Below are 57,671 nucleotides of genomic sequence, written 5' to 3' on the forward strand. Positions count from 1 at the left end.
TCATAGAAATCCGAATGAAAATAATAATGATAACTTCATAATTGAAGACTAGCAAGCGTGCAGACTTTAAGTCTGACAACCAAATCTATGGACTTTCAGTCCATAGTGGTTTAGTTAACAATTCATCGTAGATGAATGAAAAATCCATCAAATCGTTAATTTTTCTCAAAAGATTATTCTTTGGAATAATTAAATCATATAACGAAGAATGCTCGCTAAACGCTATTGTTTGTTGCTGTACTAACATCTGAAAACCCTTATAATTACAGCTAAATATACGAAAAAAGGAGCAGAAAAACTTCGTTCTCTACTCCTTTTTTTAATAGTTTATTCGAAAAAAGACTTTTTCAGCGCCCTCTCTTTCGACTGGTGTTTTTGTAAAATTTAAAAGTTCTCGATACATTTTTTGTTCCATTTCATTCCGCAAAATCCCGAAGCGTCGGGACGAACTGACGAACTTTGCTTACTCCACTAATTCGGTCTGGTTTCTAAAAACCAACTCGCCATTAAAAGCATCCAAAAGAATAATACTGTCAGTTTTGATATTGCCGGCAAGAATTTCTTTAGACAATTTATTCAAAACATCTCTTTGAATCACTCTTTTCACGGGTCTCGCTCCAAATTGCGGATCATATCCTTTCTCGGATAAATAGGCAATGGCTTCCGCAGTGGCATCCATGGTAATCCCTTGCTGTGCCAGCATTTTGGTCACGCTTTTTAGTTGCAAACCTACTATTTGAGCAATATTTTCACTGGTAAGCGGCGTGAACATTACAATTTCATCAATACGGTTTATGAATTCCGGGCGAACCGTTTGTTTCAACAATCCAAGAACTTCTACTTTGGCCAATTCAGTTGCGGCTTCGACGCTTCCTTTTAGGTTCTCGAATTTCTCCTGAATAATTTGGCTTCCCATATTAGAAGTCATGATGATAATTGTGTTTTTAAAATCAGCCAAACGCCCTTTGTTATCTGTCAAACGTCCTTCATCCAAGACTTGTAGCAAGATGTTAAACGTGTCCGGATGCGCTTTTTCAATCTCATCCAATAAGATTACGGAATACGGTTTTCTACGAACCGCTTCGGTCAATTGTCCGCCTTCATCATAACCCACATATCCCGGAGGCGCACCAACCAAGCGGCTCACGCTGTGGCGTTCTTGGTATTCGCTCATGTCGATACGGGTCATCGCATTTTCATCGTCAAACAGGTATTCGGCCAAGGCTTTCGCCAATTCTGTTTTACCAACTCCCGTAGTTCCAAGGAAAAGAAACGTTCCCACCGGTTTTTTCATATCCTGTAATCCGGCACGGCTTCTGCGCACGGCATCACTTACCGCCTGAATCGCTTCTTCCTGTCCTACGACTCTGTTATGCAATTCATCTTCCAGTTTCAATAGTTTTTCCCGTTCTCCCTGAAGCATTTTCATTACCGGAATTCCAGTCCATTTGGCAACCACTTCGGCAATATCTTCACGAGTAACTTCTTCTTTTATCAACGAAGTTCCCGCTTGATTTTCCTGTAATTCTTTTAGTAAAATGTCTAAACGCTCTTGGGCTTCTTTGATTTTTCCATAACGAATTTCGGCTACTTTTCCATAATCGCCTTCACGTTCGGCACGTTCTGCTTCATATTTGAAGTCTTCAATTTCGGTTTTTACTGCTTGAATATTATCGACTACATCTTTCTCTGATTTCCATTTGGCGTAGATTTCGTTGCGATCTTCTTTTAGGTTCGCCAAATCCATACCCAAAACTTTGAGTTTGCTTTCGTCTTTTTCTCGTTTAATCGCTTCAATTTCAATTTCCAACTGCATGATTTTTCGATCCAAAACATCCAATTCTTCGGGTTTCGAATTGATTTCCATACGCAGTTTTGAAGCTGCTTCATCCATTAAATCGATGGCTTTGTCCGGAAGAAAACGATTGGTGATATAGCGCTGTGATAATTCAACAGCGGCAATAATAGCGTCGTCTTTGATTTGGACTTTATGATGTGTTTCGTATTTTTCTTTGATTCCACGTAAAATCGAAATAGCACTTTCAGTATCCGGTTCTTCGACCATTATTTTTTGGAAACGTCTTTCAAGTGCTTTGTCTTTTTCAAAATATTTTTGATATTCGTCTAAAGTTGTTGCTCCAATAGCGCGCAGTTCGCCACGAGCCAACGCCGGTTTCAGAATATTGGCCGCATCCATAGCGCCTTCACCACCTCCGGCTCCCACCAGTGTATGGATTTCGTCAATGAATAAAACAATATCGCCTTCGGCAGAAGTCACCTCTTTAACCACGGATTTTAATCGTTCTTCAAATTCCCCTTTGTATTTGGCACCGGCAATTAGCGCTCCCATATCAAGCGAATAAACGATTTTATCTTTCAAATTGTCAGGAACATCTCCATCGACAATTCGATGTGCTAAACCTTCGGCGATGGCGGTTTTTCCGACTCCGGGTTCTCCAACCAACATGGGGTTATTTTTGGTTCTTCGTGTTAGAATTTGCAATACTCTGCGAATTTCCTCGTCACGACCAATTACTGGATCGAGTTTACCGGTGCGGGCTAATTCGTTCAGATTTTTGGCATATTTATTTAAAGAATTATAGGTTTCTTCAGCAGATGCCGAAGTCACTCGTTCTCCTTTTCGCAATTCGTCGATAGCGGCTTTTAGTCCTTTTTCGGTAACGCCTTGGTCTTTTAGGATTTGGGCAACTTTACTTTTGGAACCAAATATGGCTAAAATTAAATGTTCCACAGAAACGAATTCATCATTCATTTTTTTTGCGATAATCTCCGCTTCGTTCAGCGTTGAATTTGCAGTTCTGGAAAGCATAATTTCGCCGCCGGAAACTTTCGGGAAGCTTTGTATCGTGCTGTCTATTATTTGTTCTAATAAACTCACATTTACGTTCAGTTTCTTCAATATAAAAGGAGCTACATTTTCATCTACTTCAAAAATAGCCTTGAAAATATGTTCATTTTCTATTTGTTGTTGCCCGTGGCTTTGTGCCAATTGTTGGGAAAGCTGAATGGCTTCCTGGGATTTGATTGTAAATTTATTTATGTTCATGATGGTATATTGTTTTGTTGTTATTTGACTAACTTTGCGAATTATATTCAATATATATTCCAATACAATAATACAGACAAATTGACGGAAATTTCATGATTTTTATCATATTTCAAAGTCAAAATGTCTTAAAATAAGACAATTATGAGTTTTTTTAAAAATATTTTTAATAGTTCAGACGACAAGGATTTAAAAGAAAGCAAAATCAACTGGAATGAACTAACCGATTTAGGGCAACTGAATGAAATTATTTTCGTTTCGAATGAAAAACCGGTAGCAATTTTTAAACACAGTACCCGATGCAGCGTAAGTAGGATGGCACTGAAACAGTTTGAAAATGAGTTTAATAACTCAGATAAAGTTACGCCTTATTTTTTAGATTTAATAGCGTATCGCGATATTTCTAATGCCATTGCTGATCGTTTTGGAGTTACCCATCAATCCCCACAATTGATAGTAATTAAAGAAGGAAAAGCCATTTACAATGTTTCGCATAGCGATATTGATGCGGAAGAATTGATGGGAAAGGTTTAAATTAATCTTTGTCAAAGTTCGAAACTTTGACAAAGGTTTTAATATAGTTTTTTGGGGTAATATTCCAAATAAAAAAATCCATTCGTTTAAATGAATGGATTTTTTTGTAACAACTATTTTGGTTTTGAATTAATAAGAATCGTTCATTTTCTTTTTTATGGCATCCAAACAAAGGTTATTGATGCTTCCTTCATGCGTATGCTTGGTTTCTTTTGGAGATTGAAATGTGCCATTTTCCAGTTGTTCTGCAACGGCTTTATAGGCATCTCTAAAAGGCAGACCGGCAACAACCATTTCGTTTAAGGAATCTACCGTAAACAAATAATCGTATTTTTTATCGTCCAGAATGTGTTCTTTTACTTTAATGTCTTTAATAGCAAAAATAGCGATATCCAAACAGGCTTTTAAGTTTTGAATCGCTGGAAACAATCCTTCTTTCAAAAGTTGCAAATCTCTGTGATAACCACTTGGTAGGTTGTTGGTAATTAAAGTGATTTCGTATGGTAACGCTTGAATTTTGTTGCATTTTCCACGAATTAATTCAAAAACATCCGGGTTTTTCTTGTGTGGCATAATGCTCGAACCTGTTGTAAGATGCGAAGGCAAAGTGATAAAATCAAAATTCTGGCTCATATACAAACAAACATCCATCGAGAATTTTGATAGGGTAGCAGCAACGCTGCTCATAGCAAAAGCAACTGTTTTTTCTGATTTTCCACGGCTCATTTGTGCCGCAACCGAATTGAATTTTAAGGTTTCAAAACCTAATTCTTGCGTTGTAAACGTTCTGTTGATAGGAAACGAACTTCCGTAACCTGCGGCCGAACCTAATGGATTCTGGTCTACAATTTTTAAAGCTGCATTTAGCATCGTTACATCATCAATTAAACTTTCGGCGTAAGCGGAAAACCACATTCCGAAAGAAGAGGGCATCGCAATTTGAAGGTGCGTGTAACCTGGTAACAAAACATTTTGATGTTTTTCTGCTGATTCCATCAGCAAATCAAAAAGGCTTTTTACTTGTTCTTTTAGTTCTTTAAGGACGTCTTTTAGATATAAATTAACGTCTACCAAAACCTGGTCGTTACGGGAACGAGCCGTGTGAATTTTTTTTCCGGCATCGCCTAGTTTTACCGTTAACAGGTATTCGATTTTGGAATGTACGTCTTCAAAACTGTCTTCGATTTCGAATTTTCCGTTTTCAACAGCTGCAATAATTTCTTCTAATGCCAAAACCAAAGAAACGGTTTCGGAGTCTGTTAAAAGACCGATTTGACCTAGCATTTTTGCATGTGCAATAGAGCCTAAGGCGTCATATTTTGCTAGAACTAAATCCAGTTCTCTGTCGTTTCCAACGGTAAAATGTTCGATTTGCTTATCTGTTGGTATTCCTTTTTCCCAAAGTTTCATAATTATACTTTTTTGGTTGTTCGTGTTGTTGTGTCTTTTTGGTTTTGTTTTTATCGATTTAACTGACAGGGACATACATGACCGTCACTTCGAGTGTTTTTGGCTTGATTCAATCTGTTTAAAAAGATACATTCATTAAGCCAAAAATGTATCGAGAAGCCTTGTTACCAGCAACGTTCTCGATATGATTTTTAAAGTGGAAAGTTTCGTTTAATAAAGAAAACTTGTGGACTTTAAAAATCTACTCGAACTGACGATCGGTAAATTATAATTAATTCCAATATTATTTTTTAGCCCCGATTACTTCACTTAATTTCCATTTTCAGCGGAGTTCAGTGAACTTCGTTTGTAGTGTAAATCCTTTTTTGAGGCGATTTTTCTTCGCCTCAAAAAAGATTGCAACGTATAGCGGGATTAGCTCCTGAAAATAATCAGGATCAATCCAAATTATTTTATTGTTTGAAAAAATCAGTCAGTATTTTGATATACAATTGAATTCCTTCTTCTATTTCGTTTATAAATATAAATTCGTCTGCCGAGTGCGACCGCAGGGTTTCTCCTGGTCCTAATTTCAAGGATTGACAACTCAAAACCGATTGATCCGACAGTGTAGGCGAGCCGTACGTTGTTCTTCCCAGTGCGATTCCGGCTTGCACCAAACCATGAGAAACAGGAATTGATGACGCATTCAAATGCATCGAACGAGGATTGACTTCAGCAGTCAGATGTTTTCTTACGGTATCTAAAATTTCCTGATTGTTATAGCAATCATTCACCCTGATATCGATAACCAAATGACATTCGGCAGGAACTACATTGTGTTGTTTTCCGGCGTTAATTTGCGTTACAGTCATTTTTACAGGTCCTAAAACGGCAGATATTTTTTCGAATTGATAGCTGTTAAACCATTCAATAACGGGTATCGCATTGTAAATAGGATTGTCCGGATTGTTATGCGCGGCGTGACTTGCAGTACCTTTTACGATGACATCGAGTACCAATAAACCTTTTTCGGCTACGGCCAATTGCATCAAAGTAGGTTCACCAACAATGGCACATTCCAGTTCCGGTAAATGTTTCAGTACGCTGTTTAATCCATTTTTCCCGCTGCTTTCTTCTTCGGCTGAAGCTACCATCACGATATTGTAAGGCAGCTTTTCATTCGGATAAAAATGAACAAAAGTGGCTAAAAGAGAAACCAAACAGCCGCCGGCATCATTGCTTCCCAATCCGAATAATTTGCCGTCTTTTACGATGGCTTCAAAAGGATCATTGGTATACCCTTGGTTAGGTTTTACGGTATCGTGATGCGAATTGAGTAATAATGTTGGTTTAGTCTTGTCAAAATATTTATTGTAAGCCCAAACATTATTATTATCTCTCTCGAAAGGAATGTTATTTTGTGTAAACCAATTTTCGATTAAAAGTGCTGTTTTGTCTTCTTCACTTGAAAATGAAGGTGTTTCAATCAGTGCTTTTAATAGCGCAATGGCTTCTTGTGTAAGGATTTCTATACTCTTCATATTTTATTTGCCACAAAGGCGCTATTTTTTTGCCACGAAGACACAAAGGCACAAATTTTTTAGTTATTTTTAATACAAAGACATGAATTATTTAAGTCTCTTTTGAGATGATTTCTTTGTGGCAATTTTCAATTCGTGTAAATTTGTGAAATTCGTGTTTAACTTTTATAGTTCTATACTCGTGTACAATGCCGTCTTGTCTTGCAACATCCGGTGATGACCAATTTTTATTTTTTGAACTCCCTTGGACAAACTATTGAAACAGTTGTCTAATTTAGGAATCATGCCTGAATGTATCGCTTTTTCGGCTTTTAATTTGGAATATAATTCTTGATTTATGGTTGAAATTACTGAAGAATCGTCTTCGGCATCATATAAAACACCAGACTTTTCAAAGCAATAATTCAAAGTTACATCAAAAACTTCCGATAAAGCAATCGCCAATTCACTGGCAATAGTATCCGCATTCGTATTTAATAATTGTCCTTTTCCATCGTGTGTTATCGCACAAAATACTGGAACTATACCATTTGAAAGTAACGTTTCCAATAATTTTGTATTCACTTTTTTCACATCGCCCACAAAACCATAATTGATTGTAGGGTGGTTTCTTTTTTCTGATTGGATTAAATTCCCATCAGCACCAGAAAAACCCATCGCATTTGTGGAATTTGCTTGTAATTGGGCAACGATGCTTTTGTTGATTTGACCTGCATAAATCATCACAACTACGTCAAGCATAGCAGCATCGGTAATACGTCGTCCGTCAATCATTTGAGGAACTAAACCAATGCTTTCAGCCATTTTGGTAGCTGATTTTCCTCCGCCATGAACGAGTATTTTATACCCTTCAATTTTAGAAAAATCAGATAAAAACTGTGATAATTCCGTTGGGTTATCAATAATATTTCCTCCAATTTTTAGTATCGTTACCGGTTTTTTATTTTCCATTTTCCAATATTTTTTGCAACACTAATTGCGCTGCATAGGTTCTATTATTGGCTTGTTCGATAACAATTGAATTTTCGCTGTCGATTACTTCATCAGTAACAATTACATTACGTCTTACAGGCAAACAGTGCATAAATTTAGCATTATTTGTCAGTTTCATTTTATCGGCAGTTATAGTCCAATTTGGGTCGGAATTAGTAATTTGACCATAATCGTTATAATTGCTCCAGTTTTTGGCATAAATAAAATCGGCGTTTTCAAAAGCTTTATTCTGGTCGTATTCAATCTTGGAATCTTTTGTGATTTCAGGATTCAATTCATACCCTTCCGGATGCGTAATGACAAAATCTGCATCTTGCAATTGCATCATTTGCACGAAGGAATTGGGAACAGCTTGTGGTAGTGCTCTGGGATGTGGTGCCCAAGTCAAAACTACTTTTGGTCTGTGTTTCGTTTTGTGTTCTGCCATCGTAATCGCATCGGCTAGCGATTGTAATGGATGTCCTGTGGCACTTTCCATATTAACAATTGGCACAGTAGCGTATTTCAAAAACCCGGAAAGTACGATTTCGGCATTGTCTTTTTCTTTGTCTGCAAGTCCGGCAAAAGCTCTGATGGCAATAATATCGCAATATTGAGAAACAACTGCTGCCGCTTCTTTGATGTGTTCCGAAGCACCAGAGTTCATGATAGCTCCGTCTTCAAACTCCAATGTCCAACCTTCGCTGGTAAAATTCATTACCATGACGTTCATTCCTAAATTCAAAGCCGCTTTTTGTGTACTCAAACGGGTTCTTAAACTGGAATTAAAAAACAACATTCCCAAGGTTTTGTTTTTACCCAGTTTTTTGTTTTTAAGTGGTTTTTTCTTAATTTTTAATGCTTGTTTCACCCATTTGTTGAGCGAATCGATGTTTTGTATGGAGATATAGTTCATTGTAGTTATGAATTATGAATTATGAATTATGAATTGTCCAAAAATCTAACAATCTAAAAATCCAATATTCGAATTAAATTATTTTAGTAAAAGGTATTTCGTTTTTTAAAGCCTTCAAAATAAAGTTGTCTTCCAAGCCATTGATAATCCAGGTTTCGATATTGGCAGCTTTGGCAATTGCCGAAGCTTCTATTTTAGATTGCATTCCACCAGTTCCGTGCGAGGATTTAGAATCGCCAATCTCTTTTTCCAATACTTTTAAATCGGTTACCAAAGAAATGGTTTCAGGAATTGCATCATTGATGGATGATTTAGTGTAAATCCCGTTCGTATTGGTAGCAATAATCAGAATGTCAACATTTAATAAAACGGCTGTTAAAGCGGCTAATTTATCATTGTCTCCAAACTGAATCTCATCCGTTGCCACGGTATCATTTTCATTGATGATAGGAATATAATTGTTTTTGACCAACACATTGATTGTGTTTACGATATTTACTTTGGCTTGCTCTTTTTCGAAATCAGAATAAGAAAGCAAACATTGTGAAATCAGTAATCCTAAATCACTGAAATTTTCATGATAAATCCGCATCAAATGAGGCTGGCCAATTGAAGCCAACGCTTGTTTAACAAAAACATCTTTATCTTGACTTTCCAGTTTTACAAATTGTTTGGCCGCAGCAATGGCACCGGAACTGACAATTACAAATTCATAATCGTCTTTCAGTGCCGCGATTTGCATACCAATATCTTCAATCTTTCCTCTCGAAATATGATTGGTTTCTTTGGTTAATGTATTGCTTCCTAACTTTAATAAAATTCTTTTTTTACCTGATTTGTCCATTCCCGTAAATATACCACTTATTAGTAACTAAATGTTGCAAACCAATTGGTCCACGTTGGTGTAATTTGTCCGTGCTTATTGCCAATTCGCCACCTAAGCCAAATTGTCCTCCATCAGTGAATCGGGTAGAGGCATTTTGATAAACGGCTGCGGTATCTACATTTTCCATGAATTCCTGGGCAATTGTATCATTTTTTGTGATTATGGAAGCCGAATGTCCACCACAATATTTATTTATTTTGTCGATCGCTTCTTGATTTGAATTGGTTGTTCCAATAACAATTTTGTAATCTAAAAACTCTTCGTGCCAAATTAAATCCGATTCGATCTGAGGAACGTTTGTCACTCTTGAAATACTTTCATCTCCCAAAACGGTTACGTTTCTTTGTTGTAATTCCTGAACTATATTTGTAGCAAAAGCTTCCCAATTTTCAAGATTTGTATCAATTAAAACTTTATCTAAAGCATTACAAACAGATATGTTTGAGGTTTTTCCGTTAATAATAATGTCAAGTGCTTTTTTTAAATCAGCTTCCTTATTTACATACACAAAATTATTTCCTCGACCACTTATTATTACTGGGCAAGTGGCGTGTTTTTTTACAAAAGCAATCAATTTCTCGCCACCACGAGGAACAATTAAATCTACTTTTTGTGTTGGTTTCTCTAAAAATGCCTGCGTTTCTTCCCGATTGTAATTCAAGTATTCCACCCATTCTGTAGAAATATTGTTTTCTTTTAAAGCTTGATGCCACAATTCCACAATTTTCAAGTTGGATTGTAAGGATTCTTTTCCGCCTTTCAGCAAAATTTTATTTCCGGATTTAAAAGCGATTCCGCCAGCTTCAACAGTAACATCGGGTCTGGATTCATAAATAATCATTATGGTTCCAAAAGCCGCTGTTTTATTGATAATTTTCATTCCGTTTTCATGGTCGAAATTAAAACGCTCTACGCCAATGGGATCTTCTTGACTTGCTAATTGCTGCATAGATAAAATCATACCGTCAATTTTGACATCATCAACCAGTAAACGTTTTTCCATGGCCAAGTCATCTCCAGAATAATTATTTAAATCCTGTTGATTTACAGTTTTAAGGTTGGCTCTTTCTTCTTCAAGAAGTTCGGCCATACGGCTTAAAACTGAATTTCGTTTTTCTATTGGTAATAAATGGCTCATTGTTTTTGGTTAGTGGTTAATGACAAAATAACAAAATTAATATTCAAACCATATAAGAAATATAAGTTCATTTAAGCTTGTTTGAACATTGATTTATATGTCCTTATATTTCTTATATGGTTGAATTAATTTAAAATCAAACGAATTACAATTTTAATTCAGCCAATGTTTCTTTTAAAGCTATAATAAAGGTATCGATTGCTTCCTTGTTGATTGTCAATGGTGGAAGAATTCTTAATAAGTTTTTATTATTTGCATTTCCCGTAAAAATATGTTTGTCAATAATCATTTTTTTACGAAGCGTACTTACGTCAAAATCAAATTCTACACCGAGCATTAATCCTCTTCCTTTTACTTTAATAACTTCAGGAACTTGTTTGATTGCTTCTAAAAAATAGGCATAAACGTCATTTACGTTATCCATTAATTTTTGGCTTTCGATCACATCCAAAACAGCAATTCCAGCAGCACAAGCCAAATGGTTTCCGCCAAAAGTAGTTCCCAAAAGTCCATAACTGGCTGTGAATTTTGGAGAAATTAGTATTCCTCCAATTGGAAATCCGTTACCCATTCCTTTAGCAAGTGAAATAATATCCGCTTTAATTCCGTGATGTTGGTGGGCGAAAAACTTTCCGCTTCTTCCGTAACCTGATTGCACTTCGTCTAAAATCAGAACGACATCGTATGCTGCACATATTTTTTCCAATGCTTGGAAAAATTCCGGAGTACCTTGGTCTAAACCGCCAACACCTTGAATTCCTTCGATAATAACAGAAGAAACATCACCTTTTTTTAGTTCTTCTTCTACCAACTCGATGTTATTCAATGGTAAAAAAGTAACGATTTGTTGTGCATTGATTGGCGCAACAATTTTTTTGTTATCTGTAACCGCAACTGCTGCAGAAGTTCTTCCGTGAAAGGAATTATCAAAAGCAATTACTCTTGTTTTATTGTTGTGAAAAGAGGCTAATTTTAAAGCATTTTCATTGGCTTCAGCTCCAGAACTGCATAAGAATAGCGTGTACTCTTCCAATCCTGAAAGTTTTCCTAATTTGGCTGCTAGTTCTACTTGCAATGGATTCTGTATCGCATTGGAATAAAAACCAATGTTGTCCAATTGATTTTTTAATTTGGCAACATAATCCGGTTGGGTGTGTCCGATGGAAATTACTCCATGACCACCATATAAATCTAAATATTCTACTCCTTTTTCATCTGTAATAGTGCAATCTAGTGCTTTTACAGGAGTGATGTTGTATAATGGGTAAACGTCAAATAAGTTCATAATAATCCTCCCCCTAACCCCCTCCGAAGGAGGGGGAATAAAAACTTACAACGGGGGGTGTTGTTTCTATATTTATACTATTTTTCGCATTTCAACTCCCTTCCCTTCGGGGAGGGTTGGGGAGGGGATTAAAATCCGCTTGGTTTCAAATGCAATCCTGTGGTTTCATCCAGTCCAAACATTAAATTCATGTTTTGAATGGCTTGTCCTGAGGCTCCTTTTGTTAAATTATCAATTACTGAGGTAATCAATAACCGATTTCCTTTTTTCATTAAACTAATGATACACTTGTTCGTTTGAATCACTTGTTTCATGTTGATTCCAGTGGTAGTGACAGTTACAAAAGGTTGGTCTTTGTAAAAAGCTTTGTATTTTGCAACCACATCTTCCAGACTTTCTTCGATTGTTGTGTATAATGTTGCAAAAATTCCTCTGGCAAAATCACCTCTGTTTGGTACAAAAATCAATTCGTCTTTATAATTCGATTGTAATTGGTTTACACTTTGGTTTATTTCACCCAAATGTTGGTGTTCAAAAGCTTTATAATGCGACATATTATTCGATCTCCAACTAAAATGCGTCGTTTCCGAAGGCGTAACTCCGGCTCCCGTGCTTCCGGTTGTGGCATTGATATGAACGTCAGTAGTAAGCATTTCGTTTTTAGCCAATGGCAATAATGCCAATTGAATCGCTGTCGCAAAACAACCTGGATTAGCTATAAATTGTGCGTTTTTGATAACTGCTTTGTTCAATTCAGGTAGTCCGTAAACGAAAGTTTTACTATTAAAATCTTTGTCTTTGATCAATCTGAAATCATTTCCTAAATCGATAATTTTGGTATGACTTGCAAATTGATTTTGCTCTAAAAATGATTTCGATTTACCATGACCTAAACACAAGAAAACAACATTCACATTCGGATTCACGGTATCAGTAAAATTCATTTCGATATCGCCCATCAAATCATGATGCGCAACCGATAGTGGTTTTCCAGCATTGGTAGTACTGTACACAAAATCAATCGTTGCATTAGGATGATACATCAATATTCTGATGAGTTCCCCCGCAGTGTAACCCGAACCGCCAATTATTCCAACATTAATCATAATCAAGATGGTTTACAGATGAAAATATGTTTTGGGCATTTCCCAGAATTTTAATAAATCCTTTGGCATCGTCTGATGTCCAAGCGTTGTTCATTTCTCCGTATTGACCAAATCCAGTGTTCATTAAATCATTTTCAGATTCAATTCCATCAAGCGAAAAGTGATAGGGTTTCAAAGAAACTGTTACCGTTCCATTTACCGTTTTTTGAGTGTCTTCCAGGAAAGTTTCGATGTTTCTCATCACAGGATCAAGAAATTGACCTTCATGAAACAACATTCCGTACCAGTTTCCCAGTTGTTCTTTCCAGTATTGTTGCCATTTTCCAAGCGTATGTTTCTCTAATAAATGGTGTGCTTTGATGATAATTAAAGGAGCAGCGGCTTCAAAACCAACTCTTCCTTTAATTCCGATTATCGTGTCACCAACATGAATATCTCTACCAATTGCATAAGCACTGGCTAATTTTTCAAGAGTAACAATGTTTTTTACCGGAGTGTTCATTTTATTGTTGATTCCAACCAATTCCCCTTTTTTAAAATGCAAAGTCACTTTTTCTTCGCCTTCTTTTTGCAATTGTGAAGGATAAGCTTCGCTTGGAAGTGGAAGGTTTGAAGTCAATGTTTCTTTTCCTCCAACACTAGTTCCCCACAATCCTTTATTGATGGAGTATTGTGCTTTTTCCCAAGAATATTCTACGCCATTCGCTTGTAAATAGGCTACTTCTTCTTGTCTTGATAATTTCAAATCTCTAATAGGTGTGATAATCTCAATTTCGGGAGCAATGGTTTGAAAAATTAGATCAAAACGGATTTGGTCATTTCCTGCACCGGTACTTCCGTGGGCGATTGCGTTTGCACCTACTTTTTTGGCATATTTAATAGCTTCCATAGCTTGAAAAACACGCTCAGCACTCACAGATAGAGGATACGTATTATTTTTTAATACATTTCCATAAATCAAATATTTAATGGCTTTATCGTAATATTTATCAACGATAGTAAGATTTGCATGTTGTGCACTTCCTAATTCGTAGGCTCTTTCTTCAATAGCGGATAGTTCAGCTTCATCAAATCCACCTGTGTTAATTAGTACAGTATGTACTTCGTATCCATGTTTGTTTTTTAAATATTTCAAACAATATGAGGTATCTAATCCTCCACTATAAGCTAATACAACTTTTTTCATGATATTTAGTTTTTTCCTCCCCCAGCCCCCTCCGAAGGAGGGGGAGGCATTACGCAAAGGGTGTGTTTTAATTTATATTTCTTTTTTTAAATTGATTCTTTTTCTAGTTTTTTCCGAACTCCCCGCCACGGTGGGGTTGGGGATTATTTTTTTAAAAATAGGGCTTCTTTAATTGATTTTAATCTATTTAACACTCTGACATTAAACGGATGTTTAGGCGGATCTTTAGGTTTTTCTTTTGGATCATAAAGCATTCCGGTACACAAACACATTTTGTTGTCTTTACTTTTTAGGATTTCGTAATTGGTGCACGTTTGGCATCCTTTCCAAAAACTTGGATCGCTTGTAAGTTCTGAAAAAGGAACAGGTTTGTATCCCAAATCTGAATTGATTTTCATTACAGCCAAACCAGTAGTGATTCCAAATACTTTAGCATCTGGATATTTTTCTAATGAATAATCAAATACTTTTGATTTGATTTTTTTGGCTAATCCTAAATTTCTGTAATCAGGGTGTACAATCAACCCAGAATGTGCGACAAACTTTCCGTGTTGCCAACTTTCGATATAGCAAAAACCAGCAAATTTGCCATTGTCTAATGCAATGACAGCATCTTTGCTTTCCATCTTTTTTTGGATGTATTCAGGAGTTCTTTTAGCAATCCCAGTACCTCTCAATAAGGCAGATGATTCAATAGTATCGCATATTTCCTGCGAATACTTATAATGTTCTTCCTGAGTTACAATGATAGAAATGTTCATTTCAAGAGATTATTTTGAGTTAAAAAATGAGTTGGATTCAAGTTTTGAAAAACAAGAGTTATACCAATCAATTAAAATAGATGTAAAAAAAGACATTGACCATGAGCATAGCGTTGTGTAGGCTAATGAACAAGGAAATATAGTTTTTTTAGGATATACTAATCCAATGGATAACTGGGATAATTTCAAAACGGTATAAATGAAAAATGAATAAAAAACAAAAACAAAACACGTTGTGGGTACTATATTATAGCATCCGTACTTCGGGAGAAGCCGTAGGTCTGTTTGTCCGTGAGAAAGAAGTTATATGTAAACTTGTTTTATTCATCGGTGCAAAAATACAATTATTTTGCAAATAGAATACTTATTTTGTTTTTTGTAACAAAATTTTAATATAATGTTTGTTTTATGTAAATAAAAACTCCTTAAAGTAATTGTTTCAAGGAGTTTCTTAATTGAGCGAAACCAGATTTAATTTCTAAATCTATTTCGACTAATAATGTCTTTTAATTTGGCTTTCAAATCTTCTCCAGTGTCATAAACCATTTGTTCGCTGCTAGGAAAAGCTACCGCTCTTTTATCAAAATAAGAGTAATAATTATCGTCAGAAGCACGTCGGTCTCCTTTATAGGTTGCATAAATATTTTCAAATACAAACTCACTTGTTAGTGGGAAAGATTGTATTAATTGATTGATTTTCAAATTTATATAATCAATTTTTGCTGTAATTTGACAGGATTTAAATTGTCTAAATTCATAAATACGGGCGTTTACGGTTCTAAGATTGTCAACCATAACCACTTTTCCTTTTTCGTCTAAAACTTCTTTACCGTTGGCATCAATCAGTTTTTTTACACCATCTTTTATGATGCGTTCTTTTACAAATTCTCTTTCTTTGATTTGCTCCGGTGAAATATAAATTTGGCGAAAATTAATCATCATACCATAATCGTAATCAATTCCTCTTTGTTTGTCACTGTGGTAAACAGTCCATTTGTCGTTCAGTCCGTAGGTGCTAAAATCTAGTAAATCATTTTGCAAGCGAACAGGAATAATCATTCGAGTTTCATTTTTGGTGTAAACCGAAACATAATCAGAACCTTTAAATTTAGCTTCATCCATGAGTTGCAAAACATTTTTGTAATTTGGATTTATTTGATTCAAATAATCCAAATCATCATAAGCCTTGCGGAAATTCATTTTATCTGAAGTTGCCATTAATTTTTTTGAATTGGCATACAAATAAGCAGATAATGCATTTTTGCTGTCAATAATTTGGTCGTTATAATTGTCAAATGGGAAAATTGCATTTCGACCTTCTTTAATTAATTTTAAAGGGAGTATCGGTTTAATTTTTTCCTGACGGTTATTCAATTGTAAATAGGTGGTATACATTTTTTCCAATTGTGCAGGATTGGCATCTTTTGCTAACAAGTTTATGGTATTCAAATCGCGTTCTTTGGCTTTGGCGAAAGCCTCTTCGAGTAAATAAACATAATCCTGCTTGCCTTTTTTATCTTTATTGGTTCGCAAATTCGAAACTGCATTTTCGATTGCCTGATCGTAATTTCCTGAGCTTAATAAATTTTGAGTTTGCTTTACACCACAGGAGGAAACAAGCACGAACAAGGATAATAAAAGAGTAATTTTTTTCATAAGCGTTACTATAAAGTAAATAATTTTGAAGCTATTTCTACTATATCAATACAGGCAAACTGCTTTTAAAATTGAAATTTCAAAATAATGCCATAAAAAAACCTAACAAAAATAGAATAAATGTTAGGTTTTAGAACGTGTATTTTTATTTTTTTATTTTCTTACAAAAGGAGGAAGCAACTTACTGGAAACTTCACCAAAACCAATGCGAACCTGTCCGTTTTGACAAAATCCCTTCATGATTACGGTGTCGTTATCATTTATAAATTTGCGTTCTGTTCCGTCATTAAGTTTGATAGGATTTTTGCCTCCCCAAGTCAATTCCAGCATCGAACCAAAACTATCTTCAGTTGGGCCAGAAATGGTTCCTGAACCCATCATGTCACCAGAATTTACGCGACAGCCATTAGACGTATGATGCGCTAATTGCTGGCTCATCGTCCAATACATGTGTTTGAAATTCGAATGAGAAACGAGAGTTGCTTCAGTGTTTTCAGGTTGAATCACCACTTCTAAATTGATATCGAACGAATGTTTTCCTTTTTGTTGTAAATAAGGAAGTGGAGTTGGTTCTTGTTTTGGACCTTTAGTTCTAAAGGGTTCCAAAGCATCCATTGTCACAATCCAAGGCGAGATTGAAGTGGCAAAGTTTTTTGATAAGAATGGTCCTAGTGGCACATATTCCCATTTTTGAATATCGCGGGCGCTCCAGTCATTCAATAAAACCATTCCAAAAATATAATCTTCAGCTTCAGTTACAGGAATGTTTTCTCCCATTATATTGACATCGGTTGTGATAAAAGCAGTTTCCAATTCAAAATCAACTGAACGGGAAGGGCCAAAAACAGGTGTGGTTTCGCCATTTGGTAAGGTTTGTCCCATTGGTCTGTGTACTGGAATTCCCGAAGGAACAATAGTAGAGCTTCTTCCATGGTAGCCTACAGGAATATGAAGCCAGTTGGGTAATAATGCGTTTTCAGGATCGCGGAACATTTTTCCGACATTAGTAGCATGCTCTTTACTAGAATAAAAGTCTGTATAATCACCAATCAGCACCGGTAATTGCATTTCTACGTCTTCCATTTTAAAAATGACAATATCTCTTTCTTTTACATTATCGCGTAATTTTGGATTTTTTTCGTCAAAAATTTCGGCGATACGATTTCGAACCAAACGCCACGTTTTCTGACCATCAGAAATAAAATCATTCAAAGTATCTTGCATGAACATATCATCCGTCAGCTCAATACCTTCAAAATAATTTAATTGTTGTAAAGCTCCCAAATCGATAGAGAAATCACCAATACGAGTTCCTACAGTTACTATGTTTTCTTTGGTAAGAAAAACACCAAAAGGAATGTTTTGAATGGGGAAATCACTATTGGTAGCTACTTCTAACCATGATTTTCTGTTAGTATTGTTGGCAGTTATAGGCATATCGATGTTAATTATTTTGTTGAAAATTACTCATCAAATATATTATAATCTAACTATTAACCAAACGTTTTTTTGTATTTTTGCATCAAATTAACCAAAATCAAAGAAATGCAACGCGACGAACAAATTTTTGACCTTATTCTAGAAGAACAAGAAAGACAAATACATGGATTAGAACTTATCGCTTCGGAAAACTTCGTAAGTGACGAAGTTATGGAAGCAGCTGGTTCTGTTTTAACCAATAAATATGCAGAAGGATATCCTGGCAAAAGATACTACGGCGGTTGCGAAGTAGTTGATGTTATTGAGCAAATTGCTATTGACAGAGCCAAAGAATTATTTGGTGCAGCTTACGCAAATGTACAGCCACACTCTGGTTCACAAGCGAATACAGCGGTTTATCATGCTTGTATCAAACCGGGAGATAAAATTTTAGGTTTTGATTTGTCTCATGGTGGACATTTAACTCACGGTTCTCCGGTAAACTTTTCAGGACGTTTATATACGCCTTCTTTCTATGGTGTAGATAAGGAAACTGGAAGATTAGATTACGATAAAATCCAAGAAATAGCAACAAAAGAACAACCAAAATTAATCATCGCTGGAGCTTCGGCTTATTCTCGTGATATGGATTTTGAGCGTTTCAGAGTAATTGCAGATAGTGTTGGCGCTATTTTATTGGCTGATATTTCACATCCTGCTGGTCTTATTGCAAAAGGTTTGATGAATGATCCATTACCTCATTGTCATATTGTAACTACTACAACGCACAAAACATTGCGTGGTCCTCGTGGAGGTTTGATTTTGATGGGTAAAGATTTCGAAAATCCATTTGGTTTAACTACACCAAAAGGAGAAATCAGAATGATGTCTTCTTTATTGGATTTAGCTGTTTTTCCTGGAAATCAAGGTGGTCCATTGATGCATATTATTGCTGCAAAAGCAGTAGCATTTGGTGAAGCATTGAATGATGAATTTTTTACATATGCTTTACAATTACAAAAAAATGCTAACGCAATGGCGGACGCTTTTGTAAAAAGAGGATATGAAATCATTTCTGGAGGAACAGACAATCACATGATGTTGATTGATTTAAGAAACAAAAATATTTCTGGAAAAGATGCTGAAAATGCATTGGTAAAAGCAGAAATTACGGTAAATAAAAACATGGTTCCATTTGATGATAAATCACCATTTGTAACTTCAGGAATTCGTGTAGGGACTGCAGCTATTACCACTCGTGGTCTGGTTGAAGAAGATATGGAAACCATTGTAGCTTTAATTGATAGAGTATTGATGGACCACACTAACGAAGATGTTATCGAAGAAGTGGCTGCTGAAGTAAACGAAATGATGAGCGAAAGAGCTATTTTCGTATACTAAATAAATACGTCTTAAAGTTTTTAAAGTCGAAAGTCGAAAGTCTTGAGGAGGAATTTAATAGTTCTTTCTTAATTTTGACTTTCGACTTTCGACTTTATGACCTTTTAATTTAAAAATTATGTCTGTACTAAGATTAAAATTACCAACCGATCCAAGATGGGTGAATATTGTAGAAAAAAACATTGAAGAGATTTTAACGGATCATGCTTGGTGCGAACAAAAAGCAGCTACAAATGCCATTACAATTATCACAAACAACTCGGAACACCAGGATTTAGTGAAGGATTTATTGGCTTTGGCCAAAGAAGAAATCGACCATTTCGAACAAGTACACAACATCATCATTAAGCGTGGCTTGAAGTTGGGTCGCGAACGAAAAGATGATTATGTGAACGAATTGTATTTGTACATGAAAAAAAGTGGTGATGGAAGCAGAGTTTCAGGTTTAGTGGAACGGTTATTGTTTTCAGCAATGATAGAGGCTAGAAGTTGTGAACGATTCAAAGTGCTTTCAGAAAATATCAAGGATGAAGAATTATCCATTTTTTATAGAGATTTGATGGAAAGTGAAGCGGGACATTACACGACTTTTATAACCTATGCGCGAAAATATGGAGTAGGAATTGATGTTGAAAAACGTTGGAGAGAATGGTTGGAATTTGAAGATGCTGTGATTGCTAATTATGGTAAAAATGAAACGATTCACGGATAAATTCAATATTTGTAAGTTTGTTCCGTTACTATAAATAAATACTCTTACAAGTTTAAGGAGTCTATTAGCCAGTTTCTTATATTTAATTTATTTAGAGAAACCAATGTTTTTGTATTTAAATTAAATTATTTGTTACCGTTTTGTAATTTTTTAATTTATATTTAGGATTTTAAATTTAACTATAATAATTAATAACTGAAATGAAGCTCAATTTTAATTATGATGGAAATATAGCTTGTAGAGCAATATTGCAAGATCAATTAGAAAAACTAGATATTAAATATCAACTTTTAGATTTAGGACAAATTGAAATCAGTGACGATGTTTCAGAAGAGAGTTTTGCGGAACTAGAAATTAGTTTAAAAAAGTATGCTATTCATATTATAGATAATCCAAAAGGGCAATTAATTCAAAAAATTAAAGACGCCATAATTGAAATAGTCTATGAAAAAGAGAAATTTCCTAACATAACGATTTCTCAATATCTATCGGATAAATTGAACTTTAGATATGGATACATTACGAATGTTTTTTCAGAATATACACATACATCAATTGAGAATTTTATTATTATTCAAAAGATTGAAAGAGCAAAAAAATTAATAATTGAAGAGGAATTGACTTTGACTGAAATTTCTCACGAACTAAATTATAGTAGTGTAGCTTATTTATCAACTCAATTTAAAAAAGTGACAGGATTAACCCCTTCTATGTTTAAAAGAATAGTTGATAAAAGAAGACAATTATCAAATAATGAATAAATAAAATTGCAAAAAAGCCTCAATATTTTATGATTACACATCAAGATTCAATGCATATTCTTTTAGCTGACGATGACGAAGATGATCGCACTTTTTTTAGTGAAGCCATACAAGAGCTTAAAATGAATAATAAGTTGACTCTATTTAAAGATGGCAATGAGCTAATGGATTATTTAGTGCATCCTGATATTAAGTTGCCTCATGTTTTATTTCTTGATTTGAATATGCCTGGAAAAACCGGAATAGAGTGTCTAAAGCAAATCAGAGCGAATACTCGTTTTAAAGATGTTTCGATTGCCATATATTCTACTTCTTCCTCAGAAAAAGATATTGAAGATACTTTTATTGAAGGGGCCAATATTTACATTACAAAACCCAATGATTTTTCTTCGTTGAAAAAAGTAATTCAGGAAGTTGTAAATATGAATTGGCAATTTCATTCCTCAGGATTAAATATTGAAACTTTTTTCTTTAGCACATAATAGAGAATAAATGAAAATTTTAGGATTATATAAAAATTCTCAAATATTTAAAATTGCTTTAGCTATAGCAATTGTTGTTGTTTGTTATATAGCATCTGTATTTTATTCTCAAATGCAAAAACTCGATTCTACTGTTGAATTAATTGCAAACTCTAATGAAACACAACTTGAATTAGAAAAGCTTTTATCAGTAATTAGTATTTATGAAACGAGTTTACGGAGTTATATTATTACAAAAGATGAAGCTTATATAAAAAATCGATTTTTAAGCAGAGGTAAAATTGAGCAAAATATAAAAAATTTAAAAAAACTTACATCAAATGATTTTACAAGAAGTCAGCATATTGACCGGCTTAAAAAACTGATTGATTATAGATTTAAATTATTTAGACAAACATTAATTATTGCGAAAAGTAAAAATGTAAATCGATTAGAATTAAATTCTAAGTTACTGGAAAGTAGCGATGTTACTGAAATGATGAAATCCTTTGTCAGTAAAATAATATTTTCTGAAAGTGCAAAAGCAAAGATTCAAAATAACAATCATCAATTTGAATTACAGGATTCAATAACAACTGCCTTTTTATTGGTGATTCTTTCACTTGTAATTTTGTTCCTGTCTTTCAACAAAATGAATGTGGATATTGAAGAACTCAAAAAAGCAAATGACAAATTAAAATTGCTTAATGAGTCTTATAATACTGCTGAAATGACTGCAGGTTTTGGACATTGGATGTTAAATCTAGAAACGAGTACGTATACTTTTTCAGATAATTTATTCCGTCTGATGGGAGTTGAACCTAATGCATTCGAACCCAACATAGAAAATACAATTAAATATATTCATCCGGATGATTTGGACTATGTAACGAAAGTGCATAAAGATTCGTTGTTAAATCACCAATCTACTTCCATGACGTTTAGATTTTTAACGCCAAAAGGGGAGGTTAAATATATTATGGGTGTTGGAAGTTTTACCAAAGATGGAAATGGCGATTTAATCAAAATAGGGGTGAATTATGATATTACAAATCAATACAAGAAGACACTTGAACTAGAAAATAATAACAAAGAACTTAAGTATATTAATACGGAACTTGAAGCTTTTAATAATATTGTAAGTCATGATTTGCAGGAACCGCTTCGGAAAATCCAAATGTTTATTTCCAGATTAGAGGAAAAAGAATTGGATTTGCTTTCACAACAAGGAAAAGATTATTTTTCAAAAATTCGTGTAGCGGCCAACAGGATGCAGACTTTATTAATAGACTTAGTTAATTATTCCAGAACAATAAAAGGCGATAAGGTTTTTGTAGAAACAGATTTAAAAATGGTCTTAGACGAAACACTTCAAGATTTATCCTCTAATATCGAAGAGAAAAAAGCAGCCATTGAAATTGGTAAATTACCAACAATCAAAGTAATACCTTTCCAGATTAAGCAGTTGTTTATAAATTTAATCTCCAATTCACTTAAATACAGCAAAGAAGATATAGTTTCTCAAATCAAAATTACTTCCAAAAAAATTACAGAAAAAGAAATGCGGGATTATAAAATAATCAATAAGGAGGATTATTATAAAATTGTCATCATAGATAACGGAATTGGTTTCAAACAGGAATATGCCGAAAAAATATTTCTTTTGTTCAAACGTTTGGAAACAGATCCTAAATACTCAGGAACTGGACTTGGTCTGGCTATTTGTAATAGAATTGTAGAGAACCACAAAGGTTTCATAAAAGTAAAAGGGGAACCTGGAGTAGGGGCTAAATTCTATGTTTTTATTCCTAAAGGGGATTTGCTTTAATTTCAATAAATAAATTACAATGATTACAATAAAAGAAGCTTCAATAGCTGACTTAAATACAATTCAAGATGTTGCCAATAAAACTTGGCCGACAACATATGGTGAAATTTTGTCAAAAGAACAATTAGACTATATGATGGATTTGATTTATTCAGATGAATCTTTAATAAAACAAATTCAAAAGCAAGAGCAATTGTTTTATATTGCTTATGAGGAAACTTCAGTTTTAGCATTTATAGCAATCGAGCACAATTATAAGAGTGAAGCGGTAACCCGAATTCATAAAATTTATATTTTGCCAGAAGCACAAGGAAAAGGAATTGGTAAATTATTAATTGATGCGGTACAAAAATTAGCCAACGAAAATAATTCGACATCACTTTCCTTAAACGTAAATCGTTTTAATAAAGCACTAGCTTTCTATCAAAAATTAGGTTTTGAAATCATTGCCGAAGAAAATATTGAGATTGGTAACGGGTACTTGATGGAAGACTACAAAATGGAAAAAAAGCTATAATTATTGCACTATAATATCATGTTTGTAAAGCAATCCTTTTAATCCTTCTAAAGCAAAGACTGCTTTTTTTAATTTTGTTGTCTTCGGGTCAATGGTATAATTGTAGCTTGTTTTGAAATTTGCTTTATTAGCAATTGCTTTTGCAAATTCAGAACGGTATAAGTCACAATTTTCAAAAATGACTTCGGTTAAATCAGTACTCATAAAATCCACTGCAATTATACTACAATTGGTAAACGATGTTCCTTTGATTTTTAAAGTATAAAATTTGGAGAAATCCAAAATACAATCAGTAAAAGCAATTTCGAAAATTAATTTGTCGCACATGGCAAAATTGACTTCCTTGATTTCGCAACGATTAAAAATTACGGTTCTGAAAGCTACATAATTTATTTTTGCTTTGCTAAAAGTGCAATCGTTGAAGGTACAGTCAATAAAGGTAACCGCCAGAAATATACATTGAGAGAAATTACAATTGGTAAAAGTACAACACTCAAATTCCTTAAAATTGACTTCTTCTTCGTTATAAATGATGTTATTGTATTCAATATCTAGAAAATAGTCTGGCATTTACGGGTTTTAAATTCAGGTTTAAGGCAGTGAAACTTCGCAACAAAGAAACAAAATTCTATAGCTATAAAATTCAGAAATGAGAATATTTTTTTTGGAATTTTAAACTCTATCGAAATCTCCTTTCCAATGATTAATCGCTTTTTTAATTGCGGGTCCGGAGAGATTTTCATTCAAAGTTTTTTCCGTAAGAGCTGGAAGTTCTTCATCTGAGGCAAACCGTAAGGCAAATAATTGGTTGTCATTTAACTTGTTTTCAAAATCTTCTAATCTTTTTCCTGTAATAGAAAAATAGCGGTACCGAAGTTCTAAACGTACAATTCGGTTTTGCAAAGTCAATGCATAATGCTGTCGTAACATAAAGGCCAAATAAAACAGAACGACAAAAATAACACTGATAAAAGTCCAAATCAATTTGTCTTCAGCTGTAAAAATAAAATACACACTGAAGGCTAGAAATGTCATTATAATTGGGTAATAAACAAAATGATGAGGAGGATAATACCGAATATGATTTTTATAGGATTGTGTTTGCATGATTTTCTTTTAAAGTTTTTTAAAGATAGTCAAAACAACTTTTAATTAAAATTTTGAAAAACACCTTCACTAATTATTTAACTTCCAACTGAAATAAATTTCATAAATTTATTAAAAATTAAGACTATGATACCAACAAAAGGATATGCAGTACAAGATGCTAAGACCGACTTAGCACCTTGGAACTTCGAAAGAAGAGAAGTCGGGCCAAATGATGTTCAGTTTGATATCCAATTTTGTGGCGTTTGTCATAGCGACCTTCACCAAATCAAAGATGATTGGGGCGGGTCGATTTACCCAATGGTTCCGGGACATGAGATTGTAGGTAAGGTTATAAAAGTAGGAAGTCATGTCAAAAAGTTCAAAATAGGCGATTTTGCGGGAACGGGTTGTTTGGTAGATTCTTGCCGAACTTGTGAAAACTGTCAGGAAGGTTTGGAACAATTTTGCCTAAACGGATTCACTGCCACTTATAATGGTATAGAACAAGATAAAAAAACGCCAACATATGGAGGCTATTCCAATACTATTGTTGTACATGAAGATTTTGTGTTGCATGTTTCCGATAAATTGGATTTAGCTGCAGTAGCACCATTATTATGTGCGGGAATTACAACTTATTCGCCAATGAAACACTGGAAAATAGGAAAAGGACATAAACTAGCTGTTTTAGGTCTTGGTGGTTTGGGTCATATGGCGGTTAAATTTGGTGTTGCTTTTGGTGCCGAAGTAACAGTGTTAAGTACATCTCCTAAAAAAGAAGCAGATGCCATAAAATTAGGTGCTCATAAATTTGTTGTCACAAATGATGCCGAACAGCTAAAAAGTGTTGCTGGTAATTTCAATTTTATTTTGGATACAGTCTCGGCTCCACATGATCTTAATTTATATTTATCATTATTAAAAACTGACGGAGTCCATATTTGCGTAGGAGTTCCCCCAACACCTTATGAAGTGCATGCTTTTAGCTTAATTGGAGGAAGAAAAAGCCTCGTTGGTTCTTTGATAGGAGGATTACCAGAAACCCAAGAAATGCTGGATTACTGTGCTGAACATGGAATTGTTTCCGAAATAGAAATGATTCACATCAAAAATATTCATAACGCTTATGATCGAATGATAAAAGGGGATGTGCGGTACCGCTTTGTGATTGATATGGCAACATTGTAAAATATATGAAGAGTAAAGTTTTATGAATGTCACTAAAATCGATATCCATAAAAACACCATCTGAAAAGTAATTTTCAGATGGTGTTTTTATTTTGAGTCTTCCGTAAAACCTTTCTGGTAGTGATATGAATCAAGACTCATATTCAGAATTTAAAAACAACGGGTTTTCAAAATCGCCTATAAAAAAACATAGGAAACCGAAATTCCGCCATAAAAATTTCTAGGATTCCCTGGATAATAATACCTCGGTGGTACACTTCCAAAACCGATTGCGTTGGGTAAAATGCTAGCCGCATAATGGTTGTCTAAAACGTTATTAATCCCAGTATTCAGTTCTGTTTTTAGAAATTTTTGTATTTTAAAAGTATAAGCTGCTTTAATATCCAGCAGTCTATAGCCATCACTATATTTTGAATTTTGATCGTTCATTGGAATTTTACCTACATTTCTAAAGGAAGTATTCAAACTAAAACCACTTTTTGTATTTATATCTAAGCCCAAATTCCACTGCACGTTAGGCACACCGGTTAGTCTGTTACCCGAATAATCAGCATCGCCATCCACAAAATCTTTGAATTTAAAATTGTTAATCGTTCCAGAAAAGTAAGATATAATTTGCCATTTGGAAGTTTTTAAAAGCTTATAATTTGCAGAAAATTCTATACCTACATGGGAGCTTTCTCCTGCATTAATCCCTACATATTGGTCTTCGGCGGTACGTCTGGCGACCAATAAATTTGTAATTTGTGTGCTGTAAAGTGCGATTTCAGTATATAATGTATTGCCCAACCAATTCCCTTTGAAACCCAATTCGTAATTCCATCCTATCTCTGGTTTTAAACTGGTGTTGATTTGTCCTTCAGGAGTCAATGTTTCGGCAACTGAAGGTACTGAGAATCCTTTACTGATTGCGGAATAGATGGTTGCGCCTTCAGCTACTTTATACGAAAGCCCAATTCTAGGTGATAAAACATTTCCAAAAGTATAAGGTGGTTCTTGGTTTACAGTATTGTGTTGAAAAACATCTTCTAAAGAATATTTTGTCGTATTCAATGCCAGGCCGCTTTCTAAATACAGCTCTTTCGACAGTTGAAGTTCTATTTGTAAAAAATAATTGATGTAATTCCGTTTCTGGTTTATAGCACTGAATTTCGCTCCCGTAATGCTTCCTTGACCGGGTTGCGATAAGTATAAATTTTTGAAAAGAGAAAAGTCATATTTTTCAGATAAGAATTCTGTTCCAAGGCTTGCTTCAAAAGGCAGAGAAAATAAACTGGCTTTATAATTTATCGTAGATCGAAATCCTAAGGAGTTTGTTTTTTCTTCTAAAATATCAAAAGGTCTGGCTTCATTTGCTTTTTTAAAATTTGAGAAAACACTAGTCTTAGAAGACCATTTTTTAGAAAACTGATGGTTGTATCCAATTCCCATCTGGAATTTATCATAGGATTCAAATCCTTTAGCTGCAGCCCAATTACCAGCTGCCTTTTCGGGATGATTTGTAAAATCATTTTCATTCAACGAACTGGGAATAAAAGCTTTTAAACGGGTGAAAATCCCTAAATAGGACAAACTTCCTTTTGCACTTAATTTTTGTTTCCCGTGTAAGTTAAATGATTTTCTGTCGTAAGCACTATTGGCTCTAAAGCCTTCACTTTGTAAATGCGTATAGCTTGAAAACAGATTTGATTTGGCATTGCTATAGCCCGCTGAAAAACTTTGTTTTACCAAGCCAAAACTACCGTATGTGGTTACCGATTTTCCAAAGGATTCCCGAAAAGGAGTTTCTCGTGCAAACAAATGAATCACGCCTCCCAATCCGGAACCAAAGCTAGTGGAGTTAGGACCTTTAATTATTTCAATACTTCCTATAGATTCCAAATCAATATCTTCAATTACTGTTTCGCCTTCGCCACTTGTTAATGGAATATCTTCGAAATAGGCTTTTACTTTATTGGTTCCATATTGCGATCGAGCTCCAATTCCCCGAATCGTAATTCTATTGGTGTTCAAAGATCCTTGTTGCATATAAACTCCTGGAATTTTATTTAAAACGGAGGTGAGTATCACACCATCACTTTTGTTGAGGTCTTTTCTCCCAATAAAATAAACAGATGCCGCAGTATTTTGAATCGAAGTCTTAATAGGTGGTGCCTGAAGAATAATTTCAGAAAGTGCTGTGGTGTCTTTTTGAACCTGACCAAAAATAGGCGTAGCCCAAATAAATAATAGTAGAAAAGAAATAAAGTAAGAAGTGTTTTTGTCCAATGGTTTGTATATTTATAAGAAATAAAAATTTTATAAATTTACTATTTACTTTTAACGTAATGAAAGATAAATATAATAAATGAACTAAAATAAAAAACGCAATTATCAAATTTTTAGATAATTGCGTTTACTTTTGTGACCTTGACTGGATTCAAACCAGTAACCTCTTGAGCCGTAATCAAGTGCGCTATTCAGTTGCGCCACAAGGCCTTATTATTTCACTAAACTCTTATTTTCATAGGTGTTCACTGAACTTGTTTGCGGGTGCAAATATAGGGATAATTGTGTAACTTGCAAGTCAAAATTTATAAAAAAATAAAAAAATATGCCACTTAAGAATTACATACGTGATATTCAGGGTTTTCCAAAAGAAGGAATTTTGTTTAAAGACATTACTCCCTTACTAATTGACCCCGAAGCAAGGAATAAATGCCTTGAAATATTGGTTTCAACACTTAAAGATAAAAAAATAGACAAGGTAATAGGAGTGGAGAGGAGGGTACTGAAAAACATCACTTATTTTGATTAACGTTCTTTTTTGGACAATAAAAAAAATGCTTATAACAGGATTTTAAGCATCCGTTATAAGCGTTTTTATTTTTGCCCCTGTTTTTTATTGTAGGTTGTATGAGTCTATTTTCGACTTATACAGGTTCATTTTGCCAAATGTGCGTTTAGATTTCATTTCCTACATTAATTTGAGTATTCTTTTTAAGTTGACTGTAAAAATTGCTATTGCTCCTTGCATTTGCATATTGGTAATACCGTATGAAATTGCTTTATCATAACCGTGTACATTTTTTAACTCGCTATTTTTGGCCTCTATCTTGTATCGATGTTTTGCTTTTTCTTTGTAATAATCTGTTTCTTGAAAAGCCATTTGGTCTTGATGCAATTCTGATTTTATGGATACAGAATACGTTTTTGTCTTGGCTCCATCTTTGTAACAACCTTCTTTTAAAGGGCAAGTCTTGCATTTTTCGACGTCAAAATAATACGTATCTACTTGATTTTTTCCAATTTCTTTAGTTCCCTGGCGCGCTTTTCGTGTGGCCAAATGTCCTGCTGGGCAAACAAACCTATCGGCATCTTTATTGTAATCAAATTTATCTTCATCTTTTCTGAACCCTTGTGTTATCGATGGATTTAGACGAGCTGCTACTTTAATATTTTGTTCACTGGTAATTTTAAGGTTTTCTTTTCCAGAATAAGCCCCGTCGCCAATAACGGTTTCTACATCAATTCCGTTTTCTTGGCTAATTTCTAAAAGTTTAGGCAATTCTGGTCCATCGCCTTTTTCTCCCGATGTTACTACAGCCGCAGTAATGATACGCTCTTCGGTCATAGCCAAATGGGTTTTGTATCCAAAGAAGGAACTCTCGGCAGATTTATGACCTGTTTTAGCATCGGTATCTTTCGATAAAGTTAAATTTTCTTGAGTGTCTTCTACGGTTTCTTTTAGCAGGTTTAATTTTTCTTTCACAGCAGGGATTGAACTTATAGACGGCTCATTTTCTATCCGTTTTTCTAACTCTTTGCAATAAGCCAGCTCCTTTTCTAAATCGTTGTCGGTATTCTTTTGAGGCATACGTTCTTTGAATTGGTCGTCAAAAGTGTATACTGTTTTTCGAAGTAGCTTTGAACGTTCTCGTAATATGTCTATGGCTAAAAATGGATTGGATCTTGATAAAGTATGGGTGGCATCAACGATAATAGACTTCGAACGGATGATGCCTTTTTCGATAGCGATGGTTACCGTTTTGGTTATCAATAGATTTAATAAGTCGGTATCTTTTAAACGTAGTTTTCTAAATTTTGTCAACGAACTAGGATTGATAACATCGTCTTCTGGAGTCATATCCAAAAAATATTTAAAGGACATATCGTAACGCTAACGTTCTACTACATCAACATCGGAAACCCTGTAAATTGTTTTAAGAAGTAAATACTTAAACATTCGAACAGGACTCTCTGCCATACGCCCATTATTGGTGCAGTATTTATTTAACAATTCATCGTAGATGAATGAAAAATCCATCAAATCGTTAATTTTTCTCAAAAGATTATTCTTTGGAATAATTAAATCATATAACGAAGAATGCTCGCTAAACGCTATTGTTTGTTGCTGTACTAACATCTGAAAACCCTTATAATTACAGCTAAATATACGAAAAAAGGAGCAGAAAAACTTCGTTCTCTACTCCTTTTTTTAATAGTTTATTCGAAAAAAGACTTTTTCAGCGCCCTCGCGAAAAACAAATGGATTTTTTTTAGGTCATTGAATTAGAATTAAGAATTGCTAAACTGTAAATTGCTTAAGTTTTTATACATCCCGTTTTCTAAAGCAATTAATTCCTGATGTGTTCCTTGTTCTGTAATTTTTCCTTTATCCAATACCAAAATTTGATCTGCACTTCGTATAGTAGAAAGACGGTGCGCAATAATGATACTTGTTCTTCCTTCCATTAAAATTCCTAACGCTTCCTGAACTAGTTTTTCGCTTTCGCTGTCTAATGAAGATGTGGCTTCATCCAGAATCAAAATACTTGGATTTTTCAGTAATGCTCTCGCAATTGCAATACGTTGTCTTTGTCCGCCGGAAAGTTTAATTCCTCTTTCTCCAACAACAGTCTCAAATTTTTCAGGAAATCCTTCAATGAAATTTAATGCATTGGCTTGTTTTGCTGCCAGAAGAATTTCTTTCTCAGTAGCATTCGGTTTTCCGTAGGCAATATTTTCTTTGATGGTTCCACCAAATAAAATCACATCTTGAGGCACAATACTCATATTACCGCGAAGATTTTCTAAATCATAATCGTAGATATTTTTCCCGTCTACTAATATTTCTCCGCTATCAATATTATAGAAACGTAATAACAAAGAAGCGATTGTTGATTTCCCAGTTCCACTTGGACCCACAATAGCTATTTTTTGACCATAATTAGCAGTGAAGCTAACATCTTTCAATACTTTAATTTCTTTTCTCGAATGATAACTGAAAGCTACATTCTTGAAAGTAACATTGCCTTTTATTTTATGGGCAGATGATGCATTTTGAATCGAATTAATTTTTTCAGGAGTTTCATCTAATAATTCAAAAACACGTTCGGTTGCACCAATTGCTTTTTGGATTTGAGCATAAAGTTCTGCGATTCCTCCAAAAGAAGCACCTACAAAAGTGGAATACAATACAAACGAAATTAGTTGTCCCACGCTCATTTCCCCGCTAATGCTCAAACGAACGCCAAACCAAACTACGGCAACAATAGCTCCAAAAAGACAAAAAATAATGAATGAAGCAAAGTATCCTCTATATTTTCCTCCTTTGATAGCTATTTTAACCACTTCTTTTATCTTGCCATTATAACGTGCAATTTCGTACCATTCATTGGCGAAAGCCTTTACAATACTAATTCCTTGCATGGTTTCTTCAACAATAACCTGACTTTCGGCTACTTTATCTTGAACATTTTTCGAATATTTTCTAATAAATCTTCCAAAAACAACTGCAGCAACAGCCACAAGCGGAACAACAGATAGCATTAGCAATGTTAATTTGATACTTTCATTCGCCAACAAAAGAACACCACCAATAATTAAAATGAATTGTCTTAAGAATTCAGCTATTGTAGACGTTAAGGTGTCTTGTATTTGCGTTATATCAGAACTGATTCGGCTGTTTAATTCACCTACACGTTTTTGTGAAAAGAATGACATTGGCAGCTTTACTAGATTACTATACAACGCTAATCTAAGATTAGCTAACGTATGTTCCGTAAAATTGACAAATAAAGACAATCTAAAAAAGGAAAAAATAGATTGGAAAAATAAAATAACAACTAATCCCAAGGCAATAAAATTAGCTTGTGAATTGTCTTTATTTTTTACACAATCGATAAGCATTCCCATTAATTTAGGGAAAGCTAACGCAGTTGCACCTGTTAGCAGTAAAAAAACTAAACCAACATAAAATTTCCAACGATGATTTCCTGCATATTGAAATATAAGAGTCGCTTTATGGAGTGAACTTGCAGTAATTTTTGATTTTGGTAAATCGTTTTCTTTGAATCGTGCCATTACATATTATTTATATCACAAATGTATGACTATAACGACTCATTACAAAAAAACAGTACTGTTTCATTAGATAATTAAAGTGCTATTACAGAGCATGAAAAGGATTTTTATCTAATTTTTATTTATTTTTTTGATAATTTACTTGTAAATACAATTTCTAAATGTATCTTTGCACACCTATAAGGGCGATTAGCTCAGCTGGTTCAGAGCACCTCGTTTACACCGAGGGGGTCGGGGGTTCGAACCCCTCATCGCCCACCATAAGAGACAAGTCAGAAATATTCTGATTTGTCTCTTTTTTATTTGAGTCTACTCCACTGTTAATCAGATTGAAATAACATTAAAAGCAAGCGAGCTCAAATTTCTAACTTTAGATTATCATGAAGAAACTCAAAAGTTAGATATCATAGTTTTCCTGAAAAACTACAATTTATATTGTGATACAAAGACTTTAGAACAAGCAAATTTCATCATCATGCATGACATTCTGGGAGAAAATTCCCTATTCCAAAACATCAATTTTGTACAGCTGGCACAAATGCCGGACAACAATGAGGAATTGATTCATTTATACGATTTACAATTGTATATTGATGAAATTAATTCCAAATTGTTAAAATTGACAAAAATTTAATTGTTAATTTTTAACAAATGTTTAATGACGGATTAATATCATTTGATTAACTTTGATGCAAATTATAGCATCAATGAATAAATTTCACGTTTTAGTAATTGTAATATTTGGTTTCTTACTGATGCCAAGTAGTGCTTTTGCGTGTGGGAATAATTCAGAAAAGCACTCTTGTAAAAAAGAAGTTTCGTCAAAATCCGACAAGGATGATTGTTGTAAAGACGATAGTCATTCAAAAAATAAAAACCACGAAGGTTGCGGTGGTAAATGCAATCATTCTAAATGTGCTTGTGCTTCTTCTAGCAACACATCTATTTCAATTAGTGAATGGAATATTAATAACAATATTTTTAATTTCTCTTCAGAAAAACAAAAATTTTATAATTACGAAACCTCCATTTCTTCAGGTTTCAATTCTTTATGGCTTATACCCAAAATAGGCTAAATTTTAAATTTGACAGCCATAGGTGTGTCAAATAAAAAGCAATTGTTGCTTTAAAATCATTTATTTTCTCAGTTAATTTCATTTTCAAAAGGGTGGCTTTGTTATGCTGTCATTTTGTTATTGTTTAACTAATTCAATTTAAAATTATTTACATTCAATGAACTCATTAAAAAAAATGATGATGGCAATAACTTTATTGTTATCCGTCATGGTATCCAATGCGCAAATCAAAAACGCTAAAACCGAAACCGTAAAAATATTCGGGAATTGCGCAATGTGCGAAACTACAATAGAAAAAGCAGGAAGTCTCAAAAAAATTGCCAAAGTAGATTGGAATAAAGATACCAAAATGGCTATACTTACTTATGATGCTAAAAAAACCAATCAAGACGAAATACTAAAACGTATTGCACTTGCAGGTTATGATAGCGAAAAATTTCTTGCTCCAGATGTTGCATATTCAAAACTTCCGGAATGTTGTCAATATGTTCGTGAAGCAAAAGTTGCTGTAAAAACAGAACCAAAAACCGAAGAATCAAAAAGTGAAATGTCTGGAATGGATATGACCAGTCATTCAACAACAGCTGAAAACCAAACAGTAAACCAACTAAAACCAGTTTTCGATAATTATTTTTTATTGAAAGATGCTTTGGTAAAAACTGATGCTAAAACAGCCTCAGAAAAATCAACAGCGTTATTATCTTCGATTACTGCTGTGAAAATGGAAACCTTAAAAATGGACGAGCATATGGTTTGGATGAAAGTTGTAAATGATTTAACAGCCGATGCAAAAAGTATTTCTGAAACACAGGATATTAAGAAGCAAAGAGAAACTTTCAAATCATTATCTAAAAATACTTATGAGTTAATAAAAGTTTCAAAACCATCAGAAACTATTTATTATCAATACTGTCCTATGCAAGATGCTAATTGGTTAAGCAAAGAAAATACCATTAAAAATCCATATTATGGTTCACAAATGTTGAGTTGTGGCAAGACAGTAGAAACAATTAAATAATAATCAAACATTAAAAAAATGAAAAATCTATTTTTTACCGCTTCAATAATTGGAGTTATGCTTTTATCATCTTGTAGTAAAGATGACAATATGAATATGGATACAACTTTAAACATAAACTATCCTGCTGCCTATGTGGTGAATGGAGAAGATGCTACGATTTCTGTAATCAAATTATCCACCAATGAAGTCACAGAAACAATAAACTTAATGGGAACTGGAACTGATATGATAATGTGGCCTCATCACATTTCTACACACTCAAATCATTTAGCCATTGGTGTTCCAGGTATGGACTTTTCAGCTGGACATTTAGGAGGAACAGCAGGAATGACAGGCAAATTATTGGTTATTGATGCAATGAATGGTACAACAGTAAAAAATATGAATTTACCATTGATGAACCATAACACAACATACTCACCAAACGGTATAGAAATTTGGGTACCTCAAATGGATATGAATGGTAAAGTATTGGTGTATAATGCTTCTACCTATGCATTAACAAACACAATTACTGTGGGTATGATGCCAGCCGAATTAACTTTTTCATCTGACGGAACAAAAGCCTATGTTGCTAATGGCGATGATGATACTATTTCTGTAATCAATGTGTCAACAAAAGCAGTTGTTGCAACAATTACAGTTGGTGACAATCCTGTTGGTGCTTGGACTGGTAGCGATGGTAAAATGTATGTTGATAATGAAGATGGACAATCTATTTCTGTTATAAATGTAGCTACAAATGCCGTTGACCAAACTATTGTTTTAGGATTTATGCCAGGTATTGCTTCCCATAACGGAGCAAAAAGCGAATTATGGGTTTCTGATCCAATGAATGGAAAAGTACATTATTGGACTTGGGATGCTGGTATGATGATGTGGATGCACAGCGGTGTTTTCAATACTGGAGCTGGTGCTCACGCAATTTCGTTCACTACCGACGGAAACACTGCTTATGTGACCAATCAAACAGCAAATACAGTTTCTGTTGTAAATGTTACCAATCATACCGTTACTAAAACAATCAGTGTTGGTAAAAAGCCAAATGGTGTTGTAATAAAAATGTAAAACATTCAACCTTAAAGTGGTAAGTCAAAGTTCTAAAACTTTCTAAAACTTTGTTATTGCGGACTTATTGACTTGTAATTTCAAGGTTTAAATTAAAATTCGACATAATTTTTAAAATAGGTTCTTAAATGTGGAAAAGAAAAAATAATTATAAATAATTAAAATAATAAAAAGATGAAAACAATAATTATCGTATTAAGTGCATTTTTTGCATTTAATTCAAGCGTAATAGCACAAAGAGCTACAAAAAAAGAAGATCCTAAAATAATTTACATTTGCCCTACACATCCCGACGAGATGAATCCAAGCTCTGGGAAATGTCCAAAATGTGGAATGGAATTGACAAAAATCACCGAAAAAATTGATACCCACGCTACAAAAGGAAGTCAACCTAAGAGTAAAACTGTAACGAAATATGTTTGTCCAATGGACGGCTCAACTTCTGATAAACCAGGAGAATGTTCTAAATGCGCAATGAAAATGGTAAAAACCACCGAAAAAATAGAGACCCACGCTCTAAAAGGAAGTCAACCTATGAGTAAAATTGCGACAAAATATGTCTGTCCTATGGACGGTTCAATCTCAGAAACCGAAGGAAAATGTTCTAAATGCGGAACAGGAATGGTAAAAATCACCGAAAAAATAGATACCCACGCTACAAAAGGCAGTCAACCTAAAAGTAAAATTGTGACAAAATATGTTTGTCCAATGGACGGCTCAACTTCTGACACTAAAGGGGAATGCCCTAAATGCGGAATGGAAATGACTGAAAAAGAGTCTAAAAAGTAAGAAGCTAATAATAAAAAATGTTCCCAATAGCAATAATAACAAATAACAATTTAAAAAAATAATAAAATGAAAAATTTAATTCTTTCAGCCATAGTGATGGCATTTGTACTAGTTTCTTGTAACCAAAAAAACAAAGAAGCTCAAACCAGTAATTCCGAAACGACCGAAACTGCTTCACAATTGTATGCGTGTTCTATGCACCCCGAAGTAACAGGGAAAAAAGGAGATAAATGTTCAAAATGTGGAATGGAATTAACCGAACCAGTTGTACAAAATGAAGCAGCTCATGATCATACTGATGGTAGTCATAGTCACGATGATGCAACAACAGTTGAAGTTAATAATGAAGCTACATCGGTTACCCAAACAACATTTTCTACAAATGAAATAATTTCGGATTATTTAAAACTAAAAAACTCACTCACAAAAGACGATACAAAAGGAGCAGCCAATGCGGGTAAAGCATTATATGCAACTTTCAATAAAGTCAATACCAATACTATAGATCCAAAATTGAAAACAGAATATATTGATATTGCTGATGATGCTAAAGAACACGCAGAACACATTGGTGATAATGGTGGGAAAATTGACCACCAAAGAGAACATTTTGCGATGTTGAGTAAAGATGTGAATGATTTGATAAAAATATTTGGAGCAAAACAAAAACTATATCAAGACTTTTGTCCTATGTATAATGAAGGAAAAGGGGCTATTTGGATCAGTGAAACCAAAGAAATAAAAAATCCTTACTACGGTTCGAAAATGCTTACTTGTGGTTCTATGAAAAAACAATTATAAAATGAAAAAAATCATCAAGAAAATACTAATAATTGGGTTTGTTATTTTTTTGTTGATGCAGTTATATCAACCTGCTCGTAATGAAAGTTATGAGCAGGAATTAACTGCAAATTTCACAAAAATGTACGATGTTCCTAAAAATGTTGAAACTATTTTGCAAACTTCTTGTTTTGACTGCCATAGTAACAATACCAATTATCCATTATATTCTTACATTCAGCCAGCACGGTTTTTTATGGAAGAACACATTAAAGATGGTAAGAAGGATTTGAACTTTAATGAGTTTGGAAAGTACTCCAAGCGAAAACAAGAAAACAAATTAGAAGCTATCATCAAACAAATAAAATCTGATGAAATGCCCTTAGCGTCCTACACGTTACTTCATAAAAATGCAATAGTAACACCTGCTCAAAAAGAGGAAGTAATCAATTGGATAAATAAAACAAAAGATAGTCTTTCATTAGAAAACTAAACATTATGGTAGAAAAATTAATATCATTTTCACTAAAAAATAGATTTGTTGTTCTTCTCGTCTCAGCTTGCTTATTCGCTTGGGGTATTTATAGCGTACAGCAAAACCCCATAGATGCCATTCCGGATTTGTCCGAGAATCAAGTTATTGTATTTACAGAATGGATGGGAAGAAGTCCACAGGTTATCGAAGCCCAAGTGACCTACCCTTTGGTTTCAAACCTGCAAGGAATACCAAAAGTTAAAAATATTCGTGGTGCATCAATGTTTGGGATGAGTTTCGTATATATCATTTTTGAAGATAATGTAGATGTGTATTGGGCAAGAACTCGAGTGTTGGAACGGTTGAATTATGCCCAACGATTATTGCCTCAAAATGTAGTGCCTACATTAGGACCAGATGGAACTGGAGTTGGTCATGTTTTTTGGTATCATTTAAAGGCTAACGGTATGGACTTGGGAGAACAAAGAGCTTTACAAGATTGGTACGTGAAATTTGCATTACAAACTGTTCCTGGTGTGGCTGAAGTAGCATCATTTGGTGGTTTTGAAAAACAGTACCAATTAGTGTTAGATCCCTTAAAAATGCAGTACTACAATGTGAGTATGATGGAAGTGATGAATGCAGTCAAAGCAAATAATAATGATGTTGGTGGTCGAAAATTTGAGATGAGTAATATGTCTTACATAGTAAGAGGTTTAGGGTACATAAAAAACATAAAAGATGTAGAAGACATTGCCATTAAAAATTATAATTCCGTTCCAGTAAAAGTAAAAGACATTGGTTCGATACAAATGGGTGGAGATTTACGCTTGGGAATTTTTGACGAAAATGGAACAGGTGAAGTTGTAGGAGGAATTGTAGTCATGCGATATGGTGAAAATGCAGATAAAGTTATAAAAGCAGTAAAAGAAAAAATGAAGGAACTTGAAAAAGGATTGCCTGAAGGCGTTACTTTTAAAACGTCTTATGACCGAAGTGAATTGATAGAAAAAGCAATCGCATCTGTTAAAGGTACTTTAATAGAAGAAATGATTGTTGTTTCAATTGTTATACTACTTTTTCTTTTTCATTGGAGAAGTGCTTTAATTATCTTAATACAATTACCTATATCCGTGGCTATTGGCTTTATTTTGCTTGAAGCATTTGGTATATCATCTAATATCATGTCATTAACGGGTATTGCATTAGCTATAGGTGTTGTCGTCGATGACGGAATTGTAATGGTGGAAAATGCGTATAGGACAATTTCGGAGAAACAGGAAGAAATGGAGAGTAATCAAAATAATTCGGAAATAAAATGAAAGATAAAATAAAAAATATATTCAAAAAAGAACATGACCCGTTATCTTCTGAAGAAAAGTTACAACTTATAGAAAACTCTTCAAAATTAGTTGGTCCAGGTGTCTTTTATTCAACACTCATTGTGATAGCTTCCTTTTTACCTGTATTTCTTCTCACGGGTATGGAAGGTAAATTATTCAGCCCATTGGCTTGGACAAAATCGTTTATACTTATAGTAGATGCTTTTTTAGCCATTACACTTACTCCAGTTCTAATTAGTTTTCTGCTTAAAGGTAAACTTCGTCCAGAAAACAAAAATCCAATTAATAAAAAACTGGAAAGTATATATACTCCTATTTTAATTTTTTGTTTAAAATGGAGGAAAACAGTATTAGGTATTAATGTAATTGCGCTCCTGATTGGCGTTTTAATGTTTACCCGTTTAGGGACAGAATTTATGCCTCCTTTAGATGAAGGTTCCGTGCTTTTTATGCCTGTAACATTACCAGACGTATCCAATTCTGAGGTAAAAAGAATTTTACAAGTGCAAGATAAATTGATAAAATCGATACCCGAAGTGGCACATGTTTTAGGGAAAGCCGGTAGAGCGAACACGGCGACAGATAATAGTCCAATAAGCATGATTGAAACTATTGTTTTACTAAAACCCCAAAACGAATGGAGAGAAGACAAAACGAAAGCCGATATTGTTAATGAAATAAATAATAAACTTCAAATTCCGGGAGTTACGAATGGTTTTACACAGCCCATCATTAATAGGATTAATATGCTTTCTACTGGTATTAGAACCGATGTAGGAATAAAAATTTACGGAGCAAGCTTAGACACTATCAATGTTTTATCTCAAAAAATAAAAAAAGCCCTCGAGGGTACTTCTGGCGTAAAAGATTTATATGCGGAACCGATTACTGGCGGAAAGTACATCGATATCGAAGCAAAAAGAGAGGCCATAGGCAGATACGGACTTACAATAGATGATATAAACAATGTGGTAGAAGCTTCTATTGGTGGAATGAAACTCACCACAACTATAGAAGGAAGACAACGATTTTCTGTAAATGCAAGATATGCACAAGAATATCGAAATAGTTTAGAAGCCTTAAAAAAACTGCAAGTGCAAACAATGAAGTTTGGTCCTATTCCGTTAGAAACGGTTGCTGATGTAAAAATAAGTGATGGTCCGCCAATGATAAATAGCGAAAATGCAATGCTTCGTGGCAGTGTATTGTTTAATGTACGAGAGCGTGATCTAGGAAGTACGGTAAAAGAAGCGCAAAAAAAATTGAATGCAATGATCGCTAAAATGCCAAAAGGCTATTATGTGGAGTGGAGCGGACAGTGGGAAAACCAAATCAGAGCCAAAAAAACATTGAGCATGATTTTACCTATAGTTGTCATCATTATTTTCCTTATTCTTTACTTCACCTATCATTCTATGAAAGAAGCGCTGATTACAATGATAACCGTACCGTTTGCTTTGATTGGAGGAATTTTTATGGTCTATTTTTATGGAATAAATTTATCCGTAGCCGTTGCAGTTGGTTTTATAGCATTGTTTGGAATGGCAATCGAAACCGCTATGTTAATGACTATTTATTTGAATGAAGCAATGAACAAAATGGCAGAAAAACACGGGAATAGTGCAGCAACAATTACAAAAGCTATTTTGAAACAGTATATTATTGATGGGTCTGCCAAAAGATTAAGACCAAAATTGATGACCGTTTCCGTTTCCTTATTTGGATTAATCCCTATTCTTTGGGCAACAGGAACTGGAGCCGATGTGATGCTGCCAATTACTGTTCCACTCATTGGGGGTACAATTACCTCAACAATTTATGTATTATTAGTAACTCCTATAGTTTTTGAGATGGTGAAACTTCGAGAATTAAAAACAAAAGGCAAAATAGAACTTATAGATGTTAAAGAATAAATATTATATCACAGTATGCTGTTTGATTTTAAGCACTACAAATTTAGTGGCTCAAACACTCTCGTTGGATAATGTGTTGAGTACAATCAAAACAAATAATCCACAACTAAAAATGTATGATGCTGATATTCAAAGTATGGATGCAGCTGCAAAGGGGGCAAAAAGTTGGATGGCTCCACAAGTTGAGACGGGTTTTTTTATGACACCTTACAATACCAAAATGTGGAAAGCAGATGAAATGTCTCCAGGTATGGGATCTTACATGGTTGGTGTTACACAAATGATTCCGAATGCTAGAAAACTTAAGTCTGATTTCAATTACATGAATGCAATGTCATCTGTTGAAAAAGAAAATAAAGGTTATACGATTAATCAATTAAAGGCACTGGCAAAAACGAATTATTACCAATGGCTGGTATTAAATAAAAAAATGCAACTTGCGGATGATAATTTATTGCTCTTAGACTATATGATAAAAAGTATGGAAATACGCTATCAGTATAATATGGATAAATTGCCAACCTATTACAAAGCAAAATCGCAATACGGTGCATTACAAAGTATGATTGTAATGTTACAAAACGATATTTCCCAGAAGCGAATTATGCTAAATACCTTGATGGCTAGAGATAAAAATACTTTGTTTGAAATAGATGAAACCTATAAATTAAATGATTTTGATTCAATAAAAGCGGATACAATCTCACTTTCCCAAAACCGAAGTGATGTTAAAGCTATTGAAAAAACAATGGTATTAAATCAATTGAAAATTGAAGCCGAAAAAGCAAAATTATTGCCAGAATTTGGTGTCAAATATGACCATATGTTTGCCTTTGGAGAACAGCCAAAACAATTCTCTTTAATGGGAATGATTACTATTCCAATGCCTTGGTCAACAAAAATGAATAAAGCCAATATCAATAGTTTTAAAATCAAGAATGAAAGTCTCAACTGGCAAAAGCAAATGATTTTGAATGAAGCAGCAGGAATGATTTCGGGTATGAATACAGAACTGATAAACCTAAAAAAACAATATGATATTGCCGAAAAAAACATCATTCCTGCCTTGCGCAAAAATTATGATACTGCAATATTGGCTTGGCAGAATAATACTGGAGATTTATTTGTAGTATTAGATGCTTGGGAAGCGTTAAATATGGCACAAATTGATGCTCTGGATAAATTGCAAAATATTTTAAGTACACAAGTAGAAATTGAAAAACAACTAGAAATCAAATAATTATGAATAAATATTTAAAATATAGTTTAATTTTAATCGTAATTTCTAGTATAGGATTTGCTGTCTATTTCTTTGTCATAAAAGCAGGGAATCATTCGGAGAATTCACATCAAACAGAAGTTTATACCTGTTCTATGCATCCCGAAATTATTAGAGATAAACCCGGAAACTGTCCTATTTGCGGAATGACTTTGGTGAAAAAAATAACAGAAAGCCAAGCTGAGGAAGACAATTCTATTGACAATCTTTTGAAACCTACTGATAATTTTATCGTCGGGAATTATCAAACTACAACAGCTAAAGACACGACATTAAGCAGTGAGATAAACTTACCTGGAATAGTGTCTTACGATTCAAATTCATCAGTAAATATTGCTGCTCGAATAAGTGGAAGAATAGAAAAAATGTATGTCAATTATAAGTACCAAAAAGTAGCTAAAGGACAGAAATTATTTGATTTATACAGCCCTGAATTATTAACAGAACAGCAAAATTTTATTTATTTAGTTTCTAATGATTCCGATAATACATCAATTATTAAAGCCTCAAAGCAAAAATTATTGCTTTATGGAATGACTAAAAATCAGATAAATTCATTGTCTTCTTCCAAAAAAGTAAATCCTCAAGTTTCAATTTACAGTCCAGCTTCTGGAATTATTGATGGAACAGAAAAAATGGATAATACAACCAATTCGTCGATGCAAAGTGCAAGTAACAATACCGAAATATTAAATATAAAGGAAGGTAACTATATAAAAAAGGGAGAAGTAGTTTTTAAATTAGTAAATACAGATAAAGTATGGGGTATCTTTAATGTTAGTCAAGGTTACAATAGTCTAATCAAAACCAATCAATCTATCAAAATTGCTACAGAATTAGACAAAAATGAATTCATGGATGCACAAATAAATTTTATTGAAACTCAATTTAATCCAGCAGATAAATCCAATAGAATTAGGGTATACCTAAACAACAATAAACTGAAATTCCCCATAGGTCTGCGATTACAAGGAATTGTGAAAACAAATTCAATACAAGGTGTTTGGTTGCAAAAACAAGCATTGGTGAGTATTGGCAACAAGAAAATAGTTTTTATAAAAAGGAGTAATGGCTTTAAAGCAACTGCAATAAAAACAGGAATTGAAATAGATGATTTTATTCAAATTATCAGTGGAATTTCCGTTGAAGATACCCTTGCAAAAAATGCACAATATTTAATTGATAGCGAAAGCTTTATTAAAACCGAGTAATTATGAAAAAGATAAAAACAATAGGCTTACTATCAATACTACTTACAGTATTTATAGCTTGCAATACTAAAAACAAAGAAGACCATAGCAAACATAAAAACAAAGAAACTATTTTTTACACTTGTTCTATGGATCCTCAAGTAAAGGAAGATAAGCCCGGGAAATGTCCCATTTGTCATATGGAGTTAACTCCAATAAAAAGTGACGACACAGCTGCAAATGAGATAAGCTTGAGTAAACAGCAGCTACAATTGGGGAACATCACCACGCAAACTGTTGCAACAACTCAAAGCAGTTTAGAGCAAAATTATACAGGGGTTTTAACAATTAATCAAGAAAAAATTAACACCATTTCTGCTAGAGCAATGGGGCGAATTGAAAAGTTATACTTCAAAACGGTTGGAGATTATGTTGCTAAAAACGAACCAGTATATCAATTGTATAGTGAAGATATTGCCATAGCCAAACAAGATTACTTCACAGCATACAAACAACTTACCATGCCAGGTGATTTTGGAAAAAATGCACGTACTATGCTCATTGCTGCCAAACAAAAACTATTATTCTTTGGTTTATCCAATGCCCAAATTGAAACTATAAAATCGAGTAAAGAAATTTCTCCGTACACTATTTTCTATAGTAATAGCAGTGGAACTATCTCGGAGATAATAGCAACAGAAGGCAGTTATGCAATGGAGGGTGCCGGTATAATTAAATTGACAGATTTAAATAGTCTCTGGCTTGAAACACAAGTAAACGTAAACTATGCGAAAAGCGTGCACCTTGGGCAAAACGCCAAAGTTTCATTTATAGATTTTCCAGAAAAAACTGTAAACGCAAGAATTTTATTCATTAATCCGGAAATAAATCCAGATACTAGACTGCTTTTAATTCGAATGGAAGTGTCCAATCAAAACTTGCTGTTGAAACCCGGAATGCAGGCCATTGCAAAATTGACACAATCCAATATAAAAGGAGTATTCATCCCTACTGATGCTGTTATCAGAGAAGAAAATGCTTCTTATATATGGATTGAGAAAAGACCGGGAGTATTTGAAAGCCTAATGGTGGAAACAGGAGTGGAAACCAATGGGATGATTGAAATTAAATCGGAAATAGACAGCGCAAAAAAAGTGGTGATTACTGGAGCGTATGCCATAAATAGTGAATACAAATTCCGCAAAGGAAGTGATCCTATGGAGGGAATGAAAATGTGATATTAGGTGTCAATGATTATGAAAATATTAAATTGAAAGCAAATTTATACATAAAGTAAAAATGAATAACCTAACGCAGATAATACAACAATACAAAACCGATACAGAAAGCGTTTACAACACATGGTTTGTAGATAATGACCAACGATTAAAAGCCTTTCGAACCATTCGTAGAGGTGTTTTGCAAGTGATTGACGACATAAAAAGCAAAACTTTTCCGAACGATTTCAAGGGCAGTAGTTTAGAGTTTGTATTGAGTTGTATTGCAGAACAAAAACAAATATTTGTTGGAGTTGCACATCCTTTTTATTGGAAACCAAAATTAAGAATTCCAGATATTTACGAAAATCAAAATAATAAAATCGCTTTTGGGCAATTTCTCGAAAACTGTATAAACGCAAAAACCGAGGAGCAAGTTATAAAAGAGATTGTAAAATTAGATGAATTAAAAATAAAAGGTTTAGGTCCAGCAGTGGCCAGTATTTTATATTTTTTACATCCTACTTGGTTTCCACCATTCAATACAGCTATTCTCAACGGATTTAATTTTTTATTCAAAGACAAAAAGAAGTTAGGAAGTTGGACAGAATATTTAAAAATTAGAGAGACATTAATAGAAACCAACAGCAAACATAAATCTGAATTATCAAATGATTTAGGAGCGATTGCAGGTTTGTGTTTTGAAATTGGAACCCAAAAAATGCTAATTGGTAACGATGAATATTTAAGCGAAGTAGAACGTACAAAGTTTGAAAAGAACATACTAAAACGACAAAAAGAAATTCAGGAAGAAAAATTAGCAGAAAATCTTCATAACGAAATGCAATACCACTTACTTAAAATTGGAGTTTCATTGGGTTATGATGTTACACCAGCCAGTAATGACAAGAGCAAAGCATTCAATGGTCAAAGTTTTTCGTTTATATCAATTAGTAAATTTCCAGAATTACCAACGGACAAAGACACCCAAAACACAATCAAACTCATCGATGTGCTTTGGTTTCAAAAAGGAACAAGTAAAATCATTGGAGCATTTGAAGTAGAAAAAAGCACGAGTATTTATTCTGGAATTTTAAGACTTTCCGACTTGTATTTTAGTATTTCCAATGGCGAAGAGGTATTTTATATCATCATTCCGGACAGTCGCGAAAAAGATGTGATTCTTCAGCTAAATAGACCAGTCATAAAAAATTCGAAAATGAATATCAAATACATTCTGTTTTCAGAATTGCGAAGTCAATGTGATGCGATTTGCAAATTTGGCTCAGACTATTCAATAATGGAAAAAATTGCAAAATCAATTTAAAAATGAAACTGAAAAATAACATCGACAAATTAGGTACAGGCGGTCTGTTCTTTACAGCAATATTTTCGCCTTGTTGTTTTCCTCTTTTTGCATTCGGAGCATCAACATTTGGATTGGGTAGTTTTGAGTTGTTTGGAGGGTGTACAATGTGGATATTTCTGGTAATGGTTTTAATTTCTATTGTAGGATTAATCATTTCTTATCGTAAACATCGTAGTGTTTATCCTTTATTGATAGCGGCACCATCGGTTTTATTAATTTATTACGGATACTATTTTAACAGCAACCCTTATTTTATTTATATAGGTATGTTTGGATTATTGATAGCAACTGGAGTAAATTATTATAGAAATAAATTGTACAATACTTGTAACACTTGTTTAATCTACAACGGTAAGGAAGTGGAACTAAAATCAACTTTGACTTGTCCCAATTGTGGACATAAAAAAGACGAAATAATGCCTACAGATGCTTGTCAATTCTTTTATGAATGTGAAAACTGCAAAACAATATTAAAACCAAAACAAGGTGAATGTTGTGTTTATTGTAGTTATGGAACTGTAAAATGTCCGTCAATACAGGCGGGTGAAAGTTGTTGTTAAAATTTTTAAAAAGTAAAAATGAAATCATCAAAAAAAATGTTCGCAAAAGTTCTTTTATTACTATTATCAACAACAACAAGTATGTTTGCCCAAGACAAAGACTCAGATGCTGTAAAAGCTGTGCTAAACCAATACAATACTGCTGTTGAAAAATTAGATATTACTGGTACAGAAAAGTTATTTACTTCCGATTCTAAATTATATGAATCAGGTGGTAATGAAGGTAGCTATGCTCACTATTTAGAACATCACCTTGCGCCCGAAATGAAAGAATTTAAATCGTTCACTTTCAGCGATTATAAAGTTGATGTTAACGTAAGTGACGAATATGCATTTTCGCCCGAAACGTATAATTATACAGTTGTAGTAGCTAAAGACAATAAAGAATTTAAACGAAAAGGAATAGCTACAAGTGTTTTAAAGAAAGTAAACGGTGAATGGAAAATCATGATTAGTCATAATTCTTCAAGAAAATAGCAATATTGCTTAGATTGGACTAATATAAGGTAACAAGAATAATGATTAAAAAATTTCTAACATACTGCTCCAAAAAGAAACGCATAGTATGCCCTGATATTTTTATTGGAACAGGAACGGTTGTCCTGTTGTTAGCCATAACCTTGCTTTTTGCTTTAGCTATTTGGTGGCTTAATCATAATCCATTACTTGAGGATTTCTGGAAAGATTTCCCAGTAGATCATAAAACAGTTGGAATGCTTAGCGAAAAAATTGAAATGAACAAACCGGTGCGTCATCCAGTTAGTGTATTTAGTGGAATAATTTATTTAATAGTGGCAATCATTATTTTTAAAGAAAGTCAGAAAGAATTGAAGAATAGTGGCACATACAACCAAAATAATAAGAATCTGATTCATAAAATATTTTTTATCTTCATCCTGTTATATGTTTTTTTTGCCAGCACATTTTATCATGCTTCGCTTATAAAACCGGCTCTTAAAATTGATTACTCAGCTGTATATTTTTTTTCGCTTTTTCCTGTAATGTATTTTTCCTATCGGTGGTTGCTTTCTATCAATTGGAAACAGTCACGCATCTCAAAAAAGGAAATAACTGTTGTAGTTTATTTAATTTACATCACTGTCTGCCTTTTGCTCTCCTTTTTTACCCCAAGGGGTAAGGAACAAATAGTATCCTTTGTATGCATTCTGATTTTTTTTGCATTTGCTATTACAACTATCTTAGCTAGCCACAAGAAAATGAACCTCAATTACCTGGTTCTAAGCGTTATTTTTACTATGATTGCCCTTGTTTGGTTCAAGTTCGATAAACATACGATTCTGTTTAATCCAAACAGTTATTTTCAAGCACATAGTTTGTGGAATTTATTTATAGGATTGTCAGGATTTTATTTTTACGTGTTTATCCGTACTGATGAACATTGACCGGAAGAAATAAATGAATTAATAATTGGAATAAAAAAAAGTAAAAACATTAAAAAAAATAGTTATTTGGATTTCAAACATTTTAAAATCCAAATCAACGTACAAAAAATCATGTAGCAAGGCAATCATACTGTTTATGCTCTTGTCTAATGGTGCATTTGCACAAAAAACTGTCCGTTACTACCTTTATGTAAAAGGGACAATTATAAATTAATCAGGTAAAAGCAAACTGAAACCCGGGCAACAGCGGAACCGAAGGAAAACTAAAATAATAAAAAAAGAAAATCAATTTAAAATCAAAAACCATGAAAAAAATAATTCTAATACACCTCTTTATTTTACAAGCTTTAATAATTTCGGCACAAGAAAAAGTTCAAATAAAACTAACTTCTGCAAGTCCATCCGCATCATTTGAACAAGAATTGGGTAGCACAATAATCAAAGTTTCTTACAGCAGGCCACTAGCAAGAGGCAGAAAAATATTTGGTGAATTAGTCCCTTTTGAAAAGCTCTGGCGAACTGGCGCTAGTGATTGTACTTCAATAACTACCAATGAAGATATTGTGTTTGGAAATACTACTTTAAAAATGGGTAGTTACTCAATATTGACAATACCTTCAAAAAAGGAGTGGACAATAATTGTAAATACAGATACAACATTACACGGCGAAACTGGATATGATGCTAAAAAAGATGTTTTTCGTTTTACAGTTCCAGCAGAAAGCATACCAAGTTTTTATGAAACATTTACAATCGAAATGAATGACATTAACAGCAAAGGGGAGGGATTTCTAAAAATAATATGGGAAAATTCGATGGTGAAAATTCCATTAAAAAGTAAAGCAGACGAAAATATTTTAGCAGTAATAGACAAACATATCATTAAAGAAAAAAATCAAGATGCTAATTTATTTTTTCAAGCAGCAAATTATTATTACAGTACAAACAGAGATTACAAACAAGTAATAGTTTGGCTTTTAGAAGCCGAAAAATTAGATCCAGAAAATTTTTACTATCCTAATTTAAGACAAAAAATAGCAACGGAACTAAAAGACTATCCAAGTGCAATTGAAGCAGGTAAAAAAGCTCTATCAATTGCAGAATTAAAAAAAATGAAAAGTGTAGAATCACTTAAAAAACAAATTTTAGCGTTGGAATTACTATTGAAAAAATAAATTCAATTAATTTTTAAATCAAAAAATTATGGAAATGAAACACACAACAGAAGAGCATTCATAAGAATTAAGTTTGACTATGTACAAGAAATTAGCGATTATGATAGTGGTATCATTTATAGCTATGTACATACTAATGTATTCAATGGTAGATGTTTTTGCCAATGTAATACCCAATATAAACCAATTTTACATGGCTGGACTGATGACCATGCCGATGCTCATAATTGAACTTCTAGTAATGGGTAGCATGTACGGAAATAAGAAATTAAATATTTCACTGGTTGTCACTGGTTTTATTGCTTTGATTCTATTTTTTGCAGGCATTAGGCAACAGGCAGCGGTTGGAGATAGAGAATTTTTATAATCAATGATGCCGCACCATGCCGCAGCAATATTAATGGGAAAAGAGGCATCGGTAACCGACCCTGAAATAAAGGAATTAATTAAAAATATTATTACCAGCCAGCAAGCGGAGATTGACCAAATGAAAGCAAAGCTTAAAGAATTAAATAAAATTATTATTAGAATTAGTAAATCAATTTAAAATCAAAAAAATGAAAAGAATAATAGTATTAACATTCATTCTCGCTATTTATTCCTTTGCACAAGCACAGGATATGAAAGGTATGGATATGTCAAAAAAAGAAAAGGCGCAAAAGGTGCAGCCCACAACATACACCTGTCCAATGCACCCCGAAATTCACGCTGACAAACCGGGAAAATGCCCTAAATGCGGAATGACGTTGATAAAGGAAAAAGCGAAAACGGTTAAAAAAATGGTGGTGAAGAAGCATGATGAAATGCAAATGCCCATGAAAAAGGCTTCTAAAAAGAAGGAAGACATGGACAATATGAAAACGGATACTAATGATACACATCAAAATCATAATATGGGTAATATGGATATGCCAAAAGCAAATCTAGAACCCATAAAAACAATTGTAAATAATACACCGCCAAGAATAGTTAGATATGATTTATATGTACGAGATACAATTGTAAATTTTTCAGGTAAACCTAAAAGAGCCATTGCCGTAAACGGACAAATACCTATGCCTACATTAACATTTACGGAAGGCGACATTGCTGAAATATATGTACATAATGAGCTAGACGAAGAAACATCCTTGCATTGGCACGGACTAATGCTACCCAATCGATACGATGGAGTGCCCAATCTTACGCAAATGCCTATAAAGCCACATACTACGTATTTGTATACCTTCCCAATTATTCAACACGGTACGCACTGGTACCATAGCCATACCGGTCTGCAGGAACAAATTGGTATGTATGGTTCTTTCGTTATGAATAAAAAAGCAGATGATCCAACTTTTAGAAAAGGTATTGATGATTTGCCAACCGTTCCATTAGTTTTAAGTGAATGGACAGATATGAACCCTGAAAACGTTCACCGAATGTTGCATAATGCTTCCGATTGGTTTGCCATTAAAAAAGGAACAACCCAAAGTTATGCGGAAGCCATAAGAAGCGGCTATTTTAAAACCAAACTCAAAAACGAATGGAAAAGAATGAATGCAATGGATGTGAGTGATGTCTTTTACGATAAATTCTTAATAAACGGAAAAAACGAAAGCCAACTTACACAATTTAAAGCAGGCGATAAAGTCCGTTTACGAATTGCAAACGGTGGCGCATCAACCAATTTCTGGTTGACATATGCTGGTGGCAAAATTACCGTTGTGGCAAACGATGGAAACGACGTAGAACCAGTTGAAGTAGACAGGCTGCTAATTGCTGTTTCTGAAACTTACGATGTTGTGGTCACTATACCAGCGGACAAAACTGCATATGAATTTCTTGCCACACCAGAAGACCGCACAAAATCAGCGTCCTTGTATTTAGGTAATGGTATCAAGCAATTAACAGCTCCTCTACCCAAATTAAAATATTTTGAAGGAATGAAGATGATGAACGGGATGATGAAAATGAATGGAGATTTAGATGATATGGGAATGCAGATGAGCCTCAACCAAATGGATATGAATGTAGTTATGTATCCGGAAATAACAGGTGAGCTAAAGAAAAAAGGCGACGATAAAATGCCAGATATGAATATGGAGGGAGATAAAATGAATGGAATGGAGATGAATAAAGAGGAGATGAAAGATAAGGATATAGGCAAGGAGAAAAAAGATGCGATGAATATGGGCGACCATAAAATGCACGGCATGGACAATCAATATGATTCCAATGCACTTTCTGATATTGTTACATTAAATTATGCCATGCTAAAATCGCCAACAAAAACCAATCTTCCGAAAGACGTACCCGTAAAAGAGTTAAAGTTTGAACTGACAGGAAATATGAATCGTTATGTTTGGAGTTTAGACAACAAAGTAGTTTCAGAAGCCGATAAAATTTTAATAAAAAAAGGCGAAAATGTGCGTATCGTTATACACAACAATTCTATGATGCGACACCCAATGCATTTGCACGGACATGATTTTAGAGTAATCAACGGACAAGGTGATTACGCACCACTAAAAAACATCATTGATATAATGCCAATGGAAACCGATACTTTAGAATTCAATGCAAATGCAAGTGGCGATTGGTTTTTCCATTGCCATATTCTGTACCACATGATGAGCGGAATGGGAAGAGTTTTCTCTTATGAAAATCAAACACCAAATCCCGAAATACCAAACCCTAAATTGGCACAACGCAAATTATTTGCAGACGACAGAGAGTTCCATTTTATGGCTGAAAATGATTTTGCCACAAACGGAAACGATGGAGAAGCGATGTATCAAAGTACGCGTTGGAGTATTGGCACAGAATGGCGTTTGGGTTACAAAACTATGCACGGCTACGAAACCGAAACTCATATTGGGCGATATATCGGCAAAATGCAATGGATCATGCCTTTTGTAGGTTTTGATTGGAGATATAGAAAAAAGGGAATAGACGAGCAAGAAAGAAATCTATTTGGGCAAACAAATACCAAAGACAAAAGAGCTGTTTTTAGTGCAGGGGTTAATTATACTTTGCCAATGCTTATAATGGCACAAGTCGAAGTATTCACCGATGGAAATGTACGTTTACAGTTTGAACGAAAAGATATTCCAGTTTCTAAAAGACTACGAATGAGTTTAATGTGGAATACCGACAAAGAATATTTGGCTAGTTTAAAATACATTGTCAAAAGAAACTTTGGAATAACTACGCACTATGATAGTGATATGGAATTTGGTTTTGGTGCTACTTTGAATTATTAAAAAACTCAAATTTAAAATTTGTAAAAAAGAGGCTATTTCACGAATTGTGAGACAGCCTCTTTTTCTGTTTTTTGTTCGGACTCCTATCGGAGACTATGTCTCGAATATTCAATTCTCAAGGACTTGTTTTAGTTTTGAGACAGCCTCTTTTTTTGTAGTTATAATTTCTTAAATTACGCTATATATACTTAGTAATGTGCAAATTAAGCAACTATTTTTATAAAATTACGTCGCCTTTTACAGGTTAAAAAGCTACCTTTATACTGCGCAAATTCATTCACAATTGAAATTTAATAAGATGAGTCATCGAAAAATTAAAAGTTGTAACGAAGCATGTCAGAATGTGCAGTGAAGTTTTTGCATTTTTTTTTAGCTCCGTCATCTTATAAGCACAAGGAATCAAAAGCAAATGACAAAAATAGTAGCTGTATCATCCGCGGAATCCAAGATTAGTATTTTTAGATGGCTTTTATTCACCGTACTGCTAATTGCAATTCTTATCGAATATCTATAACACTATTTAAAGCATTCAAAAAAAACCAACAATAAAAACAAATCACGATGACAACAATTATCATTTTAACAGAATTACTACAGGCAAACCAGAATAATTATAGCTGGATAGTATTCGCAATTATTCTAGCTGCTTGCTGTGTTTTGCCTATGATGAGGATGAGACACAGAAAAAATAATCAGGGAAAACCGGACACCTACACCTGCCCAATGCATCCAGAAGTTACTTCGGATAAACCCGGAAAATGTCCTAAATGCGGAATGAATTTAGTGGAGGAAAAACAATGAAAATTCTACTAGCAACTGATGGTTCAAAATATAGTAAAACAGCAATTAATGAAGTTGCCAACAAACCATTTCCGCCCAAAACCGAAGTGTGCATTCTTGCCGCTTATGAAATTACACCCATTGTAAACACCTTAGAGCCAATGGGTGTTTCTCACGAATATTATGCACAATTTGATGAAAACGCATTTAAAAATGCAGAAAAAAACGCAAAAAGTGCAGCCGAAATTCTTGAAAATAAAAATCCAAATCTGTTAGTAACCACAAAAGTAGTTGAAGGTTCACCAAAAAGCGTAATACTTGACGAAGCCTAAAATTTTAGAGCCGATTTGATAATAGTCGGTTCACACGGATATGGAGCCATCGAGCGTTTTATTTTGGGTTCAGTTGCGCATTCAGTTGCGTTACATGCAAAATGTTCTGTAGAAATTGTTCGTAAATAAAAAACTTAACCCAACTTGCAGGATTGAACGGCAATAAACGTTAATTATTTGTTAAACAAGTCCTTTTTTCAATAGTCTGTGTAAGTTTTTTACCTTTAAAATTGTGTTTTATATATTCGAAACAGCTGTTTTTTAATCAAATTCCGTTTTGTAGTCCCCAGCAAATCTTGTCTTTAATGGGAATATTTACGATTTTTACTAAATGTATTTCAAATCATAGCTGTCCGAACATTTTCTAAAAACCAAATTTTTAATCACTAACTAACTGTTATTCATTTATTTAATTTTAAAAAAAGGCAGTTTTTGGCTCTGAATTATTTTTTTTACTTCTAAATTTCATTGTTTGCTGACAAGGATTAGGCATATCTTTATTCTTTTGCCTTCCCTTCTTGACTGTGTCAGTTATTCCATTTACAATATAATCTAATCCCCGATACTGTATTAGGCATATTCTAATCAAAGTTACAAAGTGTCCGAATTTGTGTTTTACCGTACTAATTGTTCTGCGTATCAATTCAAGTATAAAATAGGTAATGAGTCCAATGAATATTTGAGATTTGCAGGCATTCTGGCTTGTTCCAAGAAAGGTTTTTATCTGTAAATTTTGTTTTATAAGCTTGAAAAAGGTTTCGATAAGCCATCTTCTTCTGTACAATTCTGCAATGGTAGCGGCAGACCACATCATATTGTTTGTTATCAATTCTACTGTCCGATTGTCTTCTTCGATATAAACAGCTACTCGCCTCATCAAAACATCCTTCATTCCTGCTGCCTCGGCAGACACACTTGTGAACTTTATAATCTCGTCTTTTAGAATATGCTGGTCTTTATCTTTAGGCAATACCATTTCAATAATTGATTCATAAACGATATTTGACTTGATACGAGTTACGAGATGGTTTTTGTCATCAATTCTTGTTCGGAAGAGTTTAAAATCAAAATATCCTCTGTCGTCAACCACTATTGTATCTTTCTCATATCGAAAATTATCACATCCTCTTCGATCGCTTACTTTGGCTTCTGTTATATTTATCATATCAGGAACCATAGTAGCTTCATCTAAACTCACATGAGTCTTAATTCCGCCTTTAGCTGTCCGAAAGTTTGCCCAGTCAAACAAACTCAAACACACACTCATTGTCGTGGCATCGATTATCTTTATATTCTTACCTTTAATTTCTTGAATCACCTTGTACTCTGGCCGTTTAGAATAGGTTCCTTTGTAGTAATCCATAAGGCCTGAGTACAAATTTTCAAAAACTTTATAATCTCGTTTTGCATTACCATCACTCATTGTGCTGCGAGCTGGGCTTTGTTCTAGCCCTAAATCGGTGATGAATTCAGGGGTATTACCTAATCCAATACATATCTCCCGTAAAGACAAACACTTGTTTAACTGTCCGAACATCATCGAGACCAACTGATCTTTGGTTTTGTACTTTGAACAATGTTTGTCTGATAAATTCTTGTCAATAACAGTGATCAATAAGTGATTGGGGATTAAATTTAGTATTTGACCAAATAATGGTGTTTCTGATTTTTTTCCTATTTTTGTCGAAAGGGTCATATTTTATTTTTTTGAAATTCGCATTCCAAAATTAGGAAATATCGACCCTTTTTTATATCTTATTCGTTCGGACAGCTATGATTTCAAATCTACTTTTCGTCGAAATCCTGAAACAGGAAAAATGGAATCCTACTATCGATTGGTAGAAAGTTTTCGTGATCAAAACGACATTGTTAGAAACAGAACCATCGTAACTGCCGGATTTATCGATCATTTATCGGCTGAGGAATTGAATTATATCCAGAAAAAATTAACGGAAAAATTGAATGGAAAAAATAGCTTGTTTGAAGATGATTTACAAGAACATCTTTGGGAGTATATTGATGAACTGTATTTCAAAATACTCAAATCAAACAAAATAGATAATTCTCATTCTTCCAAAAAAGACATGCACAATGTAGATTTGAACTCTCTAAAACATACTGAAGCACGTGAACTTGGAGGTGAGTGGATGAGTTTGCAAACATTGAAGCAATTGAAAATTGACCAATTTTTATTGGATAAAAAATGGTCCGAAGAACAGATTCAATTGGCACTTACTCAAATCATAAGCAGAGCCGTTTATCCTGCGAGCGAAAACAGAACCAGTAAATGGATAAAAGAAAATTCGGCCATTTGTGAATTAACCGCTTATCCAATCAAAAAAATAACAAAGGATAAATTATATCAATCTGCCTTGAATTTGTATCAAGTTAAAGATGAGATGGAAAAATATTTGTCTCAAAAGACCAATGAATTATTTGATATTGAAGATAAATTTTATTTGTACGACCTAACCAACACCTATTTTGAAGGTCAGAAAAAGAACAGTGATTTAGCTCAATACGGGCGTAGTAAGGAAAAGCGAACCGATGCCAAACTAGTTGTTTTGGCAGCTGTCGTAAATCTAGAAGGCTTTTTGAAATATTCCAATATCTACCAGGGGAATATGGCCGATTGCAAGACCTTGTCCGATATGATTGATAGCCTTCGAGAGGCAACGAGTGAGACCACAAAAAAAGCTTTAATCATTATGGATGCTGGTATTGCCACTGATGAAAACCTGAAATTGGTAACAGAAAAAGGATATGATTATTTATGTGTAAGCCGTACTAAACCAAAAAAATATACCTTAAAAAATGAAATTCCTACAATAGTTTATGATAAAAAAAATCAGAAAATAGAGTTGAATGAAATTGAAGATAAAGAACAAAATCAGTGTGTTTTCAAGGTGAAAAGCGACATGAAAGCGATGAAAGAACGTTCGATGAATCGCAAATTTAAAACACTTTATGAAGACACATTAACCAAACTCGCCAATGGATTAGCCAAAAAATCGGGGATAAAAAAGCAAGAAATCATAAATCAAAAAATAGGGAGATTACAACAAAAATATCCCTCGATAGCCAAACATTACCAAATCGATTTATTGGCTGACCAAAAAACAGGCAAGGTAATTTCTATGAAATGGGAAGTTAAAGAAAGCCAAGTAAATCAAGAAAAAGAACAAGGCGTATATTTTATAAAAACATCGCTAAAAGAACGGGATGAGCAAACTGTTTGGAGGATATACAATTGCATACGAGAAATTGAAAGCACTTTTAGAACCTTAAAAACAGACTTGGATTTACGACCTATTTACCATCAAAACGATGAGTCAACAATGGCACATTTAAACCTGGGGTTGTTAGCCTATTGGATTGTAAATACGATTAGATATCAGCTAAAAGCAAAAAAAATAAATCATGATTGGCAAGAAATAATAAGAATTGCAAATACCCAAAAGTTAGTTACAACGGAAATAAAAGATGTACTTGAAAATACAATCGAAATAAAAAAATGTTCAGAGCCAAGCCAAAAACTAAGGGAAATTTATTTAGCCCTAAACTATAAAAAACAACCCTTTACCAAGAAAAAATTTGTAGTCCCCAAATCTGAACTTCTCAAACAAGAATCTCGTTTTCAACAATGGTTCACACGCTAAACCCTGCAAGTTGGGTTAAGAACCAATTAGAAAACAATCAAAACCAACAAATTGGTATGCAGTTGAACGTTCCAGTTTTCAATGGCTTTAGAAATAATAAAAAAATCAGTGCATCGAAAATAGAAAGTGATAAGGTAAAACTGGTCTTTGAACAAGAAAAACAACAATTAGACAAACAAATCGTATTGGAAGAACAAAACAAAAAAAATTATTTGCAACTTCAGAATAAATTGATAGAAAAACTAAGGTATGCCAAAGCATCACTAACTACTACGCAAGCAAAATTTAAAAGCGGAAAAGTAGAAGCGATTTTATATTCTACAGTGAAAAACCAATTACTGACGGCTGAGTATGAAGTGTTGAAAAATAATCTTCAACTGCAATATGTTAACCTGAAAATAAATCTGTTGAAAAATAATATTTTATAAAAATGAAATCAAGAATTTAAAGTATTTACAATTCTTAAAATAGTTTTATTCTAAAGTTAATGCACCCAGGATTTCTTCGGATAAAAAAGGGCCTCCAGGATAAGTAGCAGTATAATCAAGGTTTAACCAAATTTGCCCTCGCTCATCTATATGATAATGAAGTTGTTTCTCATTGCTTTCATTTGCAAACAACACATTCTTAATTAGAAAATTTACTTTTTCTAAATCATTTTTGGAACCAATTAATATTTCTGGATAAATATGTCCTTTAGTGTGAATTAACCTCGGAGTTCCACCGATAGATTTTATACTTGCTGCCATTAATATCGAATGATCATCACAATCACCAGAGAAATAGCCTAATGATTCGCTTGCAGTAGCAATGTAATCTCGTTCTTTTGGATCGCT

General features: G+C 33.8%; 52 protein-coding genes, 2 tRNA genes and 4 pseudogenes (1 of these 58 running past the window's edge). 36 read left to right on the top strand and 22 right to left on the bottom strand.

Features of this window, described 5'->3' with window-relative positions; all coding sequences use genetic code 11:
- Window positions 1-85: 85 nt before the first annotated feature.
- Complete coding sequence (locus tag ACNO7W_RS13835) at window positions 86-247, bottom strand: hypothetical protein (protein ID WP_417938635.1); 162 nt, start codon at window positions 245-247, stop codon at window positions 86-88.
- 216 nt (window positions 248-463) lie between these two features.
- Window positions 464-3,067, bottom strand: coding sequence for an ATP-dependent chaperone ClpB (gene clpB / locus ACNO7W_RS13840; protein WP_417938578.1), 2,604 nt, complete (start codon window positions 3,065-3,067; stop codon window positions 464-466).
- A gap of 144 nt (window positions 3,068-3,211) precedes the next feature.
- Between clpB and ytxJ the strand changes: the two genes are divergently transcribed.
- Window positions 3,212-3,601 carry a bacillithiol system redox-active protein YtxJ gene (ytxJ, locus tag ACNO7W_RS13845; RefSeq protein ID WP_417938579.1) on the top strand — a complete coding sequence of 130 codons (390 nt, stop codon included), beginning with the start codon at window positions 3,212-3,214 and terminating at the stop codon, window positions 3,599-3,601.
- Between the two features lie 129 nt (window positions 3,602-3,730).
- Here the strand turns inward: ytxJ and argH are convergent, their stop codons facing one another.
- From argH to fahA, 12 genes are all read right to left on the bottom strand, one after another.
- A complete protein-coding gene (argH, locus tag ACNO7W_RS13850; protein WP_417938580.1) occupies window positions 3,731-5,011 on the bottom strand; it encodes an argininosuccinate lyase in 1,281 nt (426 codons plus the stop codon).
- A gap of 452 nt (window positions 5,012-5,463) precedes the next feature.
- The gene (locus ACNO7W_RS13855; protein WP_417938581.1) at window positions 5,464-6,534 is read right to left on the bottom strand and encodes a M20 family metallo-hydrolase; all 1,071 of its coding nucleotides are present in this window, start codon (window positions 6,532-6,534) and stop codon (window positions 5,464-5,466) included.
- Between the two features lie 165 nt (window positions 6,535-6,699).
- Entirely contained in the window at window positions 6,700-7,485 is a 786-nt protein-coding gene (gene argB, locus ACNO7W_RS13860; protein ID WP_417938582.1) for an acetylglutamate kinase, read from the bottom strand.
- A complete protein-coding gene (locus ACNO7W_RS13865; RefSeq protein ID WP_417938583.1) occupies window positions 7,475-8,422 on the bottom strand; it encodes an N-acetylornithine carbamoyltransferase in 948 nt (315 codons plus the stop codon). Before ACNO7W_RS13865 ends, argB begins: the two co-directional genes overlap by 11 nt.
- A 73-nt stretch (window positions 8,423-8,495) precedes the next feature.
- Window positions 8,496-9,266: a glutamate 5-kinase gene (proB, locus tag ACNO7W_RS13870; RefSeq protein ID WP_417938584.1), complete on the bottom strand. Its 771-nt coding sequence runs from the start codon at window positions 9,264-9,266 to the stop codon at window positions 8,496-8,498.
- Window positions 9,250-10,446, bottom strand: coding sequence for a glutamate-5-semialdehyde dehydrogenase (locus ACNO7W_RS13875; protein WP_417938585.1), 1,197 nt, complete (start codon window positions 10,444-10,446; stop codon window positions 9,250-9,252). The genes proB and ACNO7W_RS13875 overlap by 17 nt, the downstream gene beginning before the upstream one ends.
- Window positions 10,447-10,591: 145 nt before the next feature.
- Entirely contained in the window at window positions 10,592-11,731 is a 1,140-nt protein-coding gene (locus ACNO7W_RS13880; protein ID WP_417938586.1) for an aspartate aminotransferase family protein, read from the bottom strand.
- 128 nt (window positions 11,732-11,859) lie between these two features.
- Window positions 11,860-12,837: an N-acetyl-gamma-glutamyl-phosphate reductase gene (gene argC / locus ACNO7W_RS13885; RefSeq protein ID WP_417938587.1), complete on the bottom strand. Its 978-nt coding sequence runs from the start codon at window positions 12,835-12,837 to the stop codon at window positions 11,860-11,862.
- Window positions 12,830-14,023, bottom strand: coding sequence for an argininosuccinate synthase (locus ACNO7W_RS13890; RefSeq protein WP_143388236.1), 1,194 nt, complete (start codon window positions 14,021-14,023; stop codon window positions 12,830-12,832). The genes argC and ACNO7W_RS13890 overlap by 8 nt, the downstream gene beginning before the upstream one ends.
- Before the next feature lie 143 nt (window positions 14,024-14,166).
- Window positions 14,167-14,784, bottom strand: coding sequence for a GNAT family N-acetyltransferase (locus tag ACNO7W_RS13895; RefSeq protein ID WP_143388235.1), 618 nt, complete (start codon window positions 14,782-14,784; stop codon window positions 14,167-14,169).
- Window positions 14,785-15,255: 471 nt separating this feature from the next.
- A complete protein-coding gene (locus tag ACNO7W_RS13900; protein WP_417938588.1) occupies window positions 15,256-16,440 on the bottom strand; it encodes a hypothetical protein in 1,185 nt (394 codons plus the stop codon).
- A gap of 153 nt (window positions 16,441-16,593) precedes the next feature.
- Window positions 16,594-17,877, bottom strand: coding sequence for a fumarylacetoacetase (fahA, locus tag ACNO7W_RS13905; protein WP_417938589.1), 1,284 nt, complete (start codon window positions 17,875-17,877; stop codon window positions 16,594-16,596).
- 108 nt (window positions 17,878-17,985) lie between these two features.
- Between fahA and glyA the strand changes: the two genes are divergently transcribed.
- The 6 genes from glyA (at window position 17,986) to ACNO7W_RS13935 (ending at window position 23,539) form a co-directional block, all read left to right on the top strand.
- Window positions 17,986-19,260, top strand: coding sequence for a serine hydroxymethyltransferase (gene glyA / locus ACNO7W_RS13910; RefSeq protein ID WP_417938590.1), 1,275 nt, complete (start codon window positions 17,986-17,988; stop codon window positions 19,258-19,260).
- A 118-nt stretch (window positions 19,261-19,378) separates the two neighbouring features.
- Window positions 19,379-19,972: a tRNA-(ms[2]io[6]A)-hydroxylase gene (locus tag ACNO7W_RS13915; protein ID WP_143388231.1), complete on the top strand. Its 594-nt coding sequence runs from the start codon at window positions 19,379-19,381 to the stop codon at window positions 19,970-19,972.
- A gap of 200 nt (window positions 19,973-20,172) precedes the next feature.
- Window positions 20,173-20,733 carry a helix-turn-helix domain-containing protein gene (locus tag ACNO7W_RS13920; RefSeq protein ID WP_143388230.1) on the top strand — a complete coding sequence of 187 codons (561 nt, stop codon included), beginning with the start codon at window positions 20,173-20,175 and terminating at the stop codon, window positions 20,731-20,733.
- Between the two features lie 29 nt (window positions 20,734-20,762).
- Window positions 20,763-21,215: a response regulator gene (locus ACNO7W_RS13925; RefSeq protein WP_235890198.1), complete on the top strand. Its 453-nt coding sequence runs from the start codon at window positions 20,763-20,765 to the stop codon at window positions 21,213-21,215.
- A gap of 10 nt (window positions 21,216-21,225) precedes the next feature.
- A complete protein-coding gene (locus ACNO7W_RS13930) occupies window positions 21,226-23,022 on the top strand; it encodes an ATP-binding protein (protein WP_417938591.1) in 1,797 nt (598 codons plus the stop codon).
- A 19-nt stretch (window positions 23,023-23,041) separates the two neighbouring features.
- A complete protein-coding gene (locus tag ACNO7W_RS13935) occupies window positions 23,042-23,539 on the top strand; it encodes a GNAT family N-acetyltransferase (protein ID WP_143388228.1) in 498 nt (165 codons plus the stop codon).
- Here ACNO7W_RS13935 and ACNO7W_RS13940 read toward each other — a convergent pair whose 3' ends face one another.
- Window positions 23,540-24,109: a pentapeptide repeat-containing protein gene (locus ACNO7W_RS13940; protein WP_417938592.1), complete on the bottom strand. Its 570-nt coding sequence runs from the start codon at window positions 24,107-24,109 to the stop codon at window positions 23,540-23,542. It lies immediately after the preceding gene.
- A 102-nt stretch (window positions 24,110-24,211) separates the two neighbouring features.
- The gene (locus ACNO7W_RS13945; RefSeq protein WP_417938593.1) at window positions 24,212-24,646 is read right to left on the bottom strand and encodes a DUF6526 family protein; all 435 of its coding nucleotides are present in this window, start codon (window positions 24,644-24,646) and stop codon (window positions 24,212-24,214) included.
- 126 nt (window positions 24,647-24,772) lie between these two features.
- Here ACNO7W_RS13945 and ACNO7W_RS13950 point away from each other — a divergent pair, with 126 nt between their 5' ends.
- The gene (locus ACNO7W_RS13950) at window positions 24,773-25,816 is read left to right on the top strand and encodes an NAD(P)-dependent alcohol dehydrogenase (RefSeq protein ID WP_143388225.1); all 1,044 of its coding nucleotides are present in this window, start codon (window positions 24,773-24,775) and stop codon (window positions 25,814-25,816) included.
- Window positions 25,817-25,993: 177 nt separating this feature from the next.
- Here ACNO7W_RS13950 and ACNO7W_RS13955 read toward each other — a convergent pair whose 3' ends face one another.
- Together ACNO7W_RS13955 and ACNO7W_RS13960 are read right to left on the bottom strand one after the other, a co-directional pair.
- Entirely contained in the window at window positions 25,994-28,084 is a 2,091-nt protein-coding gene (locus tag ACNO7W_RS13955) for a TonB-dependent receptor family protein (RefSeq protein ID WP_417938594.1), read from the bottom strand.
- Window positions 28,085-28,220: 136 nt separating this feature from the next.
- Window positions 28,221-28,294 (bottom strand) — tRNA-Arg (locus ACNO7W_RS13960).
- 115 nt (window positions 28,295-28,409) lie between these two features.
- On the opposite strand from ACNO7W_RS13960, the pseudogene ACNO7W_RS13965 reads away from it, so the two are divergent.
- Window positions 28,410-28,583: pseudogene (locus ACNO7W_RS13965) on the top strand (adenine phosphoribosyltransferase); the annotation flags it as partial.
- 189 nt (window positions 28,584-28,772) lie between these two features.
- Here ACNO7W_RS13965 and ACNO7W_RS13970 read toward each other — a convergent pair.
- Window positions 28,773-30,221 (bottom strand): annotated as a pseudogene (locus ACNO7W_RS13970) (IS1182 family transposase).
- 152 nt (window positions 30,222-30,373) lie between these two features.
- Window positions 30,374-32,161 carry an ABC transporter ATP-binding protein gene (locus ACNO7W_RS13975; protein WP_417938595.1) on the bottom strand — a complete coding sequence of 596 codons (1,788 nt, stop codon included), beginning with the start codon at window positions 32,159-32,161 and terminating at the stop codon, window positions 30,374-30,376.
- A 183-nt stretch (window positions 32,162-32,344) separates the two neighbouring features.
- Between ACNO7W_RS13975 and ACNO7W_RS13980 the strand changes: the two genes are divergently transcribed.
- From ACNO7W_RS13980 to ACNO7W_RS14100, 25 genes and pseudogenes are all read left to right on the top strand, one after another.
- Window positions 32,345-32,422: transfer RNA gene (locus ACNO7W_RS13980), tRNA-Val, on the top strand.
- Between the two features lie 214 nt (window positions 32,423-32,636).
- Window positions 32,637-32,795: a hypothetical protein gene (locus ACNO7W_RS13985; RefSeq protein WP_417938596.1), complete on the top strand. Its 159-nt coding sequence runs from the start codon at window positions 32,637-32,639 to the stop codon at window positions 32,793-32,795.
- A gap of 73 nt (window positions 32,796-32,868) precedes the next feature.
- Window positions 32,869-33,237 (top strand): hypothetical protein, encoded by a 369-nt coding sequence (locus ACNO7W_RS13990; RefSeq protein ID WP_143388556.1) that lies wholly within the window; start codon window positions 32,869-32,871, stop codon window positions 33,235-33,237.
- 157 nt (window positions 33,238-33,394) lie between these two features.
- Window positions 33,395-34,255 (top strand): DUF3347 domain-containing protein, encoded by an 861-nt coding sequence (locus tag ACNO7W_RS13995; protein ID WP_143388555.1) that lies wholly within the window; start codon window positions 33,395-33,397, stop codon window positions 34,253-34,255.
- 18 nt (window positions 34,256-34,273) lie between these two features.
- Entirely contained in the window at window positions 34,274-35,326 is a 1,053-nt protein-coding gene (locus ACNO7W_RS14000) for a hypothetical protein (protein WP_417938597.1), read from the top strand.
- Between the two features lie 174 nt (window positions 35,327-35,500).
- Window positions 35,501-36,115 (top strand): heavy metal-binding domain-containing protein, encoded by a 615-nt coding sequence (locus ACNO7W_RS14005; protein ID WP_143388553.1) that lies wholly within the window; start codon window positions 35,501-35,503, stop codon window positions 36,113-36,115.
- 66 nt (window positions 36,116-36,181) lie between these two features.
- Window positions 36,182-36,916 (top strand): DUF3347 domain-containing protein, encoded by a 735-nt coding sequence (locus ACNO7W_RS14010; protein WP_143388552.1) that lies wholly within the window; start codon window positions 36,182-36,184, stop codon window positions 36,914-36,916.
- Window position 36,917: 1 nt separating this feature from the next.
- Window positions 36,918-37,388 (top strand): heme-binding domain-containing protein, encoded by a 471-nt coding sequence (locus tag ACNO7W_RS14015; protein ID WP_417938598.1) that lies wholly within the window; start codon window positions 36,918-36,920, stop codon window positions 37,386-37,388.
- Between the two features lie 5 nt (window positions 37,389-37,393).
- A complete protein-coding gene (locus tag ACNO7W_RS14020) occupies window positions 37,394-38,692 on the top strand; it encodes an efflux RND transporter permease subunit (protein WP_417938599.1) in 1,299 nt (432 codons plus the stop codon).
- Window positions 38,689-40,626 (top strand): efflux RND transporter permease subunit, encoded by a 1,938-nt coding sequence (locus tag ACNO7W_RS14025; protein ID WP_417938600.1) that lies wholly within the window; start codon window positions 38,689-38,691, stop codon window positions 40,624-40,626. Before ACNO7W_RS14020 ends, ACNO7W_RS14025 begins: the two co-directional genes overlap by 4 nt.
- Window positions 40,613-41,866, top strand: coding sequence for a TolC family protein (locus tag ACNO7W_RS14030; protein ID WP_417938601.1), 1,254 nt, complete (start codon window positions 40,613-40,615; stop codon window positions 41,864-41,866). Before ACNO7W_RS14025 ends, ACNO7W_RS14030 begins: the two co-directional genes overlap by 14 nt.
- 2 nt (window positions 41,867-41,868) lie before the next feature.
- Entirely contained in the window at window positions 41,869-43,116 is a 1,248-nt protein-coding gene (locus tag ACNO7W_RS14035) for an efflux RND transporter periplasmic adaptor subunit (RefSeq protein WP_417938602.1), read from the top strand.
- A 2-nt stretch (window positions 43,117-43,118) separates the two neighbouring features.
- Complete coding sequence (locus ACNO7W_RS14040; RefSeq protein ID WP_417938603.1) at window positions 43,119-44,333, top strand: efflux RND transporter periplasmic adaptor subunit; 1,215 nt, start codon at window positions 43,119-43,121, stop codon at window positions 44,331-44,333.
- A 61-nt stretch (window positions 44,334-44,394) separates the two neighbouring features.
- The gene (locus ACNO7W_RS14045) at window positions 44,395-45,639 is read left to right on the top strand and encodes a hypothetical protein (RefSeq protein ID WP_417938604.1); all 1,245 of its coding nucleotides are present in this window, start codon (window positions 44,395-44,397) and stop codon (window positions 45,637-45,639) included.
- A 2-nt stretch (window positions 45,640-45,641) separates the two neighbouring features.
- Window positions 45,642-45,971 (top strand): annotated as a pseudogene (locus ACNO7W_RS14050) (MerC domain-containing protein); the annotation flags it as partial.
- A gap of 51 nt (window positions 45,972-46,022) precedes the next feature.
- A complete protein-coding gene (locus ACNO7W_RS14055) occupies window positions 46,023-46,241 on the top strand; it encodes a GDCCVxC domain-containing (seleno)protein (RefSeq protein WP_235891722.1) in 219 nt (72 codons plus the stop codon).
- An 18-nt stretch (window positions 46,242-46,259) separates the two neighbouring features.
- On the top strand, window positions 46,260-46,718 hold the full coding sequence (locus tag ACNO7W_RS14060; RefSeq protein WP_417938605.1) for a nuclear transport factor 2 family protein: 459 nt from the start codon (window positions 46,260-46,262) through the stop codon (window positions 46,716-46,718).
- Between the two features lie 41 nt (window positions 46,719-46,759).
- On the top strand, window positions 46,760-47,644 hold the full coding sequence (locus tag ACNO7W_RS14065; protein ID WP_417938606.1) for a hypothetical protein: 885 nt from the start codon (window positions 46,760-46,762) through the stop codon (window positions 47,642-47,644).
- A 305-nt stretch (window positions 47,645-47,949) separates the two neighbouring features.
- Window positions 47,950-48,819 carry a DUF2911 domain-containing protein gene (locus tag ACNO7W_RS14070; protein WP_417938607.1) on the top strand — a complete coding sequence of 290 codons (870 nt, stop codon included), beginning with the start codon at window positions 47,950-47,952 and terminating at the stop codon, window positions 48,817-48,819.
- Window positions 48,820-48,919: 100 nt separating this feature from the next.
- Window positions 48,920-49,186: a hypothetical protein gene (locus tag ACNO7W_RS14075; protein ID WP_417938608.1), complete on the top strand. Its 267-nt coding sequence runs from the start codon at window positions 48,920-48,922 to the stop codon at window positions 49,184-49,186.
- Window positions 49,187-49,192: 6 nt separating this feature from the next.
- Window positions 49,193-49,366 carry a DUF305 domain-containing protein gene (locus tag ACNO7W_RS14080; protein ID WP_417938609.1) on the top strand — a complete coding sequence of 58 codons (174 nt, stop codon included), beginning with the start codon at window positions 49,193-49,195 and terminating at the stop codon, window positions 49,364-49,366.
- A 10-nt stretch (window positions 49,367-49,376) separates the two neighbouring features.
- The gene (locus ACNO7W_RS14085; protein ID WP_417938610.1) at window positions 49,377-52,064 is read left to right on the top strand and encodes a multicopper oxidase domain-containing protein; all 2,688 of its coding nucleotides are present in this window, start codon (window positions 49,377-49,379) and stop codon (window positions 52,062-52,064) included.
- A 711-nt stretch (window positions 52,065-52,775) separates the two neighbouring features.
- Window positions 52,776-52,859: pseudogene (locus tag ACNO7W_RS14090) on the top strand (heavy metal-binding domain-containing protein); the annotation flags it as partial.
- Window positions 52,860-52,861: 2 nt separating this feature from the next.
- Complete coding sequence (locus ACNO7W_RS14095; protein ID WP_417938611.1) at window positions 52,862-53,176, top strand: universal stress protein; 315 nt, start codon at window positions 52,862-52,864, stop codon at window positions 53,174-53,176.
- A 15-nt stretch (window positions 53,177-53,191) separates the two neighbouring features.
- Window positions 53,192-53,305: a universal stress protein gene (locus ACNO7W_RS14100; protein WP_417938612.1), complete on the top strand. Its 114-nt coding sequence runs from the start codon at window positions 53,192-53,194 to the stop codon at window positions 53,303-53,305.
- Window positions 53,306-53,591: 286 nt separating this feature from the next.
- On the opposite strand, the gene ACNO7W_RS14105 is transcribed toward ACNO7W_RS14100, so the two are convergent.
- Complete coding sequence (locus tag ACNO7W_RS14105) at window positions 53,592-54,872, bottom strand: IS4 family transposase (protein ID WP_417938613.1); 1,281 nt, start codon at window positions 54,870-54,872, stop codon at window positions 53,592-53,594.
- A 121-nt stretch (window positions 54,873-54,993) separates the two neighbouring features.
- On the opposite strand from ACNO7W_RS14105, the gene ACNO7W_RS14110 reads away from it, so the two are divergent.
- Together ACNO7W_RS14110 and ACNO7W_RS14115 are read left to right on the top strand one after the other, a co-directional pair.
- Window positions 54,994-56,835 carry an IS1634 family transposase gene (locus ACNO7W_RS14110; RefSeq protein WP_417938614.1) on the top strand — a complete coding sequence of 614 codons (1,842 nt, stop codon included), beginning with the start codon at window positions 54,994-54,996 and terminating at the stop codon, window positions 56,833-56,835.
- Window positions 56,820-57,263 (top strand): TolC family protein, encoded by a 444-nt coding sequence (locus tag ACNO7W_RS14115; RefSeq protein ID WP_417938615.1) that lies wholly within the window; start codon window positions 56,820-56,822, stop codon window positions 57,261-57,263. Before ACNO7W_RS14110 ends, ACNO7W_RS14115 begins: the two co-directional genes overlap by 16 nt.
- 45 nt (window positions 57,264-57,308) lie before the next feature.
- Here the strand turns inward: ACNO7W_RS14115 and ACNO7W_RS14120 are convergent, their stop codons facing one another.
- Window positions 57,309-57,671 carry the 3' end of a transglutaminase gene (locus ACNO7W_RS14120; protein WP_417938616.1) on the bottom strand. 570 nt of this gene lie beyond the right edge of the window, so 363 of the gene's 933 nt are visible here — the last part of the coding sequence; its start codon lies off the right edge, out of view — the gene reads right to left on this strand; it ends in the stop codon at window positions 57,309-57,311.

Source organism: Flavobacterium sp. ZB4R12, assembly GCF_048276375.1.
Classification (GTDB): Bacteria; Bacteroidota; Bacteroidia; order Flavobacteriales; family Flavobacteriaceae; genus Flavobacterium; species Flavobacterium gawalongense.

Excerpts from the sequence above, each read along its gene's own strand:
- ACNO7W_RS14005 (WP_143388553.1), top strand. The coding sequence starts at position 35,501 with ATGAAAACAATAATTATCGTATTAAGTGCATTTTTTGCATTTAATTCA.
- ACNO7W_RS14080 (WP_417938609.1), top strand. The coding sequence starts at position 49,193 with ATGCCGCACCATGCCGCAGCAATATTAATGGGAAAAGAGGCATCGGTA.
- argC (WP_417938587.1), bottom strand. The coding sequence starts at position 12,837 with ATGATTAATGTTGGAATAATTGGCGGTTCGGGTTACACTGCGGGGGAA.
- ACNO7W_RS14020 (WP_417938599.1), top strand. The coding sequence starts at position 37,394 with ATGGTAGAAAAATTAATATCATTTTCACTAAAAAATAGATTTGTTGTT.
- ACNO7W_RS14095 (WP_417938611.1), top strand. The coding sequence starts at position 52,862 with ATGAAAATTCTACTAGCAACTGATGGTTCAAAATATAGTAAAACAGCA.
- fahA (WP_417938589.1), bottom strand. The coding sequence starts at position 17,877 with ATGCCTATAACTGCCAACAATACTAACAGAAAATCATGGTTAGAAGTA.
- ACNO7W_RS13865 (WP_417938583.1), bottom strand. The coding sequence starts at position 8,422 with ATGAACTATATCTCCATACAAAACATCGATTCGCTCAACAAATGGGTG.
- ACNO7W_RS14035 (WP_417938602.1), top strand. The coding sequence starts at position 41,869 with ATGAATAAATATTTAAAATATAGTTTAATTTTAATCGTAATTTCTAGT.
- ACNO7W_RS13920 (WP_143388230.1), top strand. The coding sequence starts at position 20,173 with ATGAAGCTCAATTTTAATTATGATGGAAATATAGCTTGTAGAGCAATA.
- ACNO7W_RS13900 (WP_417938588.1), bottom strand. The coding sequence starts at position 16,440 with ATGAAAAAAATTACTCTTTTATTATCCTTGTTCGTGCTTGTTTCCTCC.
- ACNO7W_RS14010 (WP_143388552.1), top strand. The coding sequence starts at position 36,182 with ATGAAAAATTTAATTCTTTCAGCCATAGTGATGGCATTTGTACTAGTT.
- ACNO7W_RS14060 (WP_417938605.1), top strand. The coding sequence starts at position 46,260 with ATGAAATCATCAAAAAAAATGTTCGCAAAAGTTCTTTTATTACTATTA.
- ACNO7W_RS14025 (WP_417938600.1), top strand. The coding sequence starts at position 38,689 with ATGAAAGATAAAATAAAAAATATATTCAAAAAAGAACATGACCCGTTA.
- ACNO7W_RS13880 (WP_417938586.1), bottom strand. The coding sequence starts at position 11,731 with ATGAACTTATTTGACGTTTACCCATTATACAACATCACTCCTGTAAAA.
- ACNO7W_RS14075 (WP_417938608.1), top strand. The coding sequence starts at position 48,920 with ATGATAGTGGTATCATTTATAGCTATGTACATACTAATGTATTCAATG.
- clpB (WP_417938578.1), bottom strand. The coding sequence starts at position 3,067 with ATGAACATAAATAAATTTACAATCAAATCCCAGGAAGCCATTCAGCTT.
- ACNO7W_RS13915 (WP_143388231.1), top strand. The coding sequence starts at position 19,379 with ATGTCTGTACTAAGATTAAAATTACCAACCGATCCAAGATGGGTGAAT.
- ACNO7W_RS13990 (WP_143388556.1), top strand. The coding sequence starts at position 32,869 with ATGAATAAATTTCACGTTTTAGTAATTGTAATATTTGGTTTCTTACTG.
- ACNO7W_RS13945 (WP_417938593.1), bottom strand. The coding sequence starts at position 24,646 with ATGCAAACACAATCCTATAAAAATCATATTCGGTATTATCCTCCTCAT.
- argH (WP_417938580.1), bottom strand. The coding sequence starts at position 5,011 with ATGAAACTTTGGGAAAAAGGAATACCAACAGATAAGCAAATCGAACAT.
- ACNO7W_RS14105 (WP_417938613.1), bottom strand. The coding sequence starts at position 54,872 with ATGACCCTTTCGACAAAAATAGGAAAAAAATCAGAAACACCATTATTT.
- ACNO7W_RS13835 (WP_417938635.1), bottom strand. The coding sequence starts at position 247 with ATGTTAGTACAGCAACAAACAATAGCGTTTAGCGAGCATTCTTCGTTA.
- ACNO7W_RS13935 (WP_143388228.1), top strand. The coding sequence starts at position 23,042 with ATGATTACAATAAAAGAAGCTTCAATAGCTGACTTAAATACAATTCAA.
- glyA (WP_417938590.1), top strand. The coding sequence starts at position 17,986 with ATGCAACGCGACGAACAAATTTTTGACCTTATTCTAGAAGAACAAGAA.
- ACNO7W_RS14065 (WP_417938606.1), top strand. The coding sequence starts at position 46,760 with ATGATTAAAAAATTTCTAACATACTGCTCCAAAAAGAAACGCATAGTA.
- ACNO7W_RS14030 (WP_417938601.1), top strand. The coding sequence starts at position 40,613 with ATGTTAAAGAATAAATATTATATCACAGTATGCTGTTTGATTTTAAGC.
- ACNO7W_RS14085 (WP_417938610.1), top strand. The coding sequence starts at position 49,377 with ATGAAAAGAATAATAGTATTAACATTCATTCTCGCTATTTATTCCTTT.
- ACNO7W_RS13875 (WP_417938585.1), bottom strand. The coding sequence starts at position 10,446 with ATGAGCCATTTATTACCAATAGAAAAACGAAATTCAGTTTTAAGCCGT.
- ACNO7W_RS14000 (WP_417938597.1), top strand. The coding sequence starts at position 34,274 with ATGAAAAATCTATTTTTTACCGCTTCAATAATTGGAGTTATGCTTTTA.
- ACNO7W_RS13950 (WP_143388225.1), top strand. The coding sequence starts at position 24,773 with ATGATACCAACAAAAGGATATGCAGTACAAGATGCTAAGACCGACTTA.
- ACNO7W_RS13995 (WP_143388555.1), top strand. The coding sequence starts at position 33,395 with ATGAACTCATTAAAAAAAATGATGATGGCAATAACTTTATTGTTATCC.
- ACNO7W_RS13890 (WP_143388236.1), bottom strand. The coding sequence starts at position 14,023 with ATGAAAAAAGTTGTATTAGCTTATAGTGGAGGATTAGATACCTCATAT.
- ACNO7W_RS13985 (WP_417938596.1), top strand. The coding sequence starts at position 32,637 with ATGCATGACATTCTGGGAGAAAATTCCCTATTCCAAAACATCAATTTT.
- ACNO7W_RS14015 (WP_417938598.1), top strand. The coding sequence starts at position 36,918 with ATGAAAAAAATCATCAAGAAAATACTAATAATTGGGTTTGTTATTTTT.
- ytxJ (WP_417938579.1), top strand. The coding sequence starts at position 3,212 with ATGAGTTTTTTTAAAAATATTTTTAATAGTTCAGACGACAAGGATTTA.
- ACNO7W_RS14110 (WP_417938614.1), top strand. The coding sequence starts at position 54,994 with ATGGAATCCTACTATCGATTGGTAGAAAGTTTTCGTGATCAAAACGAC.
- ACNO7W_RS13855 (WP_417938581.1), bottom strand. The coding sequence starts at position 6,534 with ATGAAGAGTATAGAAATCCTTACACAAGAAGCCATTGCGCTATTAAAA.
- ACNO7W_RS13975 (WP_417938595.1), bottom strand. The coding sequence starts at position 32,161 with ATGGCACGATTCAAAGAAAACGATTTACCAAAATCAAAAATTACTGCA.
- ACNO7W_RS13895 (WP_143388235.1), bottom strand. The coding sequence starts at position 14,784 with ATGAACATTTCTATCATTGTAACTCAGGAAGAACATTATAAGTATTCG.
- proB (WP_417938584.1), bottom strand. The coding sequence starts at position 9,266 with ATGGACAAATCAGGTAAAAAAAGAATTTTATTAAAGTTAGGAAGCAAT.
- argB (WP_417938582.1), bottom strand. The coding sequence starts at position 7,485 with ATGGAAAATAAAAAACCGGTAACGATACTAAAAATTGGAGGAAATATT.
- ACNO7W_RS13930 (WP_417938591.1), top strand. The coding sequence starts at position 21,226 with ATGAAAATTTTAGGATTATATAAAAATTCTCAAATATTTAAAATTGCT.
- ACNO7W_RS13940 (WP_417938592.1), bottom strand. The coding sequence starts at position 24,109 with ATGCCAGACTATTTTCTAGATATTGAATACAATAACATCATTTATAAC.
- ACNO7W_RS13925 (WP_235890198.1), top strand. The coding sequence starts at position 20,763 with ATGATTACACATCAAGATTCAATGCATATTCTTTTAGCTGACGATGAC.
- ACNO7W_RS14040 (WP_417938603.1), top strand. The coding sequence starts at position 43,119 with ATGAAAAAGATAAAAACAATAGGCTTACTATCAATACTACTTACAGTA.
- ACNO7W_RS14115 (WP_417938615.1), top strand. The coding sequence starts at position 56,820 with ATGGTTCACACGCTAAACCCTGCAAGTTGGGTTAAGAACCAATTAGAA.
- ACNO7W_RS14045 (WP_417938604.1), top strand. The coding sequence starts at position 44,395 with ATGAATAACCTAACGCAGATAATACAACAATACAAAACCGATACAGAA.
- ACNO7W_RS14070 (WP_417938607.1), top strand. The coding sequence starts at position 47,950 with ATGAAAAAAATAATTCTAATACACCTCTTTATTTTACAAGCTTTAATA.